The following is a 44,151-nucleotide window of genomic DNA, read 5'->3' as shown; positions in this document are numbered from 1 at the left end:
CTTGCGCTTCCGATCTCTCGTTAGCGGGAGGCGAATTCTACAGCGTTACTCGCTGTTGTCAACACCTCTTTTTCTCCGCTTTCGACCGAGAAGATCGAACCGTTAAAAGAGCCAAACATCACCGCTCTTTCAACTCCTTCCAGGCTTCGATGAACTGAAGCGACCCGCTCTCGAAACCTACTTAACTCATTGAATCTCAAGGAGTTTTCCGTTTCGACTGCGCCGGAAGTGGGGCGAATTATAGACGTCTGGAATCTGCCGTCAACCGCTATTTTCGATTTTCTCGAAACTTCCGAAAATCCAGCTTATATATAGACGTCAGAGACATGAATGCGCAGTATATTGCCCAACACCTACAACAACCCCCGCTATTACCTTGGACGATGCCGCGCAATGAATGACCAACCTCGCTCTCTTGCCTCAATGCTGTTCCCGGTTGGCCTGCTATTGATAGCCATGGCATCGATCCAGTCCGGAGCATCGCTGGCCAAAAGCATGTTTCCAGTGGTGGGCGCTCAGGGGACGACAACCCTGCGCCTGATTTTCGCGAGTGTGATCATGCTGTTATTGCTGCGCCCATGGCGAGCAAAGCTGACAGCCAAGTCGCTGCGCACGGTGATCGTCTACGGCATGGCGTTGGGAGGCATGAACTTCCTCTTCTATATGTCATTGCGCACAGTGCCGCTGGGCATCGCCGTTGCTCTCGAATTTACCGGCCCATTGGCCGTAGCTATATATGCATCCCGGCGCGCCATCGACTTTCTGTGGATCGGCCTGGCCATAGCCGGCCTGCTGCTATTGATACCGACGGGGGCAACAACCGCGGGAATCGACCTGGTTGGGGCCGGGTATGCATTGGGTGCCGGGGTCTGCTGGGCGCTATACATTCTGTTTGGTCAGAGGGCCGGTGCTGATAACGGCGTTACGACCGCAGCGTTAGGCGTGATGATCGCAGCGCTGTTCGTGGCTCCCATCGGCATCGTGCATGCCGGCGCAGCGCTACTGACGCCCTCGCTGATCCCGATTGCCATCGGCGTCGCCATCCTGTCCACCGCCCTGCCCTACACCCTGGAAATGGTTGCTCTCACTCGAATGCCCGCGCGGACCTTCGGTACATTGATGAGTATCGAACCGGCATTCGGCGCGCTGTCGGGCCTGCTGTTTTTGCAGGAATACCTCACGTTGTCACAATGGATGGCGATCCTGTGCATTATTCTGGCTTCCGTTGGTGCGACCATGACCATGGGCAACGCCGCCAAGCCTGCCATAGCGGCGGATTGAAACAGGATTTGACGAAGGTCTGGCAATTGGCGTTCATTTAGGCCATGTTTAGGCTCGCAACCCAATGCCAGATATGGATTTTTTCCGACTGGGATTTCGATACGCCTAGAGCGCAAGCGAATACAGGCAGACCGGAGCATCAGACTCGCGGCCGCTATAAGGACGGTAATGAAACGAATTTTGATATTGATCGCCGTACTCGCGGTTGCGGGCTGCGCGGCGACCTCGAAAACCCAGGTGAAGCACGGTAAGAAAGGGCTGCACATCAACTGTTCGGGACTCTCGTCCTCTTGGGACAAGTGCTATACCAGCGCAGCCAACTCCTGCGCCCCGAAAGGCTATAAGGTCATCGCCAAGTCAGGGGATTCCGTGGAGGAGCCCGGTGACTATCCATTCGGTCTCAATCCCGCTGGCTACACCAGCCGCAGCATGATCGTCATCTGCAAATAGATCACGGCTGCCGGGAGATCTGACGCCCAATTTCGTCACTGCTGGACTTCAGCACCTTGCGCTGAACGTCCGGCGTGGCCAGCATTCGCGCCACCACTAACGCGCCAACGCATTGCGACAGAATCGACCACGCCAGGCTGTCGCTCTCAAGTATCTGCGCCCAACTGTCCTGAACCCTGCAGATCCACAACTCGGCCTGCTCACGCACCTGAATATCCGAACGGGCGATTTCCGCGCCTAACGCCGGCAACGCACAGCCGGACTCAGGCTGCTCAACGTGAGCCATGCTCAAGTAGTGTTTGAGGCAACGCTCCAGCCGCTCACGATCCTGCGCCCCCTGCCCGCCCAGCCGCTCAAGGCTTTGCCCCAACTCCCTCTCGACGATGGCAGTGAACAACGCATCCTTCGAGGAGAAGTGACTGTAGAACGCCGCTCCGCTCAGCCCGATAGCCTTCATCAAACCATCGACGCCGACCGTGGAAAACCCGGATCGCTTGGCCGACAGCGCACTGCTCTGCAATAGTTTTTCCCGGGTTTCCAGCTTGTGACTAGCGGAGTAACGCATGTTGTTTGCCCTCGAATTGACCACCTTGACGCTGGCCGAATCCTAGCATAACGTTCGTTCACTTAACGATCGTTTACTAAAGGGGTTCACCCATGAATAACAAGAAGGTCGTATTGGTTGTCGGTGCTGGTGATGCCACAGGCGGTGCGATTGCCAAGCGTTTTGCCAAGGAAGGATTCGTTGCCTGCGTCACGCGGCGCAGTGCCGAAAAATTGCAGCCGCTGGTGGACGCGATTCAGGCCGAAGGCGGCGAAGCTCACGGCTTTGCTTGCGATGCACGCAAGGAAGAAGACGTCATCGCGCTGATCGAAGACATTGAAGCCCGCCTCGGCCCGATTGAAGCTTTTGTCTTCAATATCGGCGCCAACGTGCCGTGCAGCATCCTTGAAGAAACCGCTCGCAAATACTTCAAGATCTGGGAGATGGCTTGTTTCTCAGGTTTTCTCAATGCTCGTGAAGTGGCAAAACGCATGGTCACGCGTAAACGCGGAACCATTCTGTTCACTGGTGCGACTGCCGGACTGCGCGGCGCATCGGGATTCGCCGCATTCGCCGGCGCCAAGCATGGCATCCGCGCGCTCGCACAAAGCATGGCTCGCGAATTGGGCCCGATGAACATTCATGTTGCCCATATCGTCGTCGATGGTGCCATTGATACGGATTTCATCCGCAACAGTTTCCCTGAGAAATACGCCACCAAGGATCAGGACGGCATTCTCAATCCCGAGCACATCGCCGAAAATTACTGGTATCTGCACAGCCAGCCACGCGATGCATGGACGTTCGAGCTGGATCTGCGCCCCTGGAATGAACGCTGGTAAACCCACCGCCCATAACAATAAATAGAGAGCAGCGAAAATGACCAAAACCGTGGAGTTCTATTTCGACCTCGGCAGCCCTGCCACTTATCTGGCCTACACCCAGCTACCGAAGATCTGCGCAGCAACCAATAGTCAGTTGATTTACATTCCGATGTTGCTGGGCGGCGTTTTCAAAGCGACCGGCAACGCCTCACCGGCAATGATCCCAGCGAAGGGTCGCTACATGTTTCAGGATCTGGACCGGTACGCCAAACGCTATGGCGTAGCGCTCAAGTTCAATCCGCATTTCCCGATCAATACACTGCTGTTGATGCGCGCCGTCACTGGCATACAACTGCGCCAGCCGGAACGCTTTCAGGCGTTTATCGACTGCTTGTTCACGGCGTTGTGGGTGGAGGGCAGAAACCTGAGCGACCCGGCAACTGTGGCTGCCGTGTTGAGCGAAAACGGGTTCGAGCCCGATGACGTCCTGGCGCTGACCAATGACGAAACCGTCAAGGCTACGCTGAAGGACAACACTGAAACGGCCGTCAAACGAGGCGTTTTCGGTGCTCCGACCCTGTTTATCGGCAATCAGATGTTCTTCGGCCAGGATCGTCTCGACTTCGTCGAGGAAGCATTACGTCAGATTTAGATCGAAACGATGACAGGTGGGCGCTGATTTCAGCCCCCACCTGTCATGCGATCAGATTGCAGCAGTACGTGTATTCAGCCATTGGAGCGCGGCACCGTCGAGCAACGGGCTCAAGCGCTCACGCACCTCAGCGTGATAGGCGTTGAACCACTGTTTTTCCTCCTGACTCAGCAAGTCTGGCAGCAGACAACGCGTATCGATCGGGCACAGGGTCAAGGTTTCAAACTTGAGGAACTCGCCGAACTCGCTACTCCCCGCCTCACGGTTCATCGCCAGGTTCTCGATGCGCACGCCCCAACGGCCCGGACGATATGTGCCCGGTTCGATCGAAGTAATCATCCCCGGCTGCATCGCAGTCTGCGGTGCCGGCGCTGCCTGATAGGCAATGACTTGCGGGCCTTCGTGCACATTGAGGAAGTAACCCACGCCATGCCCGGTGCCATGACCGTAATCCACGCTTTCAGCCCAGATCGGCGCGCGCGCGATGGCGTCGAGCAGTGGCGACAGAATGCCTTTCGGAAACTGTGCCCGCGACAGCGCAATCACGCCTTTCAACACGCGTGTGCAATCGCGCTTCTGTTCTTCAGTCGGCGTACCGACCGGCACCATGCGCGTGATGTCAGTCGTGCCGCCGAGATACTGACCACCGGAGTCGATCAGCAACAAACCATCGCCCTCGATCACCGCGTGCTCTTCTTCGGTGGCGTGGTAATGCGGCATCGCGCCATTGGCGTTAAACGCAGCGATGGTATTGAAACTCAGCGACGCATAATCCGGACGACGCTCGCGGGCAGCGGTGAGTTTTTCGTCGATGGTCAACTCAGTAATGCGCTCACGACCCCAGGCCGATTCCAGCCAGGCGAAGAACTCGCAGAGTGCCGCGCCGTCCTGCTCCATCGCTTTACGAATGTGCTCGGCGTCCGCTTCACTTTTTTGCGACTTGGCCAGTGTGGTCGGGTTCAAGCCCTCGACCAGTTTTACGCCATTGTCGAGGTTATCCAACAGACCGCTGGTGACTCGCGCGGGATCCACCAGCAGGCTTGCGCCGCTCGGTACGGCGCGCAAGGCATCGGACACTTCGCTGTAGTCGCGCAGCGTCACGCCGTCCTGTTCCAGCACGGCACGCAACTGCGCATCAACTTTGCTCAACGCAACGAACAGCGTGGCTTGCTGCTGATTGATCAGGGCGAAAGAGACGAACACCGGGTTGAACGACACATCGCCGCCGCGCAGGTTGAACAGCCATGCGATATCGTCGAGGGTCGCGATGAAGTGCCAGTCGGCGCCGCGCTCTTGCAAACTTTCGCGCAGTTTGGCGAGTTTCTCGCCACGACTGACGGTCGCTTGCGGTGGCAGATGCTGATAGATCGGCGCGTTTGGCAGAGTCGGGCGGTCGCTCCAGACTTCCTTGAGCAGATCGATATCGGTACGCAGACGCGCGCCGCGTGCTTCGAGTTTGCTGCTCAGAGTGCGCGCCGAAGCCACGGCCATTACTGCGCCGTCTACTGCAACCACGCCACCTTCCGGGGTCTGTTCAGCCAGCCAGTCCAGCGGGCTCGGCTGCCCTGGTTGCAGCTTGACCAGTTCGATGCCGCTGCCGTTGAGTTCCTTGGTCGCCTGTTCCCAGTAACGACTGTCGGCCCAGACGCCGGCGAAATCGAGGGTGACTATCAGTGTCCCGACCGAACCATGAAAGCCCGACAGCCACTGCCGGCCCTGCCAGTAACCCGGTAAATACTCCGACAGATGCGGGTCGGCGGAGGGCACCAACAACGCATGAATGCCTTCGCGGCGCATCAGTTCACGGGTGCGCGCCAGGCGCTGGGGCACCGATCCTTCGGTCAAGGTCTGGGTACTCATCATGTCTCCTGCTAATCACTTGTTCGTTATTGTTCGTAGCCGTTGAATCGGCTGGTTATAGCCCTGTCGCCCAGAATGCCGGGGCACTGGCGCAGGCGTTCTTGATCAATTCGCAAGCCTTGTCGACATCTTCCGCGGTGGTGAAACGGCCGAGGCTCAAGCGAATGGTACGCCCCGCCAGCCGCGCATCATGTCCCAGCGCCACCAACACGTGGGATGGCGCGTTGCTTGCGGAGTTACAGGCTGAGGTCGCGGAAAACGCGATCGAATGGCTCAGCGCCGCGCTGTTGAATTCGCCCTCACTGAACGTCAGGCTCAAGGTGTGCGCAATGCGCTGACTGGCACTGCCATTAAGACGTACGCCGGGCAGGCTCAACAATTGTTCGAGCAAGCGTTCGCGCAACGCGACGATGGATTTTTTCTCTTCATCGAAAGCGCCAGCGGCCAACGCGAATGCGGCGCCCATTCCGGCAATCTGATGGGTTGCCAGCGTCCCGGAGCGCATGCCGCTTTCGTGTCCGCCACCATGAATCTGTGCCTGCACCCGTTGCTGCGCCCGCGGGCCGACGTACAACGCGCCAATGCCTTTGGGGCCATAGAGTTTATGCGCCGAAAACGACATCAGATCCACCGGCCACTGCGCCAGGTCGATCGCCACTTTGCCGGCACCCTGTGCCGCATCGACATGGAACAGCGCCTCGCGCCCGCGGACGATTTCACCGATGGCCGGGACGTCGTTGACAGTGCCGAGCTCGTTGTTGACCAGCATCAGCGAGACCAGAAAGGTGTCATCGCGCATCGCTTCGCTGACCGCCTGCGGTGTGATCAATCCATCGGCGTCCGGGACCAGATAGGTCACGGCAACGCCGGCGTCCTGCAACTGGCGGGCGGTATCGAGAATGGCTTTGTGTTCGATCTGGCTGGTAATGATGTGGCCGCCGCAGACACCGCGCGCCTGCGCCACGCCTTTGAGCGCGAGGTTATTGGACTCGGTGGCACCGGAGGTCCAGACGATCTGTTCAGCTTGTGCCCCGACCAGTTCAGCGACTTGCCGGCGGGCCTGCTCGACCGTTTGCCGGGCCTGCTGGCCGAACGCGTGGGAGCTGGAGGCCGGGTTGCCGAAATTACCGTGAAACCCCAGGCATTCAATCATCACCTGGATGACCCGCTCGTCCACCGGGGTGGTGGCGGCGTAATCGAAATACAACGGACGTGTGTTCATAAAAAGACTCGCAGAGCGTGTTCCGGGATCAGGAGGCTCGTGTCTGCAAACGGCACCGCGCAGCCTCGTGAGCTGCGCGTCGGTTCGAGAGCGTCATCAATACCTGATCGGATGCCGTTAAAGAAGGACAACTTCATTAAAAGTGCGTAGGAACGCTCCTGAAGCCGAGCTTAACAGGCATCGGGCTGGCGGTTGAAGCAACGCGTCAGCTAAAGCTTTCAAGAAGTAACGGATACAACGAAATCACCAACAATGCCGCCATGCCCCAGTTGAATACGCGCAACCAGCGCGGTTCCTTCAGCACATTGCGCAATAGCGTGCCACACGCTGCCCAGACGCCGACGCTCGGCAAGTTGATGATGGCGAACACCGCGGCGATCACCACGACGTTGGTGAAGTATCCCTGCATCGGCGTGTACGTGCTGATGGCACCAATGGCCATGATCCACGCCTTGGGATTGACCCACTGGAACGCGGCGGCGCCCAGATAGCTGATCGGTTTGGCTTCGCCCTGGACGTTGTCACCGACCGGCCCGGAATGGGCGATCTTCCATGCCAGATACAACAGATACGCCGCGCCGACGTAGCGCAGGACCGTATAGAGGATCGGATAGGACTGAAACACCGCGCCCAGGCCAAACCCTACGGCGACCACAAGGACGAAGAATCCACAGGTGATGCCGAGCATATGCGGGATGGTGCGGTTAAATCCGAAATTGACGCCCGATGCCAGCAACATGGTGTTGTTCGGCCCCGGCGTAATCGAGGTGACAAGGGCAAACAGGGCAAAGCCCAGCAGTAAATCAAGCGAGAGGTTCATGGTGCAGTCCGTCAGGGTCATTCAGGTGTAGACCCTACCCCACGCGGCCCGGCAAACCCACGGACAGTTGGCTAAAACTTCAACCAGTACAGTTTGTTTTCAGCTAGGCCGACCATGCAGCTGTACGGCACGTTCAGCGCTCATCTCGCCCTGCTTGTCAAAACTGAAGGCCTTCTGTGGCTGGCCAAGTAATCGCGCTTTTTTGGCATGGTATTCGTCAAACGACAAACCGCTGCGGTTCAGCGCCTCCATGGCCAGTTCCCGAGATTCTTCTGCCGAGTAGGGCCGCAGCTCCGGAGAAACATGGCTGGCACATCCGGCGAGTACGGAGACGGCGAGCAACAGCGAAACAGTCAGTAAATGATTCATTGGAGCGTCCTGGCGGGCAATGTGGGGTCGATGGAGAAAGGCTACGCCCCGACACGCCTGCGCAGAAATCAACGCTTTCAATAGTGGCTATCAGCAAATCGTCACTAACCCACATATCTCTCCAAGATGAGCGCCTGACAAAGCTGCCGATCTAACCGACCAGGTTGCAGTGCAACGCATCGTCGTGACTGCGGGCGATGCTGCTCAGTACCTGAAACGAATTGAAGGTCACTGTTTTCGCCTGATGGGCGCGGATCAACTCCCAGAAATCCTGTTCACCGCTTTCGAAACTGCGGAACGCCGCCTCCCCCGCCTCGCGAGTCTGCCATTGCAGCAAGCTCAATACCCGCCGACCATCGTCGCTGGCTTGCACGCTCGCGCTGACAAAACCCTGGTAGCGCTGGGCCAGGCGTTCAGTCTGCATCGACAGCGCCGAGACCAGTCCCGGTTGCTGCCGAGGCTCGATCTCGAATTCGATCAATTGGGTGAAGCTGCGGTTTTTCGCTGATGCTTGCATGAAATTCCCCACTTGGCTGTAAGGCGAATCTTGCGACTCGAAGAAGCGCAGGGTAAAACCTCTAGTTAAGTCAAGGTCAAGAGCAATTTCACCATGGTCACCAAGGAAAACCTGCACAAGCCCCTCACCGTCGGCGAAGTCGCGTCGCGTAGCGGTGTCGCGGTCACGGCCCTGCATTTTTATGAGTCCAAGGGTTTGATCAAGAGCCAGCGCAATGCTGGCAATCAGCGACGCTATGCGCGCGCCGTGCTGCGTCGAGTGGCATTGATCAAAGTTGCGCAGCGTCTGGGGATTCCGCTGGCGGAGATTGGCGAAGCACTGAAAGTCCTCCCCGACGATCGCGCACCGACGGCGGCGGACTGGAAGTTTCTATCGCAGCAGTGGCGACGGGAACTGGATGAACGGATCAATCAACTGACGCTGCTGCGCGACCGGCTCAATGGCTGCATCGGTTGTGGCTGCCTGTCGATGGAGGCGTGTCCGTTACGCAATCAGGGGGATGTGCTGGGTGAACAGGGGCCGGGGGCGCACTTTTTGGATAGGTAATGTGAGCTGCTGCTCGTCGGGCGAAATTCCTGGCCGGGAAGACAGTTCTATATTGATCCTTCCGGGAATCCGGTGAAGCAACATTTCGCAAAAACAAAAACAGGGAGAACGTCATGAGCGTCAAACCCATCCCCGAGGGGTATCACAGCATTACCCCGTATCTCGGCATTCATAAGGCCGCCGAGGCCATCGACTTCTACAAGAAAGCCTTCGGTGCCACCGAAGTCATGCGCCTGGCCATGCCCGACGGCGGCATCGGTCACGCGGAGCTACGTATTGGTGACAGCGCAATCATGCTCGGCTCGCCGTGCGATCAGGGGCCATTGAGCAGTCCGGACCAAACCGTCTCCGTCGGTTTGCACCTGTATGTGACGGATGTCGACAAGTCATTCCAAAGGGCGCTGGATGCCGGAGCAACCGTGGTGTCCGAGGTCAAGGATCAGTTTTACGGTGATCGCAGTGGAACGCTGAAGGATCCGTATGGGCATTTGTGGTTTCTCGCGACCCACAAGGAAGATCTGACTGAAGAACAGATCAAGCAGCGGGCGATGGAGATGTTTAGCCATAACTGATTGCTCCGTACCGGACCGGCTCGCTCCGACCTGAAAATACCTTTCAAGTGTTGGAGTGAGCCCGTGGTTCAGGACAGGATTTGTACTGCACAGGCGAATTGCGAAACATTTACTTTCACATTCCTTATCGGGATTTATCTCGCTCATCCGTCCTATAGAGATGCAGGCCGTTCGCGTAGGCAAAAGCCACGAGCGCCTTTCGGGGATCCCCGTGCTGTGAAGCCCGCAGCCACGCGCCCTTTCACCACTCTCTAGACGCGTAATCATGTCGAAAAAATCCCGCTCAAAACTGTGGTTCCTCGTACATAGCTGGCTCGCATTACCCATCTGGTTTTTTGTTCTGATCGTCTGCGTGACCGGTACGCTGGCAGTGGTCAGCCAGGAAATCGTCTGGCTGGCCAACCCGCAGATGCGTGCCAGTCAGCCATCGGACGATGCGCCGCTGCTCAGTTACGACCAGGTTCTGGCCGCGATCAAAAAAGCCGAACCGCAAACCGTGGTCGAAAGCATCACCCGCCCTGACGAATCGCACTTCGCCCTGGACGTTGAGGTCAGCTACCCGGACGGGCGCTCGCTGACGGTGTACGTCAACCCATACACCGGGGTGATCCAGGGCACCGCGCCAGCCTTTGACTTCAAGGCTTTCACCCGCGCCTTGCATGGTTGGTGGCTAGTGCCGTTCACCAACGGCTTCAGTTGGGGATGGTATCTGGTGTCATTCCTTGGCGTGCCGATGCTGGTGTCGTTGATTACCGGCCTAGTGGTCTATAAGCGATTCTGGAAGGGCTTCTTGCGCCCGACTCTACGTATTCGCCATGGCGCGCGTATTTTCTGGGGCGATTTCCACCGTCTCAGCGGTATCTGGTCGATCTGGTTCATTGCGGTGATTTCCATCACCGGTGTCTGGTTTTTGATTCGGGCCTTCCTGTTCGATAACCAGATCTCCATCTCCAGCGAGCCGATCATCCCGGCCATGTCCCGTGAAAGCGTGCCGATTTCGGCGGCCGGCACTCCGCCGCCACGTATCAGCCTGGACCGCGCCGTAGAAATCGCTCAGCAAAAGATTCCGGGGCTGGAGGCCAGTTTCGTCAGCCTACCGGGTAACGCTTACAGTCACATGAGCGTTGGCGGTCGCGGCTGGTATCCATTGATGTTCCAGACGGCGACGCTCAATCCGTACAACGGTGAGATGGCGGCTACACGGCTGCTGTCCGATCGTTCCTCGCTGGAGTTCGTCACAGAATCCATGCGCCCACTGCACACCGGTGACTTCGGCGGGATCTGGATAAAGTTGATCTGGTTCTTCTTTGGCCTGCTGCTGAGCATGATGGTGCTCAGCGGCTTGCTGATCTGGACCAAACGCACCGCTCTGGCCACCGCCAATGCGCTCAAGCGCGAGGACAAAAAAAACCGGATCAAGGCACAACCGGCCCTCAGCCGTGAGCCTTCGGAGGTCAGCCTGTGAGCAAGTCCACAACGATCACGCCGCCATCGCGACTGGGGAGACTTTGGCACAAATGGCGATTCCACATAAATGTCCTGTTGTTGCTGATCCCGCTTGGTTTCATGCCCAAGTATTTTGCCGACGCTTCACTGTTTCGCGGCGACAGCGGCCTGGGACAACATGAAATCGGCAATATCCAGGTCGGCCCCTGGAGCCTGCGACTGGCCGAACTGCGCAACGAAGCCCCCACCCTCACGGGCCCGGCCGGCTATATGAAAGATTTCAGCGCGGCCCTGTGCGATGCCTGTGTCGACAAGGTCAAGGCCACTTACCTGCGCATCGGCAAACCGCGCAGCTTACGCGCTGCCGGGGCAATTTTTTTTGGTACGCCATACCGTATGGGCACACAACTGCCGATCCCGGAAAAAACCAAAGCTGACGCCGAACTGTGGATAACCATGGAAGGCTGGGACGGCAGCATGCATCAGGCCTCGATTCCCCTGAGCCAGGCCTCCCCCGCCACCATCGCCTGGCTGAACAAACAAGGAGCCAAACCATGACCTGCTCGCAACGCCCTTTCCGTCTGCGGCTCAGCGCCGCGCTGTTGGTGCTGTGCGCCGGCTTCAGTGCAAGCGCCCTGGCGCACAACCCGATGTGCGAATGCAAAGCCGTCGATGACGAACAGATCAAATGTACCGGTGGCTTTTCCGACGGCAGCGGCGCACCCGGTGTGACTCTGGATGTGATCGGTTACGACGAAACGATTCTGGTGCCGGGCAAGCTCGGTGCCGACTCGACCTTGACCTTCAAGAAACCCGGCGCCGAGTTCTACGTGCTGTTCGACGCGGGCCCTGGCCATGTGGTGGAAATCGACCAAGCGGATATCGAAGCGCCATGAGTACGCCCACCACACAAATCGTGCGTCCGGCCGGTGCCGGTCATGAAACCCTCAACGTGTTGCTGCTGTGCTTGCTGATCCTAGCGCTGGCCGGTTCCGTGGTGGCCTGGCGCGGGGTGTCCCATGAACCGGAACCGGTCGCCAGCAATCAACTGGACGCGCGCCGCGACCTCAGCGCCGCCGAGCAAGGCATCTATGCCGACCTGCGGGTGACACTGGACGAAATCCGCTTGCTGCGCGAAGAGCAGAAAACCTTGCCGACGCCACAAAATCTCGCGGACGAAGGTTTTGCCCCGTTCGCCCAGGACGCGAGTTCCGTCGCCCGAGGCGGTCACGCATGGCAAATGCCGACCGACGCCGCCTACTTCGGTCATAGCCAGACACCCTCCATCGCCGGTTCGTTTCTGATGCGCGTCGGCGCCGATGACCAGGCTGCGCCGGATATCTGGCTCAACCGTGACGCCGCACTCACGGCGCCTCGCGAGCTGACTGACGCCGCCCTGGCCGCTGCCGGCTGGAAACAGATCGTCGCGCAATACGATGCCGGGGTTACCCGCGAACATCGCCATTGATTCCTCGCCCTCACCCGAGAGAAGACCGTTTGCCCATGTCTATTTCATCTCCACGCCGTCCGTTGTTGCGTCTGTTTCTGTTGGGTCTTTGCGCCTGCCTGCTGAGCCCCCTGGCCAGCGCCGATCCGGCGAAACGCCTGCGCATCGGCATCACCCTGCACCCTTATTACAGCTATGTGGCGAACATCGTCGGCGACAAGGCCGAGGTGGTCCCGCTGATACCGGCCGGCTTCAATCCGCACGCCTACGAACCACGGGCCGAGGACATCAAGCGCATCAGCGGCCTCGACGTGATCGTGCTCAATGGCGTCGGCCATGATGATTTCGCCGACCGCATGATCGCCGCCAGCGAAACCCCGAACATCAAAACCATCGAGGCCAACGAAAACGTGCCGCTGCTGGCCGCGACCGGGGTCGCTGCGCGCGGCGCCGGCAAAGTGGTGAACCCGCATACCTTCCTGTCGATCAGCGCCTCCATCGCGCAGGTCAACAACATCGCTCGGGAGTTGGGCAAGCTCGATCCGGACAATGCCAAGACCTACACGCAGAACGCACGCGCCTACGGCAAACGCCTGCGGCAGATGCGCGCTGACGCGTTGGCCAAGCTGACCCAGGCGCCGAACGCCGAGTTGCGTGTGGCCACCGTTCACGCGGCTTACGACTATCTGCTGCGCGAGTTCGGGCTGGAAGTGACGGCGGTGGTCGAACCGGCCCACGGTATCGAGCCGAGCCCGAGCCAGTTGAAGAAGACCATCGACCAACTGCGCGAACTGGATGTGAAGGTGATCTTCTCGGAAATGGACTTTCCGTCTACTTACGTCGAAACCATTCAGCGTGAATCGGGCGTGAAACTGTACCCGCTGTCGCACATTTCCTACGGCGAATACACCGCTGAAAAGTACGAAAAGGAAATGACCGGCAACCTCAACACCGTGGTTCGGGCGATTCAGGAGTCTGGCGCATGACATCCAGAGAAACCCTGATCGCAGAAAACGCCGAGTCCCCTGTAGGAGCGAGCCTGCTCGCGAAGGCGCCCGGCCAAGCACCATCATTGTTGAATGACACACCGCAATCCCGAGCAGGCTCAGTCCTACAAGTGTGTGGTCCGACCCTGGAATTTGCGCAGGTCTGCCTGACACTGGGCCGCACGACAATTCTCGACAACGTCTCCTTCCAGGTGCAACCCGGCACCGTGCATGCACTGGTCGGCCCCAACGGCGGCGGCAAGAGTTCGCTGATCAAGACGTTGCTGGGGCAGATGCCGCATCAGGGGCAGTTGAGTCTGCAATGGCCCGGCGAGCCCGGCACCATCGGTTATGTGCCGCAGGCGCTTGAGTTCGATCGCGGCTTGCCGATGACGGTCGATGATTTCATGGCTGCCATGTGCCAGCGCCGCCCGGCGTTTCTTGGCTTGAGCAAGCACTACGCCGGCGCCATCGGCGAAGCGCTGGAACGGGTCGGCATGCAGGACAAACGCAAACGTCGCATGGGCGCGCTGTCCGGAGGTGAACGTCAGCGGGTGTTGCTTGCCCAGGGCTTGATCCCTGCACCGCAACTGCTGGTGCTGGATGAGCCGATGTCCGCTCTCGATGAGGCCGGGATCCAGGTCTTCGAACGCCTGCTTGGCGACTGGCGCGCGGCGGGCATCACCGTCCTGTGGATCGAACACGACCTGGAAGCAGTTGGCCGTCTGGCTGATCGGGTCACTGGTCTGAACCGTCGCGTGCTGTTCGACGCCACGCCACAACAGGCGCTGACTCCAGAGCGTCTGCTGACCCTGTTCTCGACCCATCCACGGAGCGCTGCCTGATGAGTTACGAAGCCTTTCGATTGATGGTCCAGGGTTGGGCCTCTTCCGGTTATCTGCCGGAGGCGCTGGCTTACGGTTTTGTGGTCAACGCGCTGCTCGCCGGTCTGTTGATCGGTCCGGTGCTGGGTGGCCTCGGCACACTGGTGGTGGTCAAACGCTTCGCGTTTTTCTCCGAAGCGGTCGGCCACGCGGCGCTGACCGGTGTGGCCATCGGCATCCTGCTGGGCGAACCCTACACCGGGCCTTATGGCAGCCTGTTCGGCTACTGCCTGCTGTTCGGCATTTTGCTCAATTACCTGCGCAACCGCACCGGCCTGGCACCGGATACGTTGATCGGCGTGTTCCTCTCGGTGTCCCTGGCATTGGGCGCGAGTCTGCTGCTGATTCTCGCGGGCAAGATCAACGTGCACATTTTGGAAAACGTACTGTTCGGCTCGGTGCTGACGGTCAACGGCAATGATCTGGCGGTATTGGCCATCGTCGGTTCGCTGGTCATGGCCCTGGCGCTGCCGCTTTACAACCGCATCATGCTCGCCAGTTTCAACCCGCAACTGGCAGCAGTTCGAGGCGTGGCAGTGAAGACCCTGGATTACCTGTTCGTGATTCTGGTGACGCTGATCACCGTGGCTGCCGTGAAAGTCATCGGCGCGATTCTGGTCGGTGCCCTGCTGGTGATTCCGGCGGCGGCGGCGCGCTTGCTCAGCCAGTCGCTCAAGGGCTTTTTCTGGTGTTCGGTGCTGATTGCCACGGTCAGCACGTTGTGCGGGATTCTCGCGCCGATTGTTTTCGATCTGCCGATTCCGTCCGGCGCGGCGATCATTCTGGTCGCCGGTATTGCCTTCGCCCTCGCCGCCATCGCGCGCGGGGTTGTCCCGAGTCTGAAAGGGAATCTTGGATAAATGCTTTTTTCATTGCGCAACCTGACGTTGGCCATGGCCCTGTGCGGCGTGGTTTCCACACCTTTAATGGCCGCCGAAAGCGCCAAGCCCTTGCGAGTGCTGGCCTCTCTTCCGATCACCTACGGCCTGGGCGAGGTGCTGCTCAAAGGCACCGACGTCAGCCTCGAACGCGCGGCCCCGGCGAACTTGCCGGGCAGCCGCCAAACCGCGTACTTCACCGGGCGCGGCGCTCCGGCACTCAATAAACTGGCCACCGGCGCCGATGCGGTGATCGGCGTGCGCTCGCTGTGGGCCGATGACCCACTGTACCCCTTCGCCCGTCGCAGCAACATTCGCATCGTTGAAGTCGATGCCGCACGCCCGGTCGACGGCGCGTTGCCCGGCATTGCCGTGCAACCGGATTTGAAAGTCGACGGTTTGAACAGCCAGCCGTGGCTGGCGAGCAACAACATGGGGCGCATGGCAGACGTGATGGCGGCAGATCTGGTGCGTCTGGCACCCAGCGCCAAGCCGAAGATCGAAGCGAATCTGGCGCTGTTGAAACAACGCCTGCTCAAACTCAGTGCCGCCAGTGAGGCGCGTCTGGCCAGTGCCGATAATCTGAGTGTGATGAGCTTGAGCGATCACTTCGGCTATCTGATCGGCAGCCTGAACCTTGAACTGATCGGGCAGGATCCCCGTCCTGACGCAGACTGGACGCCCGAGGATCTGAAAAAACTCACGGCGACACTCAAGGAAAACGATGTCGCGGTGGTGTTGCATCACCGTCAGCCATCGGAAGCGGTGAAAGCGGCGATTGCCGAGTCGGGTAGCCGATTGCTGGTGCTGAGTATTGATGCCGAAGATCCGGTGACGGAGCTTGAGGGCAATGTGGATTTGCTGCTCAAGGGGTTGAGCGGGGCGTAACTTCAGTTGTACCGAGTTATCGTTCATCGCTGGCAAGCCAGCTCCCACAGTGATCTGTGGTGTGTACAGCATTTGTGGAGCACAACAAAACCCTGTGGGAGCTAGCTTGCCAGCGATGAGGTCCTGACAGAAACCCCATATCCCGGACATGAAAAAACCCGCTGACTGTCTCCAGTCCAGCGGGTTTCTTTTTGCCTGTCAGCTTATTGAGCTGCAGCCTGCCCTTCCATCTTCTGGCGCAGGCTGAGTGGGCGCATGTCGGTCCAGACTTCTTCGATGTAGGCCAGGCATTCCTTTTTCAGGCCGCTCTTGCCCACGGTGCGCCAGCCCTCTGGCACGGCCTTGTAATCCGGCCAGATCGAGTACTGCTCTTCGTGGTTGACCACGACCTGAAAGAGGATGTCCTCACGGTCGAATACTGACGTCATGCTGGTTCTCCATCGTTGTAAGGGTGGGCTGCACGTCGGGTGCAGCCGGGTATGTAGAAAGAACGTTCGGCGCGCTGAAAAATTTATACAGCGGCAGTAGCGGCAGCCAATGCACGACCGAAGATCTCGGCAACGCGGTCGATTTCGGCGGCGGTGATCACCAGTGGGGGCAGGAAACGCACCACGGCGCCATGCCGACCGCCCAACTCAAGAATCAAGCCGCGCTTGAGGCATTCGCGCTGCACCAATGGCGCCAGACGCGCAAACGCCGGCGGATGGCCGAGCGCATCCGGGGTGCCCGTCGGGTCCACCAGCTCGACGCCCAACATCAGGCCAAGACCACGAATATCACCCAATTGCGGAAAATCACGCTGCAGAATGCGCAGGTGCTCGCTCAGGCGCTCGCCCATGGCGGCAGCGTGTTCACACATCTTGTGTTCAAGCAGATAACGCATCACCGCAGAACCGGCAGCCATCGCCATCTGGTTGCCACGGAACGTGCCAGCGTGTGCGCCCGGTTGCCAGGTGTCGAGCCAGTCGCGATAGACCACCACCGCCAGCGGCAGGCTGCCGCCGATAGCTTTGGACAGCACGACCACGTCCGGGATGATGCCGGCATGTTCGAAGGCGAACATCTTGCCGGTGCGGGCAAATCCGCTCTGAATCTCGTCGACAATCAGCGCCACGCCGGCCTTCTCGGTGATCCGACGCAAGCCGCGCAGCCATTCGATGTCAGCCGGAATCACCCCGCCCTCACCCTGCACCGCTTCGACGATCACGGCCGCAGGCAATTGCACGCCGGCCTCGGGATCGTTGAGCAAATTGTCCAGATAGCTCAGATTTGCCTTCACTCCGTCAGCGCCGCCGATGCCAAACGGGCAGCGGTAGTCATACGGAAACGGCATGAACTGCACGCCGTTGCTGAGTAACGCACCCAGCGGCTTTTTCGGCCCCAGGCTACCCATCAGGCTCAAAGCGCCCTGGCTCATGCCGTGATAACCACCGGAGAACGACAACACGGTGCTGCGTCCGGTGGCCGTGCGCACCAGTTTCAGTGCCGCTTCCACGGCATCAGTACCGGTCGGGCCGCAGAACTGAATTTTCGCTTGCGACGCCAGTTCTGCCGGCAACAAGCCGAACAGATCCTGGACAAACTGATCCTTGACCGGGGTGGTCAGGTCCAGCGTGTGCAGCGGCAGTTCATCGGCCAGCACCTGCTGGATCGCTGCGATCACCACCGGATGGTTATGCCCCAGTGCCAGGGTGCCAGCCCCGGCCAGACAGTCGATGAACGTCCGCCCTTCGACATCTTCGACATAAAGACCCTTGGCGCGTTTGAGTGCCAAGGGAATGCGTCGCGGATAGCTGCGGGCATTGGACTCCTGCTGTGCCTGACGAGCCAGCAATGGCGATTCATTGAACTCATACAACGTTTCCGCTGGCGCCGAGGCGACCCGGGCCGACGACTCTCTGATAAGGCTGGTGGCGACTGACATCTCTCGACCCCTCGATTCGCTATGGATAGTGACCAAAACAGCACACCGGACAGGTGCGCGTTCCAGTCACGGGGCGCACTTGCAGGTTTTCCTGTTCTGGAAACGCTTAAGCGAGGCAAGGATTTAGCCCCTTGAGCGACTGTTCATCCGGACATTGCCAGCGGCTTGCACATAGGCAGGATCTGCAAGCCGTTATGCGCGAGGGAGGGCGCAGATTCGCGGTAACCCAAATGGCGGTAGAACGCTTCGCCGGTGCGTGTGCTGTTGAGGTGGGCGGTGCGCACACCGCGAACCCGCAGCCAGCCTTCCAGATCGTTCATCAGCGCCCTCCCGGCGCCACGGCGAAATGATTCCGGTTGAACGTGGCAGAGCACAACGTCGCCATTTGAACGGGCCATGCCGATACCGACCGGTTTGTCCGCCAGCATGGCAATACTCAGATAGAAGTGCGGATCGGCGAGCCAGGCGCTGATGAAATCGGCAGACTGCTGCCGGGTCCAGTCGCTGACGATCAGCGGGTCGTTGCGGTGATCGAGCGCACAACCAAAACGGATCGAGCGTTCGATGATACGGCTGATGATTCCGACGTCGGCCAGAATGGCCGGACGAATGCAGACAGGTGCTTGCATGGCGCTGTTCCCTCAATCCATTGAGTCAAGGCTGGCGCCGACCTTAACGTCAGCGCCGCCGATTAACCATTGGAGAGAAGTTACATTTGATGTGCCACACACCGATCCCCTGTAGGAGCTGCCGAAGGCTGCGATCGTTTGATCCTGATCTATAAACAAAAAAACAAAAGATCGCAGCCTTCGGCAGCTCCTACACGGGGAGTAGTGAAGTCAGATGGATTGCAATGGCATCGTCAGCTCAACGCGCAGCCCATCCGGGCGGCTGTCGAAATGCAGGGCACAGTCGCAACGCTGGACGATCGCCTGGACAATCGCCAGGCCGAGGCCGCAACCGGTGCTCTGGCCGTTGCGCCAGAAGCGCTGGGTAAGGTGTTGCAAATCATCCGGCGCAATACCCGGACCATGGTCACGCACGACGAAACGTACGCGGTTGCCGATGGTTTCCAGACGCAGCTCGACCGCACAATCCTCGGGGGTATGACGCAGGGCGTTGTCGAGCAGATTGCGCAACGCGGCAATCGACAGTACCGCAGGCATTTGCAAGGGTGCAGACGAAAATTCGTCCGGCAGATGCAATTTGATACGCAAACGCTCACCACCAGTAGCGTCGGCAATCGCCAACCTTGCCACTTGCTCGGCGCTGTATTGCGAGCCGTCGTCGAAGGACAGACTGCCCTCGACCCGCGCCAGCAAAAGCAGTTGCTCAAGCGTGCGATGCAAACGGTCGGCCCCCTCCTCGGCCCGCGCCAACGATTGATCGCGGGCGCTGCCGTCGGTCATGCGCGCCACTTGCAGGTGCGTCTTGATCGCCGTCAGCGGGCTGCGCAGTTCATGCGCGGCGTCACCGGTCAAACGACGCTCACGCTCGATGGTCTTGCCGATGCGCTGGAACAGCTGATTCTGGGTATCGAGCAGCGGCTTCAATTCGCTGGGAAACGATTGCAATTGCAGCGGCTCGAGCGAGTCGGCATTACGCCGCATCAAGGCTTCGCGCAGACGATTGAGCGGTGCCAGGCCTTGCCCGATTCCCAGCCACAACAGGCACAGACAGCCGAGCAACGCCACGCCCACCGGCACCGACGCCGCCAGCAGGATCGACATGTTCAAGGCTTCGCGTTCGATCTGCCGATCTGCCGTGGTGATGCGCACATCGCCCCGGGCGAGGGTGAAACTGCGCCACGGCGCGCCGTCGATCATCTGATCGTGGAAGCCCATTTTCTCCGCTTCCAGCGCTTGCTCGGGATTGTTATGGCTGCGCGCGAGAATTTCCCCGCGCAACGAGCTGACCTGACAGGCCATGCCGCCGGGAATGTTCAGTTGCTCGGCACTGAAATGCGTGCCCTCGCCTTTGCTCGGCAACGTCGGCAATTGCTCCAGCAACCCGGCCACCATGCGCGCCGAAGCCACCAGACGCTGGTCGAGGGAAAACATCATCTGGTTGCGCAGATCGCTGAGCATCCAGGCCGCTGCCAGCGCCCAGATCAGCGCGAACGCAGCGCCAAGGGTCAGGCTCAGGCGCAGTCGCAGGCTCATCACTTGCCTTGATCTCCACCATCGGCCGGGCCCAGGCGATAGCCCAGACCGCGCACGGTTTCGACGATGCCCTTACCGAGTTTGCTGCGCAGGTGATGGATATGCACGTTCAGCGCGTTGCTTTCCAGCTCGTCGTTGAAGCCATAGACGCTGTCCTTCAACTGCTCGGTGGACAGAACCCGACCGCGATTGTGCAGCAGTGCCTGTAACAGCGATTGCTCGCGCCGCGACAGATCCACCGATTGCCCGGCCAGCCGGGTTTCGCGACTGCTCGGGTCGTAGGTCAGCGCACCGTGCTCGATCAGGTTGACGCTGCGCCCCGCCACCCGCCGCAGCAAGGTCTGCAGTCGCGCAAACAGTTCTCGCAGATCGAACGGTTTGAGCAGGTAATCGTCGGCGCCGGCCTGCAAGCCATCGACTCGATCGGTGACCGAATCGCGCGCCGTCAGGATCAGCACCGGAATTTCCAGGCCGTGCTGGCGCAACTGCTGCAACAGTTTCAGGCCATCTTCGTCGGGCAGGCCTAGATCAAGCACCATCACATCAAACTCGGCGACCTTGAGCATCGCCCGCGCCCTGGCTGCGGTATTGACGTGCTCGACGGTCAAGCCCTGGGCTGTGAGTCCGGCAACGATACCGCTGGCGATCAGTTCATCGTCTTCACAAACCAGTACGTGCATGGCAGCTCCCTGAGCAAAAACGCGAGTGAAACAGGTGAGGATTAAGCGGCAATTATGGCTGCCCCTGATGGAGACGGGAAGCCGGGGGAATTCTCGAGTGTGCCGGCGCTCGGCGATACAGTACGACATCGGCTACCGGTGCACTCCGCCCGCGCACAGAAAGTTCAGGAGCAACAACTTTCAACATATAGCGCCTGTCAATAAAAACAACTCTTGGATAACCTCGGCGAGCAACACAACCAAACTCAAATTAAAAGGAATTAAGTCAACATGCCTGCACTCGATAACTTCGTCGCCATTGATTGGCGCTCCGGCCCTGACCGCATCTATTTTTTCTTTCAGGATAACGACACTTACTCTAGATTCGATATTGGCGACAACAAAGTACCTGAAGGCTATCCCGGTGCAACCAAGGGTAGCTGGGACGCATTCGACCCATACACCAAAAAATTGCAATTCGGTTTTACCACTACATCATCTAGTTTTGAGAATGGCCTCGATGAAGACATCTCCTGGCTTTTCTTCTACGACGGAGACACGCCCACAGTCTGCAAATACAACCAGGACAAAGATAAAGTAGACGGCTTTTATAAAGTAGCCGACACGATCTGGGCGCCGATAACTGATTACTTTTTCGAAATCATGGCTGCCACATGGGACAAGTCAAGGAATGAAATCACGTTCCTTCTCCACGGCGCACGCTATATGTCTTTCGACTGCAGTGAACACACACTGACCGGAGGCAGGTTAGGCGAAGATCGCCTAGGAGCCTTGTTCCCGTATAGTAATCGGATCATCACGGCCGCCCAAAATGATCGAACTTTTGCGGACAGCTATTGGTATATATTTCTCACCGACAACCAATATCTTGTTTACAACATAGATGACGACAATCTCGTATCCGGTCCAAAAGACGTCAACGACGGCAATTGGCCTGGGCTGTTGCGTGATTGATCGGTTCATCCGAAGCTTCACGGGGCGCGGTTAGCCATCGGTTAACCGCGTGCCCCCGTCGCGCTCCTTAGCTACACAGAGGCAAGTTCCACCCCTGTTTTAGTCTGAGCGAGTTCCGGATCTCGGGCTTAAACATAGCGACAAGTAATTCCGCCTAAACAGAAGCGATAGACATACCACAACTTGCATAAAGGGATATTGATAACCATGCCTGCTTTAAATAACTTCGTCACCATTGACTGGCTCTCCGGCGCTGATAAGATTTATTTCTTCTTTAAAGATACCGATACTTACTCTCGATTCGATATTGGCGACAACAAAGTACCCGCTGGATATCCCGCCCCTACCCGAGGTAACTGGGATGCATTCGAGCCACATACCAAAGACTTGCTCTTCGGTTTCACCACCACCTCATCGAACCTTAAGAATGGCCTCTTCGACGAAGACATCGCCTGGCTGTTCTTCTACGACGGAGATACGCCCACAGTCTGCAAATACAATCAGGACGAAGATAAGGTTTCCGGCTTTTATAAAGTAGCCGATACCCACTGGAGTCCGATACTTCCCTACTTTGACGAAATCATAGCTGCCACATGGGAAGGCCCAAGGAGTGGCAACAGTGTAATCAGGTTCCTTCTCCAAGGCGCACGATATCTATCCTTCCACGGCACAAAACACACACTGACCTTACATAAATTCGGCAATGATCGTCTGGGCGCCTTGCTCCCGTATCACGAAAGGATCATCACGGCCGCCAAGAATGATCGAATTATCGCGGACGACTATTGGTATATATTTCTCACCAACAACCAATATCTTGTTTACAACATGGATGAGGACAAACTCGAATCCGGCCCACACTACGTCAACGATGGTAATTGGCCAGGGCTGTTACGCGGCTGACCAGTTCAGCCATTGCGCGGTTAGCCATCGGTAAACCGCGCCCTCCCAACGCCCTCCTTAGTTACACAGAGCCAAAGTCCACAAATCGTGTTTCTTAGTCTAAATGAGTTTCTGATCTCGGGACCTACCCAAGCGACAAGCACGTTTGCCTAAACAGAAGCGATAGACATACCACAACCTTCATAAAGGGATACTGATAACCATGCCTGCACTAAAAAATTTCGTCGCCATCGACTGGCGATCCGGCCCTGATCGAATCTATTTCTTTTTTAAAGATAACGACACTTACTCTCGATTCAATATTGGCGACAATAAAGTACCTGAAGGTTACCCCGGTGCAACCAAGGGTAGCTGGGATACCTTCGACCCCTACACTAAAAACCTGCGTTTTGGTTTCACCACTGACGGAATGTTTTCCAGTGGCGCCGGAGACGATATTGCCTGGCTTTTCTTCTACTCGGGCAACACCCCGATGGTCTGCAGATATGATCAGGATAAAGACAAGGCTGCTGGCTATTGGAAGGTAGCTGAAAGTATCTGGCTCCCGATACTTCCTTACTTTGATAAAATTGTCGCCGGCACATGGACAGAAATCGCAGGCTATAGTCACCTGTTCACGTTTCTTCTCAATGACGGGCACTACCTGAGATTCAACTACCGGAAAAATGCTATCACCCGCAATGCCTTTGGCTCCAATATCTTTGGTGCGCTGATCCCCTATAAAGACCGGATCATTACCGCCGCACAAAATGACCGGACTTTCGCTGATAGCTATTGGTATATTTTCCTCACCAACAATCAGTACCTTGTTTACAACCTCCAGGACGGCAGGCTCGTTTCGGGCCCGCATGAGATCAACGAAACCAGTTGGCCGGGATTGTTACGCACCTGATTGGCCAATCGAGGAAGGCCTTGTAGGCTACGGTTAATTATCGGTTAATCGCCACCGCCCATTCTGCCCTCAATTGCACAGGGACAAGGCTCCTCCATGCGTCGTATTTTTCTACTGTTTGCTCTATTGATCTCGGGCCTGGCCCAGGCCGGAAACAATCCTTTCGAGACAAAACCGGACTTTCTGCCGGTCGACCAGGCGTTCGTTCTCACGTCCGAACGCCTGGAATCCGGTGAAACCCAGCTGTTCTGGCAGATCACCGACGGCTACTACCTGTATCAGAAACGCCTGAAGTTCGACGGCTTGAGCGCTGCACAACAGCCGACGCTGCCCGAAGGCGAATCCCACAGCGACGAGTTCTTCGGTGAACAACCGGTCTATCGCCAAGGGCTGGAGGTAAAAATCCCGGCGGCGGCGACCGGTCAGATCAAGGTCAGCTATCAGGGTTGCGCCGATGCAGGTCTGTGTTACCCGCCGCAAACCCGGGTCATTGATCTGGGCGGCAAAGCGGTCACGCCGGCCAGTGCGCAAGCACCGGATGAAGCGTTGGCCAGCAGCCTGCAGCAACGAGCACTGGGCTGGAGCCTGCTGGTATTTTTCGGCCTCGGCCTGCTGCTCGCCTTCACCCCTTGCACGTTGCCGATGTTGCCGATTCTGGCGGGGATGATCGTCGGCAGCGGCGCGACGCCACGCCGGGGTTTTGCGCTGGCCGGCAGTTATGTGATCTGCATGGCACTGGTGTATGCGGCAATGGGCGTAATTGCCGCGCTGCTCGGCGCGAACCTGCAGGCCTGGCTGCAAAATCCGTGGCTGCTGGGGACTTTCGCGGCAGTCTTCGTGGTGCTGGCGTTGCCGATGTTCGGCTTCTTTGAACTGCAATTGCCGGTGGCCTTGCGTGACCGACTGGAACACGCCTCGCGCAGTCGCAGCGGCGGCAGCCTGATTGGCGCCGGCGTGCTCGGCGCACTGTCCGGCCTGCTGGTCGGACCGTGCATGACCGCGCCACTCGCCGGTGCGTTGCTGTACATCGCGCAAAGTGGCAATGCCCTGCACGGTGGTTTGATTCTGTTCTCGCTGGGGATCGGCATCGGTGTGCCGCTGTTGCTGCTGGTGACCGTAGGTAATCGCTTCCTGCCAAAACCCGGCGATTGGATGAACCTGCTCAAGGGCGTGTTCGGTTTCCTGTTCCTCGCCACGGCTCTGCTGATGTTGCGCCCGGTGCTGGACCCGTCGTTATGGCTCGGTCTGTGCGGCGCCTTGTTGTTGATCGCCGCTTACTGCGCGTGGAAGCAGTCCGAAGGCTTCGGCCGTGTCGCCCAGTTGTTCGGCGCCACTGCATTGCTGCTCGGGTTATGGGGCAGTTTGCTGGTGATCGGTGCAGCCGGCGGCAGTGATGATCCGTATCAGCCGTTGCAGGTTTACAGTGGCGACCGTGTCGCCAGTGCTGCGCCGATTGGTCATGACGCGTTCACCACCATCAAGGAACCGGCAGCATTGCAACGCGAACTGGATGCCGCCAAGGCCCAGGGCCAGTGGGTGCTGCTCGATTATTACGCCGACTGGTGCGTGTCCTGCAAAGTCATGGAAAAACAGGTCTTCGGCAAGGACAAGGTGATGCAGGCGTTGAGTGACGTACGCCTGCTGCGGCTGGATGTGACTGCTGACAATGCCGCCAGCCGCGAATTGCTTGGCCGCTATAAAGTGCCGGGGCCACCGACTTTTGTCTGGATCGGCACCGACGGCGAAGAGCGCCGCAGCCAGCGCATCACCGGTGAAGTCGATGCCGATACGTTCCTGCAACGCTGGACCACCACCCGAGACGCCAACTAATGCTGACTTTCACCCTCGGCACTTTTGCCATCGCGCTTAACCATTTGCTGCTGATCAGTGCATTGGCACTGGCGACCTTCGTCGGTTGGCGAGTGGCCAAACGCGGTGGCGATAATCCCGAGTCGGCGCTGTTCAGTCTGTTTTTGCTTGGCATGCTCGCGGCACGCATCGCGTTTGTCGCGTTGTACTGGAGCCACTACCGCAACGATCTGTGGCAGATCGTTGATTTGCGCGATGGCGGTTTCCTCGCCTGGCCGGGCGTGATTGTGTTGCTGCTCGCGGCACTGTATCGCGGCTGGCGTCGCCCGGGGCTGCGTCGGCCGCTGGGTTTTGGCGTGGCCAGCGGTGTGCTGTTCTGGGTGATGGCGACACTGTCGTTGAACATCTACGAACAAGGCACACGGCTGCCAGACATTTCCTTGCGTAACGCGGCTGGGGAAACCATCCAGCTCAGCGACTACAAAGGTGGGCCGCTGGTGATCAACCTGTGGGCCACCTGGTGTCCACCGTGCCGACGCGAAATGCCTGTGTTGGAAAATGCCCAGCAGCAACGCCCTGACCTGACGTTCCTGTTCGTCAATCAGGCCGAAAGCATGCAAAGCGTTGCGACGTTTCTCGAAACCCAGGGCCTGAGCCTGACCAACGTGTTGTTCGACCGCAGTGGTCGTTTGGGTCAGGCCGTGGGTTCCATGGCATTGCCGACTACCCTGTTCTATAGCCCTGATGGTCGCCTGTTGGCCAGTCACCTGGGCGAGTTGTCGAACGCCAGTCTGGCTCGCGCAATGGAAAACTTCGACACCCCGAATTCAAATCCGAACCCGGCCTCCGCACCGGCCACTTCGTCAAGGAAACTGCCATGCCCCGCCTCCGCCACCTGCTGACGCTGACTCTGGGCACTGCCCTGTTGCAACTGCCGTCGGTTCAGGCCGCTGAAGAATTGCCTGCCGCGATCAAGCAGATCGAAGCCAAAGGCGCGAAAATCGTCGGCCAGTTCGACGCCCCCGACGGTTTGCGCGGTTACGCGGCGCAATACCAGAACCGTGGCATGGCGTTGTACCTGACCCCGGACGGTAAGCACGTTCTGCTCGGCAACCTGTACGACGCCGACGGCAAAGACCTGAGCAGCGAACCGTTGCAGAAACTGGTGTACGCGCCAATGGCCAAGGAGGTCTGGGCCAAGTTCGAGGCAAGCAACTGGATTCAGGACGGCAACAAGGATGCGCCGCGCACGGTGTACCTGTTCAGCGATCCGAACTGCCCTTACTGCAACGTGTTCTGGGAACAGGCCCGCCCGTGGGTCAAGTCCGGCAAAGTGCAGTTGCGCCACATCATGGTCGGGATCATCCGCGAAGACAGCCCGGGCAAATCCGCCGCGTTGCTCGCCGCCAAAGACCCGGCCAAAGCGCTGGAGGATCACGAAAAGGCCGGCAAGGGCAGTTCGCTCAAGGCCTTGAAAGACATCCCGGTAACCGTGCAGACAAAATTGGCGGCGAACATGCAGTTGATGGATGACCTGGAATTGCAGGCCACTCCGGCGATTTTCTACATGGATGCCAAGGGTGAACTGCAACAGCAACAAGGCGCGCCGACGCCGGACAAGTTGGCGAAGATTCTCGGACCTAAATAAGCAATATCAAAAGATCGCAGCGTGCCGCAGCTCCTACAGAAAACGCATATCCCTGTAGGACCTGCGGCACGCTGCGATCTTTTTCTCATCAGCGCCGCGAATGATGCTCAGCCAAAAACTTCAGCAACGCGTCATTCACAAACTGCGGATTCTCCAGATTGGAGATATGCCCCGCCTCCGGCACCAACACGCACGGGCAACCGATCAGTTCAGCCATTTCCTGCGCTTCGGCCGGTGGCCGGGGTTTGTCCTGATCACCGCACAGCACCAGAGTAGTTGCAGCGTTCAGCTCGCCCAGACGTGGCAACAGATCATCTCGACCGAAGGTGATGCGGCCCATCGGTACGATGCTTTCGCGCAGGCGCTCGGATGAATACCCCGCCAGTTTCGCGCGAAAGTCCTGATACAGCGCCGATTGGGGATCGATGCCCGGGCGGAAGAAAATCGGTACGACGATGTCGAGCAACGCGTCTGATATTTCGCCGCTGTCTTCAATCTGTTTGAACAGCGAGAAGTAGTACTGACGGGTTGGCTCGGGTTCTACGCCGACATAGGTGTCCATCAGCACCAAACCGTTTATCCGATGCGGTGCCGACAGCGCCAGACGCACGCCCCACATGCCGCCAACCGACAGGCCGATCAGGGTGATCTGGTCGATATCCAGATGATCGAGCAACGCCTGCGCCTGACGCGCGATGTCATCCAGCGATGTGGTGTTTTCCGGCAATCGACCGGATTCGCCGTGGCCCCAGAGATCCAGCGCAATCACCCGATAGTGCGGCGCCAGCGCGGCGATCTGCGGCGCCCACATGGCCTGATCCCACAGGTAGCTGCCCGCCAGTAACACGGCCGGGCCTGTGCCTTGATCGATGTAGTGAAGTGCTTGTCCGTCAACCGTGAAAAAAGGCATCGACTAACCCCTCGTTTGCAAAAAGAGAACCGGCAGACTGAGCTGCTACTACTCGGCAGTCAATTGTCTGAAAAGCGAAAAGATCGCAGCCTGCGGCAGCTCCTACAGGGAAACGCATATTTCTCTGTAGGAGCTGCCGCAGGCTGCGATCTTTTGCTTTTAAAAACCCTCCAGCTCCGCCATCAGATCATTCAACCGATCCACCTTCTCCTCAGTGATTTCACCGGCCGCCAGCCCATCGATGTACTCGGCCAGTTCCGCAACCGTACTGCACTCGAACATAGCTCGCAGCGGCACATCGCGTTGCAGGGTTTTCTGTACGCGCGAGGCGATCTGCGTGGCCAGCAACGAGTGCCCGCCGAGTTCGAAGAAGTTGTCGCGCACGCCAACCTGCTCGACCTTCAGCACCTCGGCCCAGATATCTGCCAGGGTTTGCTCCAGCTCGTTGCGCGGCGCCAGGTAATCCTGGCTCTGCAACTGACCGATCTCCAGTGCCGGTAACGCCTTGCGATCAAGCTTGCCGTTGGCATTGAGCGGCAGTTGCGCGAGCCATAGCCAGTGCAGCGGCACCATGTATTCCGGCAGTTCACTGCGCAGGCGTTGCTTGATGCGCTCCAGGCGATCGCTCGGGTTCAGCGCAGAATCCGCTGCCACCAGATAGCCGACCAGATGCTTGCCGTTGATGCCTTCCTGCACACCGACCGCGGCATCGCGGACTTCCGGCTGTTCGTGCAGACGCGCTTCGATTTCACCCAACTCGATGCGGTAGCCGCGAATCTTCACCTGATGGTCGACCCGGCCGACGTACTCCAACACGCCATCGCTGCGGCGGCGCGCCAGGTCACCGGTGCGATACAAGCGTTCGCCCGGTGCGCCGAACGGGTTCGGCACAAACACCGGCGCGGTTCGCAGCGGATCGCTGACATAGCCGCGCCCCACCCCGGTGCCCGCCACGCACAACTCACCCACAGCGCCCAACGGCACCAGTTCCAGCGCGCCATCCAGCACGTACAGCAAATTGTTGTCGGTCGGCGTACCGATCGGCAAATAACTGCCGCGAGTCGACGCCATGTCCACGCGGTAGAACGCCACGTCGTCCGAGCATTCCGCCGGACCATAAGCGTTGACCAGACCAATGTCCGGGTAACGCAGCAGCCATTGGTGCGCCAGTTCCGGCGGCATTGCTTCACCGGTCGGCAGCATCCAGCGCAGACCGTCGAGGCTCAGACGATCCGAGGCGAGCATGCCCTGAATCAGCGACGGCACACTCTCCAGCACGGTAATGCCCTGGGCCTGCACATGCACCAGCAACCCTTGCGGATCGTGAGCGATGGTATTCGGCACGATGTCGACCCGTGCACCAAACAGCGGTGCAGCGAGGAACTGCCAGACCGAAATATCGAAGCTCTGCGAAGCGGTTTGCGCGATCACGTCGGCCTCGCTCAAATCGAGGTACGGCACCTTGCTCAACTGATTGTTGAGCATGCCGCGCTGCTCGACCATTACGCCTTTCGGCAAACCGGTGGAGCCGGAGGTGTAGATCACATAGGCGAGGTTGTCCGGGCCACTGTGAATGCCAGGGTTCTGCGCCGATGTCGCCAGCGCTTGCACCTCTTCCCACACCAGCAAGCGTGGACGATTGGCGCAACTGAATTCATCGAGCAACGTCTGCGCCTGTTCACGGCACGCCTCGCTGCACACCAGCACTGGCGTGCGGCTCAGCTCAATGATCCGTTGCAGACGCTGGCTCGGCAGTCCCGGGTCCAGCGGCAAGTAACCAGCACCCGCCTTGAAGCTGCCGATGATCATGCCCAGCAAATCAAGATTACGCTCGGCCAGCAACGCCACCGGTTGATCCATTTGCACCCCGGCCGCGACCAAGGCATGGCCGAGACGGTTGGCATTCTGGTTCAGCGCCTGATAGCTCAATTGAACATTCAGGCAACTGGCGGCAATACGCTCCGGATGCGCCGCAACCTGCGCTTCGAACAGCGAAACGTAGCTCTGCTCCAACGGATAATCGTGGGCGCTCTGGTTGCAACCGTGGAGCAGGAAGTCCTGCTCCTCACTGCCCAGCAACGGCAGATCGGCCATGTCGCCATGGAAACCGTCGACCAGCGCCAGCAGCAGACGCTTGAACTCGCCGAGCATGCGCTCGACCGTCGACTCGTCGAAGTAACGCTGGTCATACGACAGGTGCAGCCCAAGGTCATCGCCCGGATAACACACCGCCGTCAGCGGGAAGTTGGTGTGGGTGCGGCCCGAATCCGAGGTTGCGTTCAGGCTCTGCGCACGGTCCAGTACCGAGACTTCTACCGGCGCGTTCTCGAACACAAACAGGCTATCGAACAGCGGTTGGCCTTTCGGCAGTTCGCTTTGCTCCTGAATGCTCACCAGCGGCAGGTATTCGTACTCGCGCAGTTGCATGTTGCTGTCGAGCAACCCGCTCAGCCATTGCCGCACGCTGGTACGCTGATCGTCCGCCGGCATCTGCACTCGCAGCGCGATACTGTTGATGAACAGGCCGACGGTGCGTTGCATTTCCGGCATCTCAACCGGACGCCCGGCAACGGTCACACCGAACAGCACGTCGCGATCACCGCTCATGCGCCGTAGCACCAGTGCCCATGCCGCTTGGGCGAAGGTATTGATGGTCAGTTGATGGGCCTGGGCCAGCTCACGCAGACGGGCACCATCCGCAACATCGAGACGGGTGTAGCGGTCACCGACGATCATGCCGCCACTTTCGCCGGCATGTTCTCGCAGGAACGGTCGGTCGCTCGGGATCGGCGTGGTGCGTTCAAACCCTTGCAGGTTTTGCTGCCACCACTGACGCGCTTCGGCAAGACTCTGACGTTGCAGCCAGCCGATGTAATCGCGATAACGCGGCGGCACGCTCAGTTGAGCTTCGCGACCTTCGCCAAGCGCGGTGTAGATCTCGAAGAAATCGTTCATCAGCAGCGAACGGCACCAGGCATCGATGAGGATGTGGTGGTTGCTCATCATGAACCAGTAGCGCGCCGCGCCGACCTTGATCAGACGCAAGTGGAACGGTGCCTGGTTGAGCAGATCGAACCCGGCTTCGCGCTCGCTTTTGAGCAGCGCTTGCAGCTTGGGTTCCTGCTCGGCGTCGCTGATGGCGCTCCAGTCCAGATACTCGATTGGCGTGCGCCCCGGCGTGTGAATCACTTGCAGCATGTCTTCGCCGACGTTCCAGCAGAACGAGGCACGCAACGCTTCATGACGGCCGATCACGGCTTGCCACGCTTGAGCGAAACGCTCGGGGTCGAGTTCGCTGTTGATGCGGTAGCGATCCTGCATGTAGTACAGACCGGTGCCCGGTTCGAGCAAGGTGTGCAGCAACATGCCTTCCTGCATCGGCGTCAGCGGATAGACGTCTTCAATGTGTGCGGCAGGCACCGGCAAGGCATCGAGTTGCGCCTGGGTCAGTTTCGCCAGCGGGAAGTCCGACGGCGTCAGGCCACCGGCCTCAGCTTGCAGGCAATGCTCGATCAGGCTTTGCAATTCGCCCAGGTAGGCGTCGGCCAGATCATTGATGGTCTGCGCCTCGTAACGTTCGGCGCTGAAGGTCCAGCGCAGCAGCAGTTCACCGCCGTAGACCTGACTGTCGACGCTCAACTCGTTCGGCAACGGCGCCTGCGGATCGTGGGCCGCGCCGACCGGTTCATCCAGCGGACGGAACAGCGCATCGCTGGCGAAACTCTGATCGAACTGGCCAAGGTAGTTGAAGGTGATCGGCGCATTCGGCAGCGCGGCCATGCTGCGTTGGCTGAGTTCATCCGCCAGATAACGCAGCACGCCATAACCGAGGCCTTTGTGCGGCACAGCGCGCAACTGCTCCTTGATCGCCTTGATCGAAGCGCCCTGCCCGGCGGCTTCTTCGATGTTGTGCGGCGTCAGGCGCAATGGATAGGCGCTGGTAAACCAGCCGACGGTGCGGGTCAGGTCGATCTCGTCGAACAGGGTTTCGCGGCCGTGGCCTTCCAGTTGAATCAGCGCCGACGGTTGCCCGCTCCAGCGGCACAGCACACGGGCCAACGCGGTCAGCAGCAGATCGTTGACCTGCGTGCGATAAGCACTTGGCGCCTGTTGCAGCAATTGTCGGGTGCGCTCGGCATCGAGGCGCACGCTGACGGTTTGCGCGTGGCGATTCTGCTGGCCGCCCTGTGGGTTTTCGCAGGGCAGATCAGCGCTCGGACCGGCCAGTTGGGTCTGCCACCAGTTGAGTTCTTCGCGCAGTGATTCGCTCCCGGCGTAAGCCTGCAGGCGTGCCGCCCAATCCTTGAAGGCACTGGTTTTCGCCGGCAGTTTCACCGACTGCCCGGCGTCGAGCTGGCGATACACGGTTTGCAGATCGTCGAGCAAAACGCGCCAAGACACACCGTCGACCACCAAGTGATGAATGGCGATGAACAGGCGTTGCTGAGCGTGCGGGCCATCGACCAGCAAGGCACGCAGCAGCGGACCGTTTTCCAGATCAAGACTGCGTTGAGCATCGGCGAACAGCGCCTCGCACATGTCCATCGACGCGACGCGTACTGAGGACAAAACAACGGCATCCGAAACCGGTTGATGTACCGCTTGCCACTGACCGTCTACCTCGGTGAAGCGCAGACGCAGGGCGTCGTGCTGCTCGATCACCGCCAGTAGCGCTCGTTCAAGAAGCTGCGGCTCCAGCGCGGTAGTCGGTTCCAGCAACAACGCCTGGTTCCAGTGCTGACGCTCAGGAATATCGGTATCGAAGAACCAGTGCTGAATCGGCGTCAGACGCGATTCACCAGCTACCAGACCTTGCTCGGCTGTCACCAGCTCGGTGCGGCTGGCCACAGCGGCGAGGGTCTGCACGGTCTGATGCTGGAACAGATCACGCGGACTGAAATGAATGCCCTGCTGACGCGCGCGGCTGACCACTTGAATCGACAGAATCGAATCGCCACCCAGCTCGAAGAAGTTGTCGTTGAGGCCGACCTGTTCGACGTTGAGCACTTCGCACCAGATCTGCGCCAGGGTTTGTTCGAGCTCGTTGCTCGGCGCCACATAGTCCTGACGATTCAGCTCCGGATCCGGCGCCGGCAGTGCGCGACGATCGAGTTTGCCGTTGGCGGTGAGCGGCATGCTTGCCAGCAGAATCAGGTGGGTCGGCACCATGTAATCCGGCAGTTGAGCCTTGAGGTGCGTCTTCAGTGCTTCGCGCAGTTGAGCTTGTTCAGTCTCGCTGTGCTCGGCAATCTCGGTGACAAGGTAGCCAACCAGTTGTTTGCCGCTCGGCGCATCCAGCGCCAGTACCACCGCTTCGCGAATTGAGTCGTGGTCAAGCAAGCGCGTTTCGATTTCACCAAGTTCGATACGGAAACCACGGATTTTCACCTGATGGTCGATCCGACCCAGGTACTCGACCAGACCGTCGGCACGCTGGCGCACCAGGTCGCCAGTGCGATACATGCGTCCGCCATCAGCGGCAAACGGGTCAGCGACAAAACGTTCGGCGGTGATACCCGGACGGTCGTGATAAGCCTGCGCCAGACCCGCGCCGCCGACAAACAATTCACCGGTCGCGCCTTGCGGCACCAACGCAAGATCGGCGTCGAGAATGTACGCCACGCGAGCGCCGATCACGCTGCCGATCGGCACACTGCCGGCGCCCTCTTCGAGCACGTCCGGGGCCAGACTGGCCAGCGGCATGACCACGGTTTCGGTCGGGCCATAGGCGTTGAAAAACAGGCTCGGCTTGAACGCCGCACGAATGCGTTGCAGGTGTTCGCCGGTCAGCGCTTCGCCGCCGGTGATGATCATCCGCACCGGCAGAATGTCGTTTTGCGTGGCGAGGAACTGCGCCAACTGGCTGCCGTAGCTCGGGGTGAAACCCAGGACGTTGATGCGATGGGTGCGGATCAGCCCGCAGATTTCTTCGGCGTCCCACTGCCCTTGCGCCCGCAACACCAACTGCGCGCCGCTGAGCAGTGGCACCAGCAAGCGCTCGGTCGCAGCATCGAAGTTGATCGAATAGAAGTGCAACTCGCAGTCGTCAGGGCGCATGCCGAAACGCTCGATGACAGCTTGGCAATGCATCGCTATTTCGCCGTGGGACACCACCACGCCTTTCGGTTTACCGGTCGAACCCGAGGTGTAAATCAGGTAGGCCTGATGCTGCGGCAGGCTGATAAATGGCAGCTCGGTGGCCGGGAAATCGGCCAGTGCGGCGCTGTCCTCTTCCAGGCACCAACTCGCCACGCTCGACGGTAGCTCGCCGAGCGCGTTGAACATCGCGCGATCACTGAGTAGCAGACCGATGCGGCTGTCTTCAATCATGTAATGCAAACGGTCGAGCGGGTATTCCGGATCGAGCGGCACATAAGCGCCGCCAGCCTTGAGGATCGCCAGCAGGCCGATGACCATCTCCAGCGAACGCTCGAGCGCCAGACCAACGCGCACTTGCGGTCCAACGCCGCGCTCACGCAGGGCCCAGGCCAGACGATTGGCGCGGGCGTCGAGTTCGGCGTAGCTCAAGGTCTGGTCGGCGAACGTCAGGGCTGGCGCATTTTTGCGCAGCAGTGCTTGCTCGGCGAACAGGTGATGAATGCACTGATCGAGACGATGCTCGCCCGGCTCGACGCCTAGGCTGTCGAGCAGTCGCTGTTGCTCCGGGGCGTTCAGCAGCGCCAATTCGCTGAGGCGTTGTTGCGGGTCGGCGATCAGCGCTTCCAGCAGGTTGCGCCAATGTCCGGCCATGCGCGCGATGGTCGGCTCGTCGAACAGATCGGTGCTGTACGTCAGGCAGCAGCCCAGGCGATGGTCGAGGTCGGTGACCTCCAGGTTGAGATCGAACTTGGTCGCCCGCGCATCGTTGGCCAGGTACTCGACGGTCATGCCGGCGAGCATGCGGCTCTGCTGGAATTCCCAGCGCTGCACGTTGCACATCACCTGAAAAAGCGGGTTGTAAGCGGCGCTGCGCGGTGGCTGCAAGGCTTCAACCAGATGATCGAACGGCAGATCCTGATGGGACTGCCCTTCGATCACGGTGTGGCGCACCTGCTCAAACAACTCGCCGACCGACATCTGCCCGTCGAGCTGGCAACGCAGCACCTGAGTGTTGAGGAACGCGCCGATCAGCCCTTCGCTTTCCGGACGGATACGGTTCGCCACCGGCGCGCCGATGCGCAGATCGGTCTGGCCGCTGTAGCGGTAAAGCAGCGTGGCGAGTGCGGCGGTCATGGTCATGAACAGGGTCAGACCGTTTTGCGCATTGAACGCCCGGACCCGCGCGGCGAGGTCATCACTGAGGTCGAAACGGAACAGCTCACCCTGATGGCTCTGCACCGGTGGACGCGGGCGGTCACCCGGCAATTCCAGCAACGGATGTTCGCGGCCCAGTTGCGCGGTCCAGTAGTCGAGTTGACGCTGACGCTCGCCGGACTCCAGCCAGTTGCGCTGCCAGACGCTGTAGTCGAGGTACTGCACCGGCAACGACTCCAGCGGCGATTCGCGATCATCGACGAACGCTTCGTACAACGCGCTGAGTTCACGGGCAAAAATGTCCATCGCCCAGCCTTCGGTGACGATGTGATGCAGGGTCAGGACGAAGTAATGCTCATGCTCGGCAGTCTTGACCAGACAGGCGCGCAGCAGCGGACCGGTTTCCAGATCGAACGGCAGATGCGCTTCTTCGTCGGCCAGTTGCTGGACGTTCTGCTCACGCTGGTCAGCCGCGAGTGTCGAGAAATCTTTCCAGCCCATGCGCACGCCAGTCTCGGCGTGCACCTGCTGACGGGCCACGCCATCGACACTTGGGAATGTCGTGCGCAGGGTTTCGTGGCGCAGGATCAGCGCTTGCAATGCCGCCTCGAAATGCTCGACATGCAACACGCCACGCAGGCGCGCCATGCCGCCGACGTTGTACGCCGGACTGTCCGGTTCCATCTGCCAGAGGAACCACATGCGCTGTTGCGAGTAGGACAACGGCACGGGTTGGCTGCGGTCGACCTTTTCAATCGGCGGCTGTTTGTTAGTGCGACCGCTGACCTGGATCAGACGGATCTGTTCGGCGAAATCACCGAGCTCACTGTGTTCGAACAACGCGCGCAACGGCAATTCGACGTCGCAAGCCTGACGGGTGCGCGAGATGATTTGCGTGGCCAGCAGCGAATGACCGCCGAGGGCAAAGAAATCGTCACGCAGGCCGATTTGCGCCAGGCCCAGCACTTCGCGCCAGATGGCGGCGATCTGTTGCTCCAGTTCAGTGACCGGTTCGACATGCTCACGCACTTGCCATTGCGGCTCGGGCAAGGCGCGGCGGTCGAGTTTGCCGCTCGGGCTCAGGGGCATTGCGTCGAGGCGCATCAGCTGCGCCGGGACCATGTAATCAGGGAGTTCGGTGGCCAGTGCGGTTTTCAGTCGGTTGATTTGCGCGTCCTGGTCTGCGCTGGCATCGGTCGCCGTGAAGTAGCCGATCAGTTGCGCGCCGGCAGCGGTTTCACGCACCAGCACCACGGCTTGGGCGACGCCGTCGTGTGCCAGCAAGCGTGCTTCGATTTCTTCCGGTTCGACGCGAAAGCCGCGCAGTTTGACCTGCTGATCGAGACGGCCGAGGTATTCGATCACGCCATCGTCAGTCCAGCGTGCACGGTCACCGGTGCGGTACAAGCGAGCACCCTGCTCGCCCAATGGATCGACCACAAAACGTTCGGCGGTCAGCGCCGGGCGACCGAGATAACCACGCGCCAGCCCGATACCGCTGATGCACAGCTCGCCGGGTACGCCCGCAGGTACAGGATTGAGGTCAGCGTCGAGCACGCGACACACCACGTTGCCCAGCGGTCGGCCAATGGGCGAGCGCTCGCCATCAGCGGCGGTGCAATGCCAGTGGGTGACGTTGATCGCGGTTTCAGTCGGGCCATAGCGGTTGTGCAGTTGCACTGCCGGCAGTTGCGCCAGCACGCGGTTGCGCAACTCGGCTGGCAAGGCTTCGCCGCCGGAGAAAACCCGGCGCAGGCTGGTGCATTCGGCGCTGAGCGGCTCGTCGATGAACAGCGAGAGCAGCGGCGGCACGAAGTGCAATGTGGTCACGCCATATTGCTGAACCAGTTGCGCGATGCGATGCGGATCACGGTGTTCGCCCGGTGCGGTAATCAGCAGGCGCGCACCCGTGATCAGCGGCCAGAAGCATTCCCACACCGACACGTCAAAACTGATCGGCGCTTTTTGCATCAGCACGTCGCTGTCGTTCAGGCGATAAGTGTTCTGCATCCATTGCAGACGTTCAGCCAACGCCGCGTGGGTGTTGCCGACGCCTTTCGGTTGACCGGTGGAACCGGAGGTGTAAATCACGTAGGCGAGGTTGTCGCCGTGCAGGTGCAGTCCCGGCGCATGGCTTGGCCAGTTCTCCAGATGCAAGGCATCCATGGCGATGACGCTGACGCCTTCGCGGGCCGGCAAGCGGTCGAGCAATGCGGTTTGCGTCAGCAGCAATTCGACGCCGCTGTCGCTGAGCATGTAGGCCAGACGCTCGGCCGGGTAATCCGGATCGAGCGGGACATAAGCGCCGCCTGCCTTGATGATCGCCAACAGGCCGATCAGCAGTTGCGGCGAACGCTCGGCCGCGATGGCCACGCAGACATCCGGGCCGACACCTTTGTCGCGCAGGTAATGCGCCAGTCGATTGGATTGAGCATGTAGTTCGGCGAAATCGAGACTGCCGCCATCCCACACCAGCGCGGTGCGTTGCGGGGTCAGGCGCAGTTGTTCGTTGAGCAGTTCCGGCAGCCATTGCTCAGCCTTGGCACAAGGGACGCTGCTCCAATCTGATTGCTGTTCGCTTTCGCTGGCAGTCAACAGTTGCAGATCACCGATGGCGTGGTGCGGACGCTCGCAGGCATCTCGCAGAAGATTGCTGAAATGCTCCGCCAGCCGCCCGATGGTCGCGGCGTCGAACAGCTCATCGGCATAGTCGAAGGACAAGGTCAGGCGCCCGTTGCGGTCTTCTTCGCTGTGCAATTGCAGATCGAACTTGGCCTCGCGGCTGTGCCACGGCAACTCTTCGGCGAGCAGACCGGGCAAGCGTTTGAGTGCACTGAGGTCACGTTGCTGATGGTTGAACATGACCTGGAACAGGCCTTGTTCGCGAGCCTGCGGGAAGGCTTCGAGCAGTTGTTCGAACGGCAGGTCCTGATGGGCTTGTGCGCCGAGTGCAGCCTCGCGGGTTTGTGCCAGCAACTCGGTGAACGACAGGCGTGAATCGACGTCGGCGCGCAGCACCTGAGTGTTGATGAAGAAGCCGATCAGGCCTTGGGTTTCCAGCCGTGGACGGTTGGCATTGGGCACGCCCACGCGAATATCACGTTGACCGCTGTAACGGTGCAGCAAGCTCTGGAACGCCGCGAGCAACAGCATGAACGGTGTGGCATCGTGCGCTTGGGCAGTCTGCCGAATGGCTTCGCTGAGGCTGACGCTCAGACGTACGCTGTGGCGCGCGGCGCTGCGAATGCGCTGCGCCGAACGCGGCTGATCGGTGGCCAGTTCCAGCGTCGGATGCTCATCGCCCAACTGCGCTTTCCAGTAGGCCAGTTGCCGCTTGCCCTCACCTTGCGCCAGCCATTGGCGCTGCCAACTGCCGTAGTCGGCGTACTGGGTTGGCAATGCCGCGAGCTCAGTGCGCTGGCCTTGGGAGGCGGCGGCATACAGGCGCGAGAATTCATCGATCAACACGTTCAGCGACCAGCCGTCGGCGATGATGTGGTGCATCGTCACCAGCAGTTTGTGGTCTTCGTCATCAAGGCGAATCAGCGTCACCCTGAGTAGCGGGCCTTCTTCCAGATCGAACCGGGTGCGCGCTTCGTCCTCACGGATTTGCTCAGCGCGAGCTTCACGTTCATGGGTTGGCAGGTCACTGATGTCGACCAGTTGCAGGTTGAATTCAGCCGCAGCATCGACTTGTTGCAGTGCCACGCCGTCGCGTTCAAAGAAGCGCGTGCGCAGGGATTCGTGGCGTTCGATCAGTTGCTGGAAGCTTGCGCGCAAAGCATCTTCGTCGAGCTCGCCGCGCAGACGCAGCGCCCCCGGAATGTTGTAGGCGCTGCTTTGCGGATCCAGTCGCCAGGTGATCCACAAGCGATTTTGCGCCAGCGATTGTGGCATTGGCTCCGTGCGCGACAGGGAAATGATTTCGCCTTGAGCGCTGCCGCCATCCTGTTGTTGCAAGGCCACGGCGGCGGCGAAGGCGGACAGCGTCGGCGCTTCGAAAAGCAGACGCAGGCTCAGCGCCAGACCGAGCTCTTCGCGCACCCGGGCGATCACTTGGGTGGCGGCAATCGAGTTGCCACCGAGCAGGAAGAAGTGATCGTCGGCATTGACCTGTTTGACGCTCAGTTGCGCGGCCCAGATCTTGCCGATCAGGGCTTCGAGTTCGGATGCTTGCAGGGTCGATTCGGCACCTTGCGCTTCATCTGAAGGGAACACCGCATAGCTGTCGAGGCTGCCATCGGCCAGGCGATTACGGCAGGCCGAACGCTGCAATTTGCCGCTGGAGGTTTTCGGCAATGCGCCCGGATTGAGCAACACCACCACGCTCGGTGCTTGCTGATAGGCCTCGGCCACCGCTTGGCGGATGGTTTTGATCAGCGTTTCTGGCGGCAGAATTTTCTGCACGCTGCGGCTGATCTCCGCCGCGATACCGATGCCTTCTTCGCCGTCCTGAGTCACCGCAAATGCCGCGACCCGGCCCTTGCGTACCACTTCCACTTCGCTCTCGATCGTCTTCTCGATGTCCTGCGGATAGAGGTTATGGCCGCGCACGATCAACATGTCTTTCAGGCGACCGGTGACGAACAGTTCGCCGTCACGCATGAAACCCAGGTCACCGGTGCGCAGCCAGGTGCGGCTGGCGTGCTGGACGAAAGTCTTGGCGCTGGCCTCGGGGTTGCGCCAGTAACCGTGAGCGATGCTCGGGCCAGCCGCCCAGACTTCGCCGACGGCATTGTCGGCGAGTTCTTCCAGACGGGTTGGCTCAACGATCAGCACCGCGTGTTCTGGCTGGCTGATGCCGCAACTCATGATCGCGCTGCCGTCGCCCGGCTCTGCACGGTTTTGCGCCAGCGCCTGATCGTCCACGCGCAGCGCAGGAATGCCCTTGCCGCGCGGCGTGCCGGCGACGAACAGCGTGGCCTCGGCCAGACCGTACGAAGCCATGAAACTGTCGGCACTGAAACCACACGCCGCGAATTTTTCGGCGAAGCGTTCGTTGGTGTCGAGACGGATCGGTTCGGAGCCGGAATAGGCCACGCGCCAGCGACTCAGGTCGAGACGTTCAAGCGCCGATTCACTGACCCGCTCGCTGCACAAGCGATAGGCGAAATCCGGCCCGCCGCTGATGGTGCCGCCGTATTGGCTGATCGCTTCGAGCCAGCGCAGTGGCCGGCCGAGGAAGTACGCCGGCGACATCAGGATGCACGGCACACCGCTGAAAATCGGCTGCAACAGACCGCCGATCAAACCCATGTCGTGGTACAGCGGCAGCCAGCTGACGATGACGTCATCGGGGTTCACGTCGATGCCAAAACCGTGGCGAATCAGCAGCTCGTTGGCGACCAGATTGCCGTGGCTGACCTGCACGCCTTTGGGCAGCGCGGTGGAGCCTGAGGTGTATTGCAGGAATGCAATGTGATCGGCCGGCAGAGTCGGCTCAACCCAGCGCTCAGCCAAAGCGCTGTCGAGGGTATCGACGCACAACAGCGGCGGTGCGCCTTCGATCTGTTGCAAGGCATCGCGCAAGTCGGCGCTGGTCAGTAGCAGGCGCGGTTCGGCGTCGGCAATGATCGACAGCAGGCGCTCTTGATGATGACGGCGGGCCGATTCCGGTGGATAGGCCGGCACCGCGATCACCCCGGCATACAGGCAACCAAAAAACGCCGCAACGTAATCCGGGCCACTTGGGAACAGCAGCACCGCGCGATCAGCAAATTCGGCCTCGGCCTGCAACGCAGCAGCAATGGTGCGCGCGCGTTGGTCCAGTTCGCGATAGCTGAGGACCACAGCCTGCGCTTCGTTTTCGGCAAGAAAACGCAAGGCCAGCCGATCCGGCGTCAGGGCCGCGCGGCGCTGGAGGGCGTGGACCAGGGTGCTGGGGAGTTCGAACGCGTCGGTCATGAGGTTTCCTGCCTGAATTCGGCTTGCTAGTGGAATCGGGTTGCTGCGACACGCCCTCGCGGGGCATGCAGGGCGCGGTCTACGCCGACCGCGCAAGGCATGGGAATGCTGTCTGGCCGGGAGTCTTTATCCGGAGCCATTCACCAATGAGAACGGATGACGTCTTGAAATAATTAGTCGGCAGGCTGGATCGCTAATAGGGCTGGGGTGCGGCGGCGTGTCGCAGTTCTCAGATCGCACCCATTCAATGGATTGTTTCTCTTTCTCATTTGACAATCATTATCATTCAACATAATTTGTCGCTCGATGTGTAGGGCAGCCCGCCCCCAGGCGCCCCACTAACCTATTGGCAGTAAGGTGATTTCCATGACGGAACAAGTATCCACAAGCAGGTGCGATTCACCGCTACTTCAGGCATTCGTCGACAACCGACTGATTCTGGTCAAGATTGCAGCACGCATTACCGGCTGCCGGTCACGCGCCGAAGATGTGGTGCAAGATGCGTTTTTCCGACTGCAGTCGGCACCGCCGATCACCTCGTCGATCAAGGCGCAATTGAGTTATCTGTTCCAGATCGTGCGCAACCTTGCGATCGATCACTACCGCAAACAGGCGCTGGAACAGAAGTACTCCGGCCCTGAGGAGGAAGGGTTGAACGTGGTCATTCAGGGTGCTTCGCCGGAAATCTCGCACATCAATTTCTCGACGCTGGAAAACATCGCCGATGCGCTGACCGAGCTACCGAGTCGCACGCGCTATGCATTCGAGATGTATCGCCTGCATGGTGTGCCGCAGAAGGACATCGCCAAGGAGCTTGGCGTGTCGCCGACCCTGGTCAATTTCATGATCCGTGATGCGCTGGTGCACTGCCGCAAGGTGTCGAGCAGCCGTCGGGATCCAGTGGCTGTGGGTCGTCGTTAAGACCGAGTTGTCCGCACAAAAAAGATCGCAGCCTTCGGCAGCTCCTACAGGTTTAACGCGAAACCCGTGCAGGAGCTGCCGAAGGCTGCGATCTTTTGCTTTAAGGCAATATCAAGCCAGCTTGCACCGATCAAAAAACCGCTCACGCCCCAACATCATCAGCGCTGCACGTTTGTGCGGGAAGTCGAACTCTTTTTCGCAATGGAAGCACTGGTTCTGCATGTAGCCGATCATCTTCGCGTTGTCGGCGCGCGGTTCGGCGACCACTCGCTGAGTGCGCGGATCATCCAGAAACAGGTAATGCACCAGCGCCGATAACCAACTCGCCACTTTGTGCGGGCCGCGGTGATCCTCCTCACCTACCAACATATGAATGCCACGGTCGTAATTGTCGGCATCGTAGAACGGCGCGATGCGATCTTCCTTGGCCCAATAGGCTTCGAAATAGGCAAATGGCTGATCATCGAAACAGCCGATCAAGGTCAGCGTGTGCGGATCGGCGTCGAGTTTGCCGAGGTATTCGCGATGCTTTTCGAGACTGCCCTGTTCGTCCCAGAAACTGGCGACTCGCGGGTTGTTCTGCCAGCGATTGAAGCGCGGCAGGTCGTCTTCGATCTGGACCGTGCGCAGAGAAATCCAGGCGCCGAGGCGCGCATCGAAACGTCGATAGACTTCACCGCGCGGCTTCACCGGTCTTAAAGGATGGCGCTTGCCAGCGCTAATCTTCATTTGTTGCGGATAGCAGCCGGTCAGAGACGTGCCGAGCCACGGTTGCGGTAACTGCCAGAACAGCGTGCGCTCGCAGCGGTATTCGCCGGTCACTTCAGTGTTCACCAACAGACCGCTGAGCAAGGCTTCGGTCGGCGGCTGGTCGAGTTGCCAGGTCAATTGCTGGCACGCCGGATCGCGCGCGAACAGCCAATAACAGGCTGCCCACAGGGCTTGCCCCGGCGGCAAGGCGAAGCGTTCATCGATATGGATCGGGCCCTTGGCCTCGCGATCAAGGCGCAGGCGAATCAGCGGCTGCCCGTCCAGGCTCAGGCTCAAACGGCTTTCGGTTGCATCGGCTACCAACTGGCTGCCCGAAGGCAGGGCCAGGGCAGTCAGGTCATTCAGATTGGACATGGGTCGGGCTCACGATAATCGTCGACAGTTAAACGATGTGACGTGAGCCGAGGGCAAAAAATTAAGCTCATTTGCAAAAAGACTTAAACTTCGTTCCCTGACAACATTTCCTTCAAGCGAATACGGGTTACGTCGTAATCATTCCCGGCGACAGAATTAACATGACTGACCAGTCGCAGTTGCACAGTGCTGGAGTTGGCAATGAAGGTACTACCCACTGTGATCCATTCCGGCGATAGAAGAGGTGTCGGTTCTACAATGATCGACTGATCGCTTTCCAACGACAGTTTTGGCGCCGGATTAGCCGGACTATTCCTGCGAAGTTGCAGAGTAAATTCATAACTACGGCCCGGCTGCAGATACTTATAATCCTTGAACAGGTGAATACCGTTGTTGGGACTTGTATATCCCCAATTCCATAGATAGTGTCCAGTCTTGTCACTCTTCACAATGAGATCTAACGGATCCGCCGCGGCAGGTCCTTTCTTCCAACTGTTCCACCCCGTCAGGTCGAAATCTGTGAAGTCGTCGAGTAACTGATGCTCGCGCTGACGAATCTTGTGAGTCGTACGCGGAAGTTCCTGAGCAGTCTCAATATCTGATTGACCGCCATAGGCGAGAAAGCATTCAACTGTCAATGCTGAATAATCATCCAGGCCAAACAACCATCCGCGAGGAATAGTCAACTTGACACCCTCGACAAGATGACGCTCCTCAATCTCTTCCGCCTCCAGGAGCGTAAGCACTGTCTCGGACGGGTCAGCATGCAGGCCCGCAACACGAACCCACATCTTCTGACCCACGGCGAAAAAAGGTGGGGGGGCTAATGTGACTATCGCATCATGCGAAAGACTGCGCAGGTCCAGCACTTTATCCCCT

36 protein-coding genes (1 of these 36 cut by a window edge) are annotated in these 44,151 nt (G+C 59.4%); 21 read left to right on the top strand and 15 right to left on the bottom strand.

The annotated features are described in order from the left end of the window. Positions 1-393: 393 nt before the first annotated feature. Together rhtA and ICA15_RS17465 are read left to right on the top strand one after the other, a co-directional pair. Positions 394-1,281 carry a threonine/homoserine exporter RhtA gene (rhtA, locus tag ICA15_RS17470; protein WP_150615876.1) on the top strand — a complete coding sequence of 296 codons (888 nt, stop codon included), beginning with the start codon at positions 394-396 and terminating at the stop codon, positions 1,279-1,281. A gap of 168 nt (positions 1,282-1,449) precedes the next feature. Continuing rightward, complete coding sequence (locus tag ICA15_RS17465) at positions 1,450-1,731, top strand: hypothetical protein (RefSeq protein WP_042560187.1); 282 nt, start codon at positions 1,450-1,452, stop codon at positions 1,729-1,731. A 1-nt stretch (position 1,732) separates the two neighbouring features. On the opposite strand, the gene ICA15_RS17460 is transcribed toward ICA15_RS17465, so the two are convergent. After that, on the bottom strand, positions 1,733-2,296 hold the full coding sequence (locus ICA15_RS17460) for a TetR/AcrR family transcriptional regulator (protein ID WP_150603417.1): 564 nt from the start codon (positions 2,294-2,296) through the stop codon (positions 1,733-1,735). Between the two features lie 92 nt (positions 2,297-2,388). Here ICA15_RS17460 and ICA15_RS17455 point away from each other — a divergent pair, with 92 nt between their 5' ends. Continuing rightward, entirely contained in the window at positions 2,389-3,117 is a 729-nt protein-coding gene (locus ICA15_RS17455; RefSeq protein WP_150603416.1) for an SDR family oxidoreductase, read from the top strand. 37 nt (positions 3,118-3,154) lie between these two features. Continuing rightward, positions 3,155-3,751, top strand: coding sequence for a 2-hydroxychromene-2-carboxylate isomerase (locus ICA15_RS17450; RefSeq protein WP_150615879.1), 597 nt, complete (start codon positions 3,155-3,157; stop codon positions 3,749-3,751). 51 nt (positions 3,752-3,802) lie between these two features. On the opposite strand, the gene ICA15_RS17445 is transcribed toward ICA15_RS17450, so the two are convergent. From ICA15_RS17445 to ICA15_RS17425, 5 genes are all read right to left on the bottom strand, one after another. Next, positions 3,803-5,611 (bottom strand): aminopeptidase P family protein, encoded by a 1,809-nt coding sequence (locus tag ICA15_RS17445; protein ID WP_210553918.1) that lies wholly within the window; start codon positions 5,609-5,611, stop codon positions 3,803-3,805. 55 nt (positions 5,612-5,666) lie between these two features. Then, positions 5,667-6,833, bottom strand: coding sequence for an aminotransferase class V-fold PLP-dependent enzyme (locus ICA15_RS17440; protein WP_210553919.1), 1,167 nt, complete (start codon positions 6,831-6,833; stop codon positions 5,667-5,669). A 205-nt stretch (positions 6,834-7,038) separates the two neighbouring features. Further along, a complete protein-coding gene (locus ICA15_RS17435) occupies positions 7,039-7,653 on the bottom strand; it encodes a LysE family translocator (RefSeq protein WP_042560193.1) in 615 nt (204 codons plus the stop codon). Positions 7,654-7,752: 99 nt separating this feature from the next. Further along, a complete protein-coding gene (locus tag ICA15_RS17430; RefSeq protein WP_150603412.1) occupies positions 7,753-8,022 on the bottom strand; it encodes a hypothetical protein in 270 nt (89 codons plus the stop codon). 151 nt (positions 8,023-8,173) lie between these two features. After that, on the bottom strand, positions 8,174-8,539 hold the full coding sequence (locus tag ICA15_RS17425) for an antibiotic biosynthesis monooxygenase (RefSeq protein WP_150603411.1): 366 nt from the start codon (positions 8,537-8,539) through the stop codon (positions 8,174-8,176). A gap of 93 nt (positions 8,540-8,632) precedes the next feature. Here ICA15_RS17425 and soxR point away from each other — a divergent pair, with 93 nt between their 5' ends. From soxR to ICA15_RS17375, 10 genes are all read left to right on the top strand, one after another. Beyond that, entirely contained in the window at positions 8,633-9,085 is a 453-nt protein-coding gene (gene soxR, locus ICA15_RS17420; protein WP_210553920.1) for a redox-sensitive transcriptional activator SoxR, read from the top strand. 113 nt (positions 9,086-9,198) lie between these two features. Then, positions 9,199-9,657, top strand: a complete 459-nt coding sequence (locus ICA15_RS17415; protein WP_210553921.1) for a VOC family protein — start codon at positions 9,199-9,201, stop codon at positions 9,655-9,657. Between the two features lie 265 nt (positions 9,658-9,922). Then, positions 9,923-11,122 carry a PepSY-associated TM helix domain-containing protein gene (locus tag ICA15_RS17410; protein WP_150615885.1) on the top strand — a complete coding sequence of 400 codons (1,200 nt, stop codon included), beginning with the start codon at positions 9,923-9,925 and terminating at the stop codon, positions 11,120-11,122. After that, positions 11,119-11,661 carry a thiamine pyrophosphate-binding protein gene (locus ICA15_RS17405; RefSeq protein WP_210553922.1) on the top strand — a complete coding sequence of 181 codons (543 nt, stop codon included), beginning with the start codon at positions 11,119-11,121 and terminating at the stop codon, positions 11,659-11,661. Before ICA15_RS17410 ends, ICA15_RS17405 begins: the two co-directional genes overlap by 4 nt. Beyond that, positions 11,658-11,999 (top strand): hypothetical protein, encoded by a 342-nt coding sequence (locus tag ICA15_RS17400; RefSeq protein ID WP_150603406.1) that lies wholly within the window; start codon positions 11,658-11,660, stop codon positions 11,997-11,999. Before ICA15_RS17405 ends, ICA15_RS17400 begins: the two co-directional genes overlap by 4 nt. Continuing rightward, positions 11,996-12,571, top strand: a complete 576-nt coding sequence (locus tag ICA15_RS17395) for a DUF6162 family protein (RefSeq protein WP_210553923.1) — start codon at positions 11,996-11,998, stop codon at positions 12,569-12,571. Before ICA15_RS17400 ends, ICA15_RS17395 begins: the two co-directional genes overlap by 4 nt. 35 nt (positions 12,572-12,606) lie before the next feature. Then, entirely contained in the window at positions 12,607-13,536 is a 930-nt protein-coding gene (locus ICA15_RS17390) for a metal ABC transporter substrate-binding protein (protein ID WP_150603405.1), read from the top strand. Then, positions 13,533-14,381, top strand: a complete 849-nt coding sequence (locus ICA15_RS17385; RefSeq protein ID WP_224450889.1) for a metal ABC transporter ATP-binding protein — start codon at positions 13,533-13,535, stop codon at positions 14,379-14,381. Before ICA15_RS17390 ends, ICA15_RS17385 begins: the two co-directional genes overlap by 4 nt. Then, entirely contained in the window at positions 14,381-15,280 is a 900-nt protein-coding gene (locus ICA15_RS17380; RefSeq protein WP_007917717.1) for a metal ABC transporter permease, read from the top strand. Before ICA15_RS17385 ends, ICA15_RS17380 begins: the two co-directional genes overlap by 1 nt. Beyond that, on the top strand, positions 15,281-16,186 hold the full coding sequence (locus tag ICA15_RS17375) for a metal ABC transporter substrate-binding protein (protein WP_210553924.1): 906 nt from the start codon (positions 15,281-15,283) through the stop codon (positions 16,184-16,186). Positions 16,187-16,389: 203 nt separating this feature from the next. On the opposite strand, the gene ICA15_RS17370 is transcribed toward ICA15_RS17375, so the two are convergent. The 5 genes from ICA15_RS17370 to ICA15_RS17350 all read right to left on the bottom strand — a co-directional run bounded on the left by ICA15_RS17370 (position 16,390) and on the right by ICA15_RS17350 (position 20,952). Continuing rightward, complete coding sequence (locus tag ICA15_RS17370) at positions 16,390-16,614, bottom strand: MbtH family protein (protein ID WP_003226665.1); 225 nt, start codon at positions 16,612-16,614, stop codon at positions 16,390-16,392. 83 nt (positions 16,615-16,697) lie between these two features. Further along, positions 16,698-18,110 carry an aspartate aminotransferase family protein gene (locus tag ICA15_RS17365; protein ID WP_210553925.1) on the bottom strand — a complete coding sequence of 471 codons (1,413 nt, stop codon included), beginning with the start codon at positions 18,108-18,110 and terminating at the stop codon, positions 16,698-16,700. Positions 18,111-18,253: 143 nt separating this feature from the next. Continuing rightward, the gene (locus ICA15_RS17360; RefSeq protein ID WP_150615892.1) at positions 18,254-18,739 is read right to left on the bottom strand and encodes a GNAT family N-acetyltransferase; all 486 of its coding nucleotides are present in this window, start codon (positions 18,737-18,739) and stop codon (positions 18,254-18,256) included. Positions 18,740-18,949: 210 nt separating this feature from the next. Continuing rightward, entirely contained in the window at positions 18,950-20,272 is a 1,323-nt protein-coding gene (locus ICA15_RS17355) for an ATP-binding protein (RefSeq protein WP_150615893.1), read from the bottom strand. Further along, positions 20,272-20,952, bottom strand: coding sequence for a response regulator (locus tag ICA15_RS17350; RefSeq protein ID WP_150615894.1), 681 nt, complete (start codon positions 20,950-20,952; stop codon positions 20,272-20,274). Before ICA15_RS17350 ends, ICA15_RS17355 begins: the two co-directional genes overlap by 1 nt. Before the next feature lie 270 nt (positions 20,953-21,222). On the opposite strand from ICA15_RS17350, the gene ICA15_RS17345 reads away from it, so the two are divergent. The 6 genes from ICA15_RS17345 (at position 21,223) to dsbG (ending at position 27,158) form a co-directional block, all read left to right on the top strand. Next, positions 21,223-21,906 (top strand): hypothetical protein, encoded by a 684-nt coding sequence (locus ICA15_RS17345; protein ID WP_210553926.1) that lies wholly within the window; start codon positions 21,223-21,225, stop codon positions 21,904-21,906. Between the two features lie 207 nt (positions 21,907-22,113). Then, positions 22,114-22,809, top strand: a complete 696-nt coding sequence (locus ICA15_RS17340; RefSeq protein ID WP_210553927.1) for a hypothetical protein — start codon at positions 22,114-22,116, stop codon at positions 22,807-22,809. 202 nt (positions 22,810-23,011) lie between these two features. After that, complete coding sequence (locus ICA15_RS17335; protein WP_210553928.1) at positions 23,012-23,701, top strand: hypothetical protein; 690 nt, start codon at positions 23,012-23,014, stop codon at positions 23,699-23,701. 96 nt (positions 23,702-23,797) lie between these two features. After that, complete coding sequence (dsbD, locus tag ICA15_RS17330) at positions 23,798-25,531, top strand: protein-disulfide reductase DsbD (protein WP_210553929.1); 1,734 nt, start codon at positions 23,798-23,800, stop codon at positions 25,529-25,531. Continuing rightward, complete coding sequence (locus tag ICA15_RS17325; RefSeq protein ID WP_150603395.1) at positions 25,531-26,412, top strand: TlpA disulfide reductase family protein; 882 nt, start codon at positions 25,531-25,533, stop codon at positions 26,410-26,412. The genes dsbD and ICA15_RS17325 overlap by 1 nt, the downstream gene beginning before the upstream one ends. After that, a complete protein-coding gene (gene dsbG / locus ICA15_RS17320) occupies positions 26,388-27,158 on the top strand; it encodes a thiol:disulfide interchange protein DsbG (protein WP_210553930.1) in 771 nt (256 codons plus the stop codon). The genes ICA15_RS17325 and dsbG overlap by 25 nt, the downstream gene beginning before the upstream one ends. A gap of 88 nt (positions 27,159-27,246) precedes the next feature. Here dsbG and ICA15_RS17315 read toward each other — a convergent pair whose 3' ends face one another. After that, positions 27,247-28,068, bottom strand: coding sequence for an alpha/beta fold hydrolase (locus tag ICA15_RS17315; protein WP_210553931.1), 822 nt, complete (start codon positions 28,066-28,068; stop codon positions 27,247-27,249). A gap of 159 nt (positions 28,069-28,227) precedes the next feature. Beyond that, a complete protein-coding gene (locus tag ICA15_RS17310) occupies positions 28,228-41,226 on the bottom strand; it encodes a non-ribosomal peptide synthetase (protein WP_210553932.1) in 12,999 nt (4,332 codons plus the stop codon). Between the two features lie 366 nt (positions 41,227-41,592). Between ICA15_RS17310 and ICA15_RS17305 the strand changes: the two genes are divergently transcribed. Beyond that, positions 41,593-42,147, top strand: a complete 555-nt coding sequence (locus tag ICA15_RS17305; RefSeq protein WP_210553933.1) for an RNA polymerase factor sigma-70 — start codon at positions 41,593-41,595, stop codon at positions 42,145-42,147. Between the two features lie 111 nt (positions 42,148-42,258). On the opposite strand, the gene ICA15_RS17300 is transcribed toward ICA15_RS17305, so the two are convergent. Beyond that, positions 42,259-43,272, bottom strand: a complete 1,014-nt coding sequence (locus ICA15_RS17300; RefSeq protein WP_150603390.1) for a GNAT family N-acetyltransferase — start codon at positions 43,270-43,272, stop codon at positions 42,259-42,261. An 83-nt stretch (positions 43,273-43,355) separates the two neighbouring features. Further along, on the bottom strand, positions 43,356-44,151 hold the 3' portion of the coding sequence (locus ICA15_RS17295) for a hypothetical protein (protein ID WP_210553934.1). The gene runs 392 nt beyond the window's last position; the window shows 796 of its 1,188 coding nt (coding positions 393-1,188); its start codon lies beyond the right edge, outside the window — the gene reads right to left on this strand; the stop codon is at positions 43,356-43,358.

It is taken from the genome of Pseudomonas sp. P116, assembly GCF_020149425.1.
Lineage (GTDB): Bacteria > Pseudomonadota > Gammaproteobacteria > Pseudomonadales > Pseudomonadaceae > Aquipseudomonas > Aquipseudomonas anatoliensis.
This window is presented reverse-complemented; position numbering and strand designations above follow the sequence as displayed.

Excerpts from the sequence above, each read along its gene's own strand:
- rhtA (WP_150615876.1), top strand. The coding sequence starts at position 394 with ATGAATGACCAACCTCGCTCTCTTGCCTCAATGCTGTTCCCGGTTGGC.
- ICA15_RS17465 (WP_042560187.1), top strand. The coding sequence starts at position 1,450 with ATGAAACGAATTTTGATATTGATCGCCGTACTCGCGGTTGCGGGCTGC.
- ICA15_RS17460 (WP_150603417.1), bottom strand. The coding sequence starts at position 2,296 with ATGCGTTACTCCGCTAGTCACAAGCTGGAAACCCGGGAAAAACTATTG.
- ICA15_RS17455 (WP_150603416.1), top strand. The coding sequence starts at position 2,389 with ATGAATAACAAGAAGGTCGTATTGGTTGTCGGTGCTGGTGATGCCACA.
- ICA15_RS17450 (WP_150615879.1), top strand. The coding sequence starts at position 3,155 with ATGACCAAAACCGTGGAGTTCTATTTCGACCTCGGCAGCCCTGCCACT.
- ICA15_RS17445 (WP_210553918.1), bottom strand. The coding sequence starts at position 5,611 with ATGAGTACCCAGACCTTGACCGAAGGATCGGTGCCCCAGCGCCTGGCG.
- ICA15_RS17440 (WP_210553919.1), bottom strand. The coding sequence starts at position 6,833 with ATGAACACACGTCCGTTGTATTTCGATTACGCCGCCACCACCCCGGTG.
- ICA15_RS17435 (WP_042560193.1), bottom strand. The coding sequence starts at position 7,653 with ATGAACCTCTCGCTTGATTTACTGCTGGGCTTTGCCCTGTTTGCCCTT.
- ICA15_RS17430 (WP_150603412.1), bottom strand. The coding sequence starts at position 8,022 with ATGAATCATTTACTGACTGTTTCGCTGTTGCTCGCCGTCTCCGTACTC.
- ICA15_RS17425 (WP_150603411.1), bottom strand. The coding sequence starts at position 8,539 with ATGCAAGCATCAGCGAAAAACCGCAGCTTCACCCAATTGATCGAATTC.
- soxR (WP_210553920.1), top strand. The coding sequence starts at position 8,633 with ATGGTCACCAAGGAAAACCTGCACAAGCCCCTCACCGTCGGCGAAGTC.
- ICA15_RS17415 (WP_210553921.1), top strand. The coding sequence starts at position 9,199 with ATGAGCGTCAAACCCATCCCCGAGGGGTATCACAGCATTACCCCGTAT.
- ICA15_RS17410 (WP_150615885.1), top strand. The coding sequence starts at position 9,923 with ATGTCGAAAAAATCCCGCTCAAAACTGTGGTTCCTCGTACATAGCTGG.
- ICA15_RS17400 (WP_150603406.1), top strand. The coding sequence starts at position 11,658 with ATGACCTGCTCGCAACGCCCTTTCCGTCTGCGGCTCAGCGCCGCGCTG.
- ICA15_RS17395 (WP_210553923.1), top strand. The coding sequence starts at position 11,996 with ATGAGTACGCCCACCACACAAATCGTGCGTCCGGCCGGTGCCGGTCAT.
- ICA15_RS17390 (WP_150603405.1), top strand. The coding sequence starts at position 12,607 with ATGTCTATTTCATCTCCACGCCGTCCGTTGTTGCGTCTGTTTCTGTTG.
- ICA15_RS17385 (WP_224450889.1), top strand. The coding sequence starts at position 13,533 with ATGACATCCAGAGAAACCCTGATCGCAGAAAACGCCGAGTCCCCTGTA.
- ICA15_RS17380 (WP_007917717.1), top strand. The coding sequence starts at position 14,381 with ATGAGTTACGAAGCCTTTCGATTGATGGTCCAGGGTTGGGCCTCTTCC.
- ICA15_RS17375 (WP_210553924.1), top strand. The coding sequence starts at position 15,281 with ATGCTTTTTTCATTGCGCAACCTGACGTTGGCCATGGCCCTGTGCGGC.
- ICA15_RS17370 (WP_003226665.1), bottom strand. The coding sequence starts at position 16,614 with ATGACGTCAGTATTCGACCGTGAGGACATCCTCTTTCAGGTCGTGGTC.
- ICA15_RS17365 (WP_210553925.1), bottom strand. The coding sequence starts at position 18,110 with ATGTCAGTCGCCACCAGCCTTATCAGAGAGTCGTCGGCCCGGGTCGCC.
- ICA15_RS17360 (WP_150615892.1), bottom strand. The coding sequence starts at position 18,739 with ATGCAAGCACCTGTCTGCATTCGTCCGGCCATTCTGGCCGACGTCGGA.
- ICA15_RS17355 (WP_150615893.1), bottom strand. The coding sequence starts at position 20,272 with ATGAGCCTGCGACTGCGCCTGAGCCTGACCCTTGGCGCTGCGTTCGCG.
- ICA15_RS17350 (WP_150615894.1), bottom strand. The coding sequence starts at position 20,952 with ATGCACGTACTGGTTTGTGAAGACGATGAACTGATCGCCAGCGGTATC.
- ICA15_RS17345 (WP_210553926.1), top strand. The coding sequence starts at position 21,223 with ATGCCTGCACTCGATAACTTCGTCGCCATTGATTGGCGCTCCGGCCCT.
- ICA15_RS17340 (WP_210553927.1), top strand. The coding sequence starts at position 22,114 with ATGCCTGCTTTAAATAACTTCGTCACCATTGACTGGCTCTCCGGCGCT.
- ICA15_RS17335 (WP_210553928.1), top strand. The coding sequence starts at position 23,012 with ATGCCTGCACTAAAAAATTTCGTCGCCATCGACTGGCGATCCGGCCCT.
- dsbD (WP_210553929.1), top strand. The coding sequence starts at position 23,798 with ATGCGTCGTATTTTTCTACTGTTTGCTCTATTGATCTCGGGCCTGGCC.
- ICA15_RS17325 (WP_150603395.1), top strand. The coding sequence starts at position 25,531 with ATGCTGACTTTCACCCTCGGCACTTTTGCCATCGCGCTTAACCATTTG.
- dsbG (WP_210553930.1), top strand. The coding sequence starts at position 26,388 with ATGCCCCGCCTCCGCCACCTGCTGACGCTGACTCTGGGCACTGCCCTG.
- ICA15_RS17315 (WP_210553931.1), bottom strand. The coding sequence starts at position 28,068 with ATGCCTTTTTTCACGGTTGACGGACAAGCACTTCACTACATCGATCAA.
- ICA15_RS17310 (WP_210553932.1), bottom strand. The coding sequence starts at position 41,226 with ATGACCGACGCGTTCGAACTCCCCAGCACCCTGGTCCACGCCCTCCAG.
- ICA15_RS17305 (WP_210553933.1), top strand. The coding sequence starts at position 41,593 with ATGACGGAACAAGTATCCACAAGCAGGTGCGATTCACCGCTACTTCAG.
- ICA15_RS17300 (WP_150603390.1), bottom strand. The coding sequence starts at position 43,272 with ATGTCCAATCTGAATGACCTGACTGCCCTGGCCCTGCCTTCGGGCAGC.